Origin of the sequence: Bacillus changyiensis (genome assembly GCF_027706145.1) — a bacterium.
Taxonomy (GTDB): Bacteria; Bacillota; Bacilli; order Bacillales; family Bacillaceae; genus Bacillus; species Bacillus changyiensis.
In genome coordinates this window covers 1,093,777-1,151,153 of record NZ_JAQFWW010000001.1, presented here as the reverse complement: position 1 = coordinate 1,151,153, position 57,377 = coordinate 1,093,777, and the positions used below count along the sequence as shown (strand labels likewise).

The following is a 57,377-nucleotide window of genomic DNA, read 5'->3' as shown; positions in this document are numbered from 1 at the left end:
CGGTTCTGGTATAGGCGGCCTTGAAACACTTGAACAACAATTTGAAATATTTTTAACAAAAGGACCGCGCCGGGTTAGTCCATTTTTTGTACCGATGATGATTCCCGATATGGCGACAGGGCAAATCTCAATTGCACTTGGTGCAAAAGGTGTTAACTCATGTACGGTTACTGCCTGTGCAACAGGGACAAACTCAATTGGTGATGCCTTTAAAGTCATTCAGCGTGGAGACGCAGATGTGATGATCACAGGAGGGACAGAAGCGCCATTGACAAGAATGTCATTTGCCGGATTCTCCGCTAACAAAGCGCTCTCTACAAATTCTGATCCGAAAACGGCAAGCCGTCCATTTGATAAAAACCGTGACGGATTTGTGATGGGTGAAGGCGCAGGAATTGTCGTCCTTGAAGAACTCGAACATGCATTAAACCGCGGTGCCACTATTTATGCGGAAGTTGTCGGCTATGGTTCAACCGGAGATGCTTATCATATCACGGCACCAGCACCAAATGGTGAAGGTGGTGTCAGAGCGATGAAAGAAGCGCTGAAAGATGCCGGGCTCAACCCTGAGGCAATTGATTATATTAATGCGCATGGAACGAGTACACCGTATAATGATAAATTTGAAACGATGGCTATTAAAGAAGTGTTTGGAGAGTATGCATACAAACTTGCTGTCAGTTCAACAAAATCAATGACAGGTCATTTGCTCGGTGCTGCCGGGGGAATTGAAGCGATCTTCTCAGTTCTTGCCATTAAGGAAGGAATTATTCCTCCGACCATCAATCTTGAAACACCTGATGAAGACTGTGACTTGGATTATGTTCCACATCAAGCTCGCCATCAAGATGTAAATGTTGTCCTCAGCAACTCACTTGGGTTTGGCGGACATAATGCAACACTCATTTTCAAAAAATATTCATAATAAACTCGGAGAAACGGTTACCAATTAGACGGTAGCCGTTTTTTTATGTTTGCATAACATACGGGTGAAAGGAGTGATCTTTGATGAGTGTTGAAAAAACATATGAATGGTTTGAAAAGTCTTCTTCCATGTATGAATTATCTAGTTATATTCTCCCGTTTTTTAAAGAGGCCTCTATAAAAGATAGTATGGCAATTGTTAAACACCTCCAAACACATGGCATGTTCCGATTTTGGAAAGAAGGGCAGAAAACACAACAAGAGCTAAAGAGAAATAATATTTTTCGATTTGTTAAACAGGAAGAACAGCTACTACGAAATAAATGGAATGGTCCCGATGTTCCGATTATCATCCTTCCTGTCGATGAAAAAAACCGAAAAATTCGCGTTAAATTTGGCTCCAAATCTGGCCTAGCGTTCCATGACAAATTGTTTTTGTTTCTTTCCACTCATTCAACAAAAGAATCGATTTCCGCGATTATGACACACGAATATAATCATATTTGTCGGTTAGATAAAATGCCAAAAGAGGAAAAAGATATGACGCTTCTTGATACAATTATTCTTGAGGGCTTAGCAGAAAATGCTGTTCATGAAAGATTGGGAGAATCCGAAACTGCCAAATGGGTGACATTATACTCACAAAAGCAGCTCGAGCATTTCCAAACCCGAATGTTAAAACCATATTTTGGACTTCATCGTCAGGAGGAACGACTGTTCTCCAGTCTGATGTATGGAAAAGGGTACTTTCCTGAAATGCTTGGATATGCCGTTGGGTACAATATCGTCAATCAATATTTATTAAAAAAAAGGGCGAAAGTTGGTAATGTTTTAGCATTACCTGCCGAAAGTTTCCTATTGACTTAAATAAATGTAAACTATACAAAAATTACTTGATTTTGTAATGGTTATGTAATAATATACAACTATAAAAATATTAAGATAATTCAGTCTTGTTGAAAATGAACATCAGCCTTCACAGATATTTAACTTGTTGTTTATGGAAGGGGAATCTTGATGAGCGCACTGCTTGAAGTCAACAATTTAAAAACTTATTTTTTTAGAAAAAAACAACCGATACCTGCAGTTGATGGAGTAGATTTCTTAATTAAAAAAGGAGAAACAGTCGCATTGGTTGGAGAATCAGGTTCAGGAAAAAGCATCACATCACTATCGATCATGAGACTTGTTGAAAGCTCCGGCGGCAAGATCATGGACGGCTCTATCAAACTTGAAGGGCGTGATCTTGTTACATACAAAGAACGAGAATTATGCAAGATTCGCGGAAATGAAGTCTCCATGATTTTTCAGGAACCGATGACATCGCTCAATCCCGTGTTAACGATTGGTGAACAACTGATAGAGGTACTCATCTACCATAAAAAACTATCAAAAAAAGAAGCTACAAAAAAAGCGGTTGACTTGTTAAAGCTTGTCGGTTTTTCAAGAGCTGAGCAGCTGATGAAAGATTACCCACACCGTTTATCAGGCGGTATGAGACAAAGGGTGATGATCGCCATTGCTCTCAGCTGCAACCCGAAGCTGCTTATTGCCGATGAACCGACAACAGCGCTCGATGTCACGATCCAATCGCAAGTATTGGAACTGATGAAAGACTTGTGCGATCAATTCAATACATCGATTCTTCTCATTACCCATGATCTCGGTGTCGTCTCTGAAATTGCAAACCGAGTGATTGTCATGTATTGCGGACAAGTTGTTGAGAGTGCTCCGGTTGATCAATTGTTTGATAACCCCTTGCACCCCTATACAGAAGGACTGTTAAACTCCATCCCAGTGATCGACGGCTCCATTGAAAAATTAACAGCGATTAAAGGAAATGTACCTACACCAGATAACTTACCTCATGGCTGTCGTTTCGCCCCGAGGTGTCCGAATGCATTTGAGAAATGCTGGAATTCCGAGCCGAGTCTAAAAACCCAGCCGGACGGCCGAAAAGTCAGATGTTTCTTACATGAGGAGGAGGAGTAGGGCTTATGACAGCTGGACAACAGCAACAAAACCTAGAGAATCATGATGAAGTCCTTTTAGAGTTAAACAACGTTAAAAAATATTTTCCGATCCGTTCCGGAGTATTCCAGAAAAAAATTGGTCATGTCAAAGCGGTCGATGGTCTTAGTTTTTCATTAAAGCGTGGTGAAACACTTGGCATTGTTGGCGAATCTGGCTGTGGGAAATCGACTGCTGGTAGAACGATGATGAGACTGTACAAACCGACAGCTGGACAAATTCTATTCAAAGGTTGTGATATTTCAGAACTATCAGAAGATAAACTAAGAAAAAATATTCGTAAAAATATCCAAATGGTTTTTCAGGATCCGTTTGCCTCATTAAACCCGCGAAAAACATTGCGGTCCATTATTCAAGAACCATTTAGAACTCATCATTTATTTAATTCTAAGGAACGCAGTGAAAAAGTGGAGGAATTGTTACAAAGAGTCGGGTTGCACCCGTCTTTTGCAAACCGTTATCCTCATGAATTTTCAGGAGGACAACGCCAGCGGATCGGAATCGCACGTGCACTGGCTTTAAATCCTGAGTTGATTATCGCCGATGAGCCAGTTTCAGCTTTAGATGTGTCCATCCAAGCCCAAGTCATCAATTTAATGGAAGAGCTTCAGGAAGAGTTTCACTTAACATATCTGTTCATCTCCCATGATCTAAGTGTTGTTCGCCACATTAGTGACAGAGTGGGTGTCATGTATCTCGGCAAAATGATGGAGTTGACAGATAAACATGAGCTTTATGACAACCCACTTCATCCTTATACAGAAGCGCTGCTTTCCGCTGTTCCAGTCACAAGAAAAAAAGGGAGTGTAAAACGAGAACGAATCATTTTAAAAGGGGAACTGCCAAGCCCGGCAAATCCTCCAAAAGGCTGTGTCTTCCATACAAGGTGTCCAGCTGCTAAAGCGGTATGCCGGGAAAAAGAGCCAGATTTCAAGGAAGTAAACAGAGGCCATTTTGTGGCATGTCATCTTTACGAATAAAGGGAAGGGCTGTCACATATTTAATCCTTGAAGGGGGGAATGTCTTCTTTTGGAATTCAAGTTGTAAAGACAAGAAATGTTAGAGGGGGACGATCTAAATGAAAAAAAATAAAATTGTGTTCAGTATGCTGCTCATCTTCATGTTGTTATTAACAGCTTGTAATAGCGGTGAAGTTAGCAGCGATAACAATGACGGTAAATCTGATGGAAAACCGAAGCAAGGCGGGGATTTAATTGCTGGATCATACGGGGAGCCAACACTGTTCAATCCGCTTTATTCAACAGATGCTGCTAGCAGTGATATCGAAAATCTGATTTATAACAAACTTTTAAATGTCAATGAAAAGCTTGAACTGGAAAACGATCTTGCTGAAGAAGTCAAACAGTCTAAAGATGGTTTAACAATTGATGCCAAGCTTAAAAAAGGCGTGAAGTTTCACGACGGCAAAGAAATGACAGCTGATGATGTTGTTTTCTCATTCAGCATTCCGCTGAGTGATGATTATGACGGGGAACGCGGTGCAGCTTTTAAGCCTCTAAAATCAGTCAAAAAAACAGGCAAGTATTCCGTTCAGTTTAAACTGAAATATTCAGACCCAGAATTTTATAATGATGCACTAACGAGCTATGCGGTCTTACCGAAACATATTTTAAAGGATGTTCCAATCAGTAAACTTGGTGAACATGAATTTAATCGGAAAAACCCAATTGGAACGGGACCGTTTAAATTTAAAGAGTGGAAACAAGGGCAATATATTAAAGTTGAAGCCTTTGACGATTATTTTAATGGACGACCACATTTAGATTCCATTACGTACAAAATTATTCCGGATTCAAATGCAGCATTGTCACAACTGAAAGGCGGAGATATCGACTACTTTGTTATTCCGGCAGGACCGGACTATAAGACAGCCGAATCTTTTCAGAATGTGAAAATTGAAACAGATTTAGGTTTGAATTATTCATATATTGGCTGGAACCAAAAAAATAAGCTTTTTAAAGATAAAAAGGTTCGCCAAGCATTAACATACGCACTCAACCGTCAAGCGATCGTTGATCAAATTCTTGACGGAGACGGCAAAGTCGCCAATATTCCGGAAAGTCCGCTTTCATGGAACTACCCGAAAGACCATGATAAGATTAAAGCATTTGACTATAATCCTGAAAAAGCTAAAAAGTTGCTGAAGGAAGCCGGCTGGTCAGACACAAATGGTGACGGCATTTTAGATAAAAACGGTAAGAAATTTTCTTTTGAACTAAAAACAAACCAAGGTAATAAAATTCGCGAAGATTTAGCGGTTGTTGTTCAAGAGCAATTGAAAGAAATCGGTATTGAAGTGAAACCGCGGATTGTTGAGTGGAGCGCATTAATTGATCAAATACACCCACCGAAATGGGACTTTGACGCCATCATTCTCTCGTGGAGCTTGTCGACGTTCCCAGATCAGAGCAGTATTTTTCATTCAAAAGAATCGGAAAAAGGTCTGAACAATATTTGGTACCAAAATAAACAGGTTGATAAGCTGCTTGAAAAAGCAAAATCGATGAGTGATCGTGAAGATTACAAAAAAACTTACGAAGAAATATACCGACTTCTAGCAGAGGATCAACCATATACATTCTTGTTTTACCCAAATTATCATCGAGCAATGCCTGCGAACATGAAAGGATATACCTTCCATCCGAAACTTGACTTTTATAAAGCGGAAGACTGGTGGTTAGACCGTAAATAAGCGGAAAATCCCTAAAGGGGAAGGAAGTTGACTATTAGAGCTTCCTTCTCCTTCATTTTAAGAATTTTATAAAAAAGGGGATAAAAAATGATCTCATATATTATTCGTCGAACACTCATGTCAATTCCAATCTTATTAGGTATTACAATTTTGTCTTTTGCGATTATGAAAGCAGCACCAGGAGATCCGGCAGCATTAATGATGGACCCGAATATTAGTACAGCTGACCGTGCGAAATTTATTGAAAAATATGGATTAAATGAGCCTGAACATGTTCAATATTTGAAATGGCTTGGCAATATGGTCCAAGGCGATTTTGGCACTTCAATTATTAGAAAAGGAACCCCTGTCTCCGATTTGATTCTTGCCAGATTACCGAACACGTTATTATTGATGTTTGTATCAACGATCTTAGCACTATTGATTTCAATACCACTTGGCGTCCTTTCAGCAAGGCGTCCTTATTCAAAACTAGACTATGGGATAACCGTTACATCGTTTATTGGGCTTGCGATCCCTAATTTTTGGTTCGGTTTAATTTTGATTATGTTTCTGTCTGTCAATTTAGGCTGGTTTCCGACAGGTGGTGTGATGACACTTAATGCCGATTTTAGTATATGGGACCGGATTCATCATTTAATTTTGCCGGCGTTTGTGCTTGCAACTGCTGATATGGCGGGACTGACACGTTACACAAGATCAAGTATGCTTGATGTCCTCAAACAGGACTATATGCGGACAGCAAGAGCGAAAGGTTTTAAAGAAAACCGGGTTATTTTTAAACATGGACTTCGCAATGGGCTTCTGCCAGTGATCACAATTTTTGGCTTAATGATACCTTCTTTTATTGGTGGAGCTGTTGTAACTGAACAGATTTTCAGTTGGCCTGGCCTCGGCAAATTGTTTGTCGACTCCGCTTTTCAGAGAGATTATCCGGTGATTATGGCGATGACTGTTATTTCTGCTGTCCTTGTTGTCCTGGGAAATTTAATTGCGGATATTCTTTATGCAATCGTTGATCCGCGAATTGAGTATTAAGAGGGGGGACTAACCATGACACAGCCGAATCCAACGACACCTTCACAAGAGATGAGATGGCAGGAAAACATTGCACCAAAACCGGAAACGATGACAAAAATCTTTTTTGAGAAGTTTTTTAAAAATAAACTAGCCGTTCTCGGCGGAATCTTGTTATCTATTATTATCCTGGCAGCCCTTTTTGCGCCGGTGATTGCTCCATATGCGCCTGAACATCAAAACCTCTTAAATAAACTAAAAGCGCCAAGTGCTGAGCATTTGATGGGAACAGATAAATTCGGGCGCGATATTTTCAGTCGCTTGCTGTATGGTGCACAGGTTTCATTGTTAGTCGGTTTTGCCTCAGTCCTTGGCTCAATCACAATCGGCACGATTGTCGGAGCGATTGCCGGATATTTTGGCGGGATCATTGATGCCATTTTAATGCGTTTTGTTGATATCATCCTATCCATTCCAGATATTTTCCTACTGATTACCTTGGTGACAATTTTTCAACCGGGTGTTGATAAACTGATTTTAATTTTCGCCTTAACGAGATGGACGACAACGGCTCGGTTGGTACGAGGTGAGTTTTTATCATTGCGCTCAAGGGAGTTCGTTTTAGCCGCAAAAACGATTGGGACAAGAAGTCATAAAATTATCTTTTCTCATATTTTACCAAATGCAATGGGGCCGATTATTGTCGCAGCAACACTGTCTGTCGGTACCGTTATTCTTTCAGAATCAGCATTAAGCTATCTCGGCTTCGGTGTTCAACCACCAGTGGCAAGCTGGGGTAACATGCTTCAAGATGCACAAAACTTTACCATTATGATTAAGGCGTGGTGGTATCCACTCTTTCCAGGTTTGATGATTTTAATAACGGTGTTATGCTTTAACTTTGTTGGTGATGGACTTCGTGATGCACTTGATCCGAAAAATATTAAATAATTCGTTCGATGAGATATCAACCAATAGCTTTGATATCTCATTTACTTAACAGTCACGACTAATGTGGAGCAGGCAGCGATAAACAAAAAACGCATTTTACAGAGAGATCACTGGAATTGTTCTCAATGAGATTACTGTTTGATAAGTATCAAAGATGTCGCATCAATTAGTGAAGCTGTGAGACCAATTACAATGATTAGATAAGATTTTTTTAGCTTTGTTCAATTATACTTGGAGAAATGCTCCACACATCTCGGGTTGATATGTATTCAGTATTTTATGATCTGAGCCGTAATCGTTGTGTTTTGTTGTGAGGAAGTGAAGTATACTACTCTAATATACACGATCTTGATTGGATCTTTAGGAGTTACGGGCGTATTCTCAGGGATTATTTGGAGTATGTCGGCTGTCTTGCCCAAAAATGTTATTGTAGTGAATTATCTTTTGTAATCCCTTTGGCTCATTGAGCAGAAGGGTTTGTGGCAACAACAATTGGTAGCGAAGCCGTCTTTCTAACGGAGTTTCGCGATAATAGTTTAACGCTTCTTTAAGATCCATTCTTTCATCAGAAAAAATATCGGCAAGAGAATTTGGTTTTTAAAAATTCCATAATCTCTGTTAGATGGAATAATTTCCATCCCCCTTGCCTATACTGTGGACAACAGTTTTTATAAAGTGAGGGGTTAGAAATGTTATTTCTTCATGATGTGTGGGTGAATTGGTTTGAGGGAGAAGAAAATGGTTATAATGTCTGCCACTTTCATGAATGGCGAAAGGAAGATAGTGTTGAATTGCTTGATCAAGTTCCGTTATTGAAAGTACAGTCTGTCTTGTTTCACTACATAGAAAATGATTTATCAGAACTTCCGTCAGAATTACTAAGTGAAGTTTATCAAAAAGCATATATTCGTAAAAACCATGAACGCACACAGCTTGATCACTGCTTTATTGTGACGGATGGTATCGGAATACTTGCAGTCGATACAGCCGGATATATGATTCCTGTCAGAAAAAGTCGTCTTATTCCAAGACAGGAGCAACTTGTTTATGAAATGGTAAAGGATGTTGAGACGAAAAGCTATGAATTTGTACCGGAAAAACTGCAATCTTCAAAAGAATACCATATACTATCATTATCACCAGAGCATGTTATGGGATTAACAAGAAAAGAACGTCAGCTGAAACAACTACTATTCATGGCGCTTGATCAGCTAAAAGGTTTGAAAAACCGTGCTGAGATTGCTTATTGGTACACGGAATGGAATCCTCACATGTACAATCAAATCAAACGGATGTCATTTGAGGAGATCTGGAATATGCTTTTCAATGAAACAATTGAAGGCTGGTCTGACAAGCATCAGGAATTTTGTGAAAATTTAATTAAGGGCCAACCCTTTTTTGAAAAACTTTGGGAAATTGAAAATGAGTCTAAAGTAAACTAAAAATCTTTTTAAACCCGTTTTAACACGGGTTTTTTATTTTGTTGAAAAAATTTCAATAATATGACCAGTTTCATCTTTACAACTGAAATAAACGGGAGTATGATCTTCTCTATATCATGTAATATCAGTCGCTAAGTCCTAAAAGAGCGGGGGAACCAATACCGGTTATTGTAGCCGGTTGGGGTGAATCCTTAAAATAGGTAGGGCAAAACTCACCTGAGCCCGAATCCGTCAGCTAACCTCGTCAGCGTTAAGTGAGAGAAATAAACCCATTCCACAGGGGCTATTCGTCTCTGTGCTTTTTTGTGCTGGAAAATTTAGGAGTAGAGGCGAAGAAGGAGAAGACACATAGCATGTATAGTACACTAAAGCGTTTATTAATCGGTAAACCTTTAAAATCACAACAGTTAGGGGAACAAAAGATATCAAAAACAAAGGCTCTTGCCTTATTATCTTCAGACGCTTTGTCTTCTGTCGCTTACGGTACTGAGCAAATTTTAATTGTTTTGGTTGCCATTAGTTCGGCAGCATTGTGGTATTCATTGCCAATTGCAATCGGCGTTCTCATTTTGTTAACAGCATTAATTCTTTCTTATCGACAAATTATTTTTGCTTATCCACACGGTGGAGGAGCTTATGTTGTATCACGGGAAAACTTAGGGGTGAATCCGGGACTGATTGCCGGAGGGTCTTTACTTGTCGATTATATTTTGACAGTAGCGGTCAGCGTTTCTGCAGGTACTGACGCCATAACGTCAGCAGTCCCTTTTTTACATACCCACCATATTTTAATTGCGGTTTTTTTAGTTGTCGTTATTATGATTTTAAATTTGCGTGGTTTAACGGAATCAGCTTCAATTTTGGCGTACCCGGTTTATTTATTTGTAGTAGCACTTTTAATTCTTATTGCTGTTGGCGGTTATAAAATGATCACCGGACAAGTTGTACAGGTCAATCATTCAACAATCGGCACACCGATTGCCGGGCTGTCCTTGTTTCTATTGCTTAAAGCCTTTTCATCAGGTTGTGCTGCATTAACCGGGGTAGAAGCCATTTCGAATGCAATCCCAGCTTTTAAAGAACCATCATCAAAAAATGCGGCTAATACTTTAGTGTTGATGGGAATATTACTTGGTATTCTTTTTACAGGAATAACCGTGCTTGCTTTCGGCTTCGGTCTCGTACCAAAACCTGAAGAAACAGTCGTTTCCCAAATTGCTTCAGAAACATTCGGCCGGTCATTCCTGTATTATTTCATTCAGGGAACGACGGCACTCATTCTCGTTTTGGCGGCGAATACAGGATTTTCGGCATTTCCGCAGCTTGCATTTAATTTGGCTAAAGATAAATATATGCCAAGAATGTTTACGGTTAGAGGTGACCGATTAGGTTATTCAAATGGGATCATCTTTCTCGGAATCGCCTCAATATTACTGATTATTTTATTTGGTGGTAAAACAGATCATTTAATCCCTTTATATGCGGTCGGTGTTTTTATTCCGTTTACTCTTTCACAAACCGGCATGTGTTTGAAATGGTTCAGACAGAGACCGAAGAACTGGGTTTTAAAAATGTTCATCAATGCCACAGGTGCGGTCATTTCTGCTGTTGTCCTGATGATCCTTTTTATTACAAAATTTAAGCTTGTCTGGTCGGTGCTTGTGTTCATGCCGATCGTTATTTGGATCTTTTATATGATAAAAAGGCACTACAATGCTGTTGGTGAACAGTTGAGAATGACCGAAGAAAATCTACAACCGATCGAAGGCAACATCGTTATCGTACCTATTGCTGGTGTGACAAACGTTGTTGAAAAATCAATCCAATATGCTAAAACTCTTTCAGATCAAGTGATCGCCGTCCATGTATCTTTTGACAAGGAAACAGAAAAAAAGATTGAGGAGAAATGGGCTGAATTGGATAATGGCGTCAGACTTGTCATGTTACGCTCATCATATCGAAGTTTGACTTCACCTTTAGAAAAGTTTTTAGAAACGGTTGAGGCAAAAGCAACGAAATATCATTATTCTGTTATGGTTCTTGTTCCACAGTTCATTCCGAAAAAAAGCTGGCACAATATTCTTCACAATCAATCAGCTTTTTTACTTCGACTGAGATTGCTGTGGAAAAAAGATATTGTTGTAGCAACACTTCCATATCATTTTAAAAAATAGATTTAAAAAGAGGCTGTCCAGTTAGTCAATTTTTGACTATTGGACAGCCTTTTTACTTTTACTGTTTTATCGGCGTTTGCGACCGAGTCCCATCGCATTTTCCATTTTTTTCAGCATTTTGGACGCGGTTTTGTTGGCTCGTTCAGCGCCTTCATCAAGAATCCGGTCCAATTCTTCAGATTCGACCAATTCGTAATAACGATCTTGAATCGGTTTCAGTGTGCTGACGACGACTTCAGCAAGATCGCTCTTGAATTCCCCATAACCTTTCCCTTCATATCTCGCTTCAAGCTCAGCAACAGAGACTTGTCCGAGAATTGAATAGATTGTCAGCAAGTTAGAGACACCAGGCTTGTTTTGTTTATCATACTTGACGATTCCATCAGAATCAGTGACAGCACTTTTGATTTTTTTCTCAAGTTGCTTAGGATCGTCAAGCAAGGTGATAAACGCTTTTTGATTTGGATCTGACTTGCTCATTTTTTTCAGTGGATCGTTCAGCGACATAATCCGAGCGCCAACTGTTGGAATTTTCACTTCAGGTACTGTAAAAATATCATTGTATTTTTTGTTAAAGCGTTCTGCCAGATTGCGGGTTAATTCAAGATGCTGTTTTTGATCTTCGCCAACAGGGACAACATCTGTTCCGTACAGCAAAATATCAGCTGCCATTAAAGGTGGATATGTTAACAGTCCAGAAACAACAGCTTCTTTTCCTGCTGATTTATCTTTAAACTGAGTCATTCGCTCAAGTTCTCCGATATAGGCGACACATTGAAGCATCCAGCCGGCTTGAGCATGTGCAGGAACTTCTGATTGGATAAATAGCGTTGCTTTTTGTGGATCAAGACCGACAGCCAAATAAAGGGCGGCCAAGTTGCGAATGTTTTTTCTCAGTGTAAGCCTGTCCTGTGGCACTGTAATTGCGTGCTGATCAACGATACAGAAATAACAATTGTAATCATTTTGCAAATTAACAAATTGTTTCATCGCACCAATATAGTTGCCAAGCGTAACTGAGCCGCTCGGCTGAATTCCAGAAAAAATCGTTTTCTTCATCAATAATCCCTCTTTTCGATTCAAAATAAAAAGGTTCACTCTGTCCTTATAAAAGGGACGAATGAACCGCGGTACCACCCTAATTATTTCACTATAGGAAAATGAAATCACTTGGCCGTTGTTAACGAAGTCTTCTCCGGCTGTGACTACTGAAAAGGTTCGCCACAGCTGCTCCAAAGCCCATTCCACATTCGCCATTATCCGCTTTCAGCACCGCGGACTCTCTTGAAATGGTGAGAATGTGTACTTTTCTTTTTCACAGCATTTTTTATGATTTTATTATATATAAGATTGATGTGCAAGTCACCAAAGAAGTGCTTCAACCATAAACACTCTATTCTTGTTCTTTGATAAGAGGTAAAAATTATTATTTTATAAAATGATTTTACTGTAAAAAATAAACGTCTAGTTTAGCGTAGTTATGCTTTAAAACGACGAAGAATATTTAAAATATTGATAGAAAATCGAACAAGGATAAATTATTAGAATAAAAAAATAATTTAAAATTAATATTGCAATAAATTATTCAATTATTTATAATGAATTTGTTCACTCAAGTCTAAAGGTTCTTTACATAAAAAATATTCAGAAAAGAGAAAAGAGAGGAAAAAGTGTGTTAAGTCTATTACTTTTTTATGATAAATCTGAATGTTGAAAAAAGTAAGGAACTAAAAATGAAATAGGGGGGTTTCTTTTTGAAAAAACGTTGTTCACTAATTAGTTTATTGATCCTGTTTACTCTAGTATTGAGTGCTTGTGGTTTTGGGGGCGGGTCAGACAGCGGTAAAAAAGGTAGCGAAGGGAAAGACACACTGAATATCAACATTAAAACTGAGCCGTTCTCATTGAATCCGGGGCTTGCAAATGAAAAAGTTGCTTCCACTATTCTTCGTCAAACATTCGAAGGATTAACAACGATTGACAAGGACGGAAAACCGGTAGAAGCTGCAGCGGAAAAGATTGAAGTCAGCAAGGATAAGAAAACTTACACATTTAAACTCCGCGATGGTATGAAATGGTCGAATGGGGATCCAGTCACAGCACAGGATTTTGAATATGCTTGGAAATGGGCGCTTGACCCGAAAAACCAATCACAATATGCTTACCAGCTTTACTATTTAAAAGGCGGTCAAGCAGCCAACAAAGGTAAAGGAAAAATGGATGATGTCGGTGTTAAAGCACTTGATGATAAGACATTAAAAGTCGAACTTGAACAACCGACACCATACTTTACTGAGCTTACTGCATTCTATACTTATTTACCTGTTAATAAAAAAGTTGCTGAAAAGAATCCAAAGTGGTATACAAACGCAGGTGAAGATTACGTATCAAACGGACCGTTTAAAATGACGACATGGAAACATAACAACAAAATTATTCTTGAGAAAAATGAACAGTATTGGGATAAAGATGCTGTAAAATTGAAGAAAATTAACATGGCAATGGTCAATGATACGAATACTGGGTTGAATATGTATAAAAAAGGTGAGATCGACTATGTCGGGGAACCTTTTGATGTCATTCCGACTGATGCGGTTCCAAGCTTGAAAAATGAAGGTCTGAATATCGATCCATATGCATCGGTCTATATGTACAAATTTAATACCGAAAAAGCACCGTTAAACAATGTTAACATTCGTAAAGCATTGACATATGCGATCAATCGTGAAGCAATTGTTAAAAACATTACTCAAGCCGATGAGATTCCAGCGACAAAATTTGTTCCGCCGGTTATCCATGGCTTTGAATCAAAAGAAGGCTACTTCAAAGACCATGATGTAGCAAAGGCAAAAGAGTATTTACAAAAAGGCTTAAAAGAACTAGGCCTGAATAAAGCATCAGAACTGCCAAAAATCACACTTACCTATAATACGGACAATCGTCATCAACAAGTCGCTCAGGCTATACAAGAAATGTGGAATAAAGATTTAGGCGTTAAGGTTGAATTAAGTAATGAAGAATGGAATGTCTACATTGATAAGCTTCATAGCGGAAACTATCAAATTGCCCGGCTAGGGTGGATCGCTGACTTTAACGATGGGATGAACTTCCTTGAAACATATCGTGATAAAGATGGCGGAAATAATGATACGAACTGGGAGAATGCTAAATATAAAGCACTTCTAGAAAAAGCTTCAAAAGAACCTGATGCTGATAAACGCATGAAGCAGTTGAAAGAAGCTGAAGGCATTCTAATGGATGAACTGCCAATCGCACCAATTTTCTTCTACACCATGCCTTATCTTCATGATGAACATTTCAAAGGTTACATTTTACTAGGAACTGGGGAAATCTATCTTAAAACGGCTTATTTTGAATAAAAACTGCATTAAAAGTATATGGGGTCATTTGTTTCCCCCCATATACTTTTCTTTTATCATATGAAGTTCACAAGCTGAATATTCGGAGGTGTATAATTTTGGTAAAATTTTTAGGCCGTCGTCTTGTTTCAATTCTACTTTCTCTTTGGGTGATTGTAACAGCTACTTTCTTCCTAATGAGAGCAATACCTGGTGGACCTTTTTCAGGCGAAAAGAAACTTCCACCTGAGATTGAAGCTAGCCTTAACTCTTATTATGGATTAGACCAGCCTTTACCTAAACAATATCTTGATTACTTATTATCTGTTGTCAAATGGGATCTCGGTCCTTCCTTTAAATATAAAGGACAAACCGTAAATGATTTAATTGGCTCAGGTTTTCCGATTTCTTTTACTCTTGGTTTAGAAGCAATTTGTCTTGCTTTAGCCTTTGGTGTTTTATTTGGTGTTATTGCTGCACTTAATCGAAATAAGTGGCAGGATTATTCAGCCATGATGTTAGCTGTTGTTGGCATCTCTGTACCGAACTTCATTATGGCAGCACTGCTACAATATGTGATGGCAATGAAACTGGGCGCATTTCCAGTTGCACAATGGGAGTCATGGGGACATACCGTATTACCGGCAATAGCCGTTTCCTTCATGCCTATGGCATTTATCGCCCGCTTGACACGCTCCAGCATGCTCGAAGTGCTGAGCAGTGACTATATTCGAACGGCAAAAGCAAAAGGGTTAAGTACATCTGCTGTTACAGTCAAACATGCAATTCGCAATGCGATTATGCCGGTGATTACATATATGGGACCGATGGCGGCATCCATTTTAACAGGTACATTTGTTGTCGAAAAAATCTTCGGTATTCCAGGGCTTGGGATGCACTTTGTCACAAGTATTACAAACCGCGATTATACAGTGATCATGGGTGTTACCGTGTTTTTTGGGGCCATTTTGTTGCTCTGCGTCCTGATTGTCGATATTTTATACGGTTTAGTCGATCCACGTATTAAACTGTTTGGCGCTAAGAAAGGGGAGTAAATAAAATGCAACAAATACCTAAAGACATGTTTGAACCTGTCGTTGTTGACCATCATGAAGCGGAAAAGATCACAAAGAAAAACCTTTCATTTTGGCAGGACGTGTTTCTTAGATTTAAAGAAAACAAGCTTGCTTTGACCGGACTTATTCTCCTCATTCTTATTGCATTAATGGCTATCTTTGCCCCCATCTTATCAAGCCATCATTATGAAGAGACAAACTTAATGAATGCCAATAAACCACCAAGTGCTGAATATTGGTTTGGAACAGATGATTTAGGTAGGGATGTATTTGTTAGAACATGGGTTGGTGCACGGATTTCACTGACAATTGGGCTTTCAGCGGCATTGATCGACGTTCTAATCGGTGTGATTTGGGGTGCGGTTTCCGGTATAAGAGGTGGACGCACAGATGAAATCATGATGAGAATCGCTGATATCTTATGGGCCATTCCTTCTTTATTGATGACAATCTTGCTTCTTGTTGTGATGGGGAAAGGATTAATCACGATGATTGCCGCGATGGTTATTACTGGATGGATCAATATGGCACGGATTGTTCGTGGACAAGTGCTTCAATTGAAAAATCAAGAATTTGTATTGGCTTCAAGAACACTTGGAGCGAAAAACTCACGCATTATTAGAAAACATCTATTGCCAAACATTATGAGTCCGATTTTAGTGACAATGACATTAACCGTACCTACAGCTATTTTCTATGAAGCATTTTTAAGTTACCTCGGACTTGGTGTTCCCGCTCCTTTGGCAAGCTGGGGAACGATGGCAACAGAGGGAGTACAAGGCTTGGAATATTATCCTTGGCGCTTGTTTTTCCCGGCTGCGTTTATCTGCTTAACAATGTTTTCATTTAACGTAATTGGTGACGGATTGCGAGATGCTTTAGATCCGAAGCTACGTAAATAAAGGAGTGAAAAAAGATGACACACTTACTTGAGGTGAAAGATTTAGCCATTTCTTTTAAAACATATGCCGGAGAAGTGCAGGCAATCCGCGGTGTGAACTTTCACATTGATAAAGGGGAGACACTGGCAATTGTCGGTGAATCGGGTTCAGGAAAAAGTGTCACTTCACAAGCAATTATGAAGCTGATTCCTATGCCACCTGGATATTTTAAAAGCGGGCAAATTTTATTTGAAGGACAAGACTTAGTACCGAAAGAAGAAAAAGAGATGCAAGCGATTCGCGGTAAAGATATCGGGATGATTTTTCAAGATCCGATGACATCTCTGAACCCGACGATGAAAGTGGGGAAACAAATTACTGAAGTATTATTTAAACATGAAAAAATTTCAAGAGATGATGCACATAAGCGTGCAGTGGAATTACTTCATTTAGTAGGGATTCCGATGCCTGAACGACGTGTCAATCAATATCCTCATGAATTTAGCGGCGGGATGAGACAACGGGTTGTCATCGCCATGGCATTAGCTGCTAATCCAAAACTATTAATTGCTGATGAGCCGACAACAGCTCTTGATGTGACAATCCAAGCGCAAATTTTAGAACTGATGAAAGACTTACAGAAAAAGATTGACACATCGATTATTTTTATTACGCATGACCTCGGTGTTGTTGCTAATGTCGCCGATCGAGTTGCCGTGATGTATGCCGGACAAATCGTTGAGATTGGAACGGCCGATGAAATTTTTTACAATCCGAAACATCCCTATACATGGGGACTATTAGCATCAATGCCAAGTCTTGATGCTGATGGCGATGAGGAATTGATGGCGATTCCTGGATCACCTCCTGATTTAACAAATCCGCCAAAAGGTGATGCATTTGCGTTAAGAAGCTCTTACGCAATGAAAATCGATTTTGAACAAGAACCACCAATGTTTAAACTATCTGATACCCATTATGTAAAATCATGGCTCTTACATCCTGACGCACCAAAAGTCGAACCACCGGCTGCTGTCAAACATCGGCTGCGCGAGTTCAAGGATCACTATGAAAAACCGCTGGAAGTGAAAGAAGGTGAATGATATGGCAGAAAAACTGCTTGAAATTAAGAATTTAAAACAGCATTTTTCAACGCCAAAAGGAATTGTCAAAGCTGTTGATGGAATTTCCTTTGATATTTATAAAGGTGAAACATTAGGGCTTGTTGGAGAATCAGGTTGTGGAAAATCGACAACAGGGCGATCAATCATCCGACTCTATCAAGCGACGTCAGGAGAAGTGTTATTTAAAGGAGAGAATGTTCACGGCAAAAAATCTGCTAAACATCTACTGGAGTTCAACCGGAAAATGCAGATGATCTTTCAAGATCCCTATGCATCGTTAAACCCGCGTATGACAGTAACGGACATTATCGCTGAAGGAATTGACATTCATGGTCTCGCAAACTCGAAAAGAGAAAGACTTGAGCGAGTCCACGAATTATTAACGTTAGTCGGCTTAAATAAAGAGCATGCGAATCGTTACCCACACGAATTTTCCGGCGGACAGCGCCAACGGATCGGAATTGCCAGAGCACTTGCGGTTGAGCCTGAATTTATTATTGCTGATGAACCGATTTCAGCACTTGATGTCTCGATCCAAGCTCAAGTTGTTAATTTAATGAAGGATTTACAAAAGGAAAGAGGACTGACATATTTATTCATCGCACACGATCTATCAATGGTAAAATATATTAGTGATCGGATTGGTGTGATGTATTTTGGCAAGCTTGTCGAATTAGCATCAGCTGATGAATTATACGAAAATCCACTTCATCCATATACACAATCATTGCTTTCTGCTATTCCACTTCCTGATCCAGATCATGAACGGACCCGGGTGCGAAAAACGTATGACCCATCCGTTCATCAACTGACAGATGGAGAAAGCATGGAACTTCGCGAAATAAAACCAGGACACTATTGTATGTGTTCTGAAAAAGAGTATAAAGAGTATCAGTCAAAATAAGTGTCTCTGGGGGGCTGTCCAGTAAGTCGATTTGGGCTTTTGGACGCCTTTTTTACGTTTAACAAACATTGACATATCAGCAAATTCTTTTTTTAAGATTCCGTACCGTAAAATAGGCCTTCGTTGTGCTCTCCATACTCCCCTAAAAGGAAGTTGATATTGCAAACAGGATTCACCCAACCTTTTGGAGTCACCAAATGAGGAGATGCTCAGACTCTTTAAATGGGTTGGAAAACGAGTTCAAGCGCTGCAAAGAATACGCGCTCTAGAACATGCTCTCGATCATTCCTCACCTTCTAATGCCTCCTCCTTTTAAGAGGTGTAGAATAGAATTGCTTTTTGGTAACATCATTTTTGTTTTTACGCTTGGATTCTTCTTGGAAGAACGGTTTCGCAATAGACAAATTTGAAAGGGTCGCCAACTTCACTATATATGCATATCAAACATAAGTTTGAAATCAATTGATCAAAAACAAAGTTTAACAGAGTAAAAAAAAATGAAACCTTCGCAACATACATACGTCTTAGTATATAGATGCCGGCTTTAGGAACATGCTCTTTCATCACTTCCGGTCGTTTAAATTGAAATGGAAGTGGGTATATGTAAAGTGTGAATCATTATAATAATTGAGAAGGAGCAAACGAATGGCCTGGTATGACAAACTAAGTGGATATTTTCCGGTTGAAGAGATGAAATCAAAAGAACATATGGAGGCGTTACTAAAAGAACGAGATGATATTTACCAAAAAGAAGAAGGTAGACACTATGTTTTGATGTACGCCGAGTTTGATTCTTTTATTTTTATCGACTATTTATTCGTTTCAAGAGATGCGAGAGGCCAAGGGCTCGGGACGAAACTAATTGAGAAACTGAAAAAGAAAAACAAACCGATTCTTCTTGAAGTTGAACCCATTGATGAAGATGATATTGACACAGCGAAGCGTCTGAAATTTTATCAAAAGGAACACTTTAAACATGCTGAATCTATTGGTTATCGGCGCAGATCATTGGCTACCGGTAAGGTTAGTAAAATGGAGATCTTGTATTGGACTCCCAAATCTAATACAGAAGAAGAAGTGTATGAAGCTATGAAAGAGACATACGAAAAAATCCATACTTACAAAGATGAAAAATGGTATGGCGAACCTTTTGAAGATGTTGAGGATGTATTAGAAATTGTTGAGGATAAAAAGACGAAAAATATTTTTGATCAATTAAACTAATCACTCAAAAAATTACGATATCCTCTGTTAATACTTACTTTTTTATAGTATAATACTCTATAAAGATTACTTTTTTATACTTATTTCAATTTAAAAACAGTTATTTCATTCTATTTTTCAAGGAGTGAAGAATTATGGTTACATTATATACATCACCAAGTTGCACGTCATGCAGAAAGGCGCGCGCGTGGTTAGAAGAGCACGATATTCCATATACAGAAAGAAATATTTTTTCAGAGCCTTTATCAATTGACGAGATAAAAGAAATTTTACGGATGACAGAAGATGGAACAGATGAAATTATTTCGACACGCTCTAAAGTGTTTCAAAAGCTGAACGTCAATCTTGAAACCATGCCTCTTCAAGAACTTTACCAGCTCATTAATGAACATCCAGGCCTTTTGCGCCGACCGATTCTCATCGATGAGAAACGATTACAGGTAGGGTACAATGAAGACGAAATCCGTCGATTCCTTCCTCGTAAAGTGCGTACATTCCAATTAAGGGAAGCGCAACGTCTTGCCAATTAAGCATCTTAAAGAAACTGCAGAAGGCTGAAAATTCGGCCTTCTTTTTTGGTTCCCCACCCCGTATTAAAAAATGACTTATGATTTATTACTCAATTGTTCATAATAAATACTGGATAAAATCACAAAAATAACGGTAAGGGTAGGAAGTGCCATCTCAATCGTACTATGTTTCGCCATAAAGTAAGACAGTTCTTGTTCTTTGACGATCATTTCGCCGCCCGTATAGGCAAGCAGTCCGCTGCCAACATATATGAGTAATGGAAACTTTCTCATAGCGACTTGGATGAGCCTGCTTCCCCAAATAATAATGGGGACCGAAATCATTAATCCGAACACAACAAGCCACATACGGCCATGTGATGCACCGGCAACTGCAATGACATTGTCTAAAGACATAAATAAATCAGCAATGACAATAATTTTAATCGCCTTCCACAAAGATGTCCCACTTTTGACATGCTGACTATCCTTTTTTTCAATCAGAAGTTGGTATCCTAAATAAAGAAGGAAAATTCCGCCGAACAATTGCAGATAAGGAACTGTCAATAAATAAACTGCCGTTGTGGTTAACATGATTCTCATTAAAATAGCTATGCATGTACCTGTAATAATCGCTGTTTGTCTTTGCTCAGGAGGTAAATTACGGCTTGCCATTGCAATCACGATAGCATTATCACCGCCGAGAATCATATCGATCCCTATGATCATCAATAGAGGCATCAGTAACTCTTGTTCCACCCCATGGCACCTCACTTTCTCTATCCGGACATTTGTTGCTTGTACTCATGATATATATGAAAGATGACGAAGATTATGTTAAGGTAGTCTATTTCTTAAATGTTTTATGACTTTTTGCTCATAAAACATTTTTAAAGGAGTTTTAGGAAAGATTAAGAAGTAGACGTATTGGGTAAAGTGTAGTAAAGTACAATTAACTGGGAGCTTAGTTATCCCTTCAACATCTCGACAAGAAGGGAAGGTTGGCAAATGGAAATTGAGAGAATAAATGAACATACCGTTAAGTTCTATATTTCTTATGGTGATATAGAGGATCGCGGATTTGACAGAGAAGAAATTTGGTACAATCGAGAACGCAGTGAAGAGCTCTTTTGGGAAGTGATGGATGAAGTGCACGAAGAAGAAGAGTTTGCCGTTGAAGGCCCCCTTTGGATTCAAGTGCAGGCTCTTGATAAAGGGTTGGAAATTATTGTGACAAGGGCCCAGCTTTCAAAAGACGGGCAAAAGCTTGAACTGCCGATTCCTGAAGATAAAAAGCAAGACACAGAGGAAACGCTTGACGCTCTTTTAGAAGACTTTAGAAATGAAGAACAAGAGGAAGAACAAAAGCTGCAGTTTGTTTTAAAATTTGCTGATTTTGAAGACTTGATCTTACTATCTAAAATGTCTGTTAGCGGTTGCCAAACTACATTATATTCTCATGACAATCGTTATTATTTATTCGTTGATTTTGAGGAACTGCCTGATGAAGAGGTTGAGAACCAACTGAGCATCTTGCTTGAATATGCCTCAGAATCAAAAATGACAATTCACATGCTTAATGAGTATGGAACACTAATTGTGGCAGATGATGCCCTTCATACAATAAAAAAACACTTTGCATAATAGATCAACCTTTCTCATGACCGGGAAAGGTTTTTTATGTGAAAAATCGGGAGCGATCTCGGATGATTGTTGTTTGGAAAGAATGATGAGACGTTCTATATTATGAGAAGCAAAAACAGGGAAAATGAAGGTGTGTTACCATTCTGGTGGGACAGCGCATACAAGGAAAGATAAATCATCACGAAAAAAGTCCTGTCATATTCCCAAGCACCAGAAGCAAAATTCAAATTATGAGTAGTCAGTTTTTTAGCGGTTGGAGATTTCCACCGCTTTTCTACTTTCAAAACTCTTTTTTCTTATTAAGAAAGGAGAGCTTTTTTCTTTTGGAGAATACCTAAAGAATAGAAAGGAGAGATGATATGTGCTGTCTGCAATAATGAAAGAAGGTCAGCTCATTTGTTTGGGAGACGGATACAGGGCTAATGAACTGAAGAGATTACGAACCAGCCATTCTTTTTACTGTCCGGTCTGCCACCATGAAGTGAAACTGAAAGTTGGTGAAAAAAGAATCTATCATTTTGCACATCAACCTGATGCAGCTTGTCCTGTGTCCTATGAACAGGAAAGTGTTTATCATTTACAAGGAAAACAGCTTCTTTATCAATGGCTTAAAAAGCAAGGGCTAAAACCAGTCCTTGAACCATATATAAAGAAGGTTAAGCAAAGACCAGATGTATTGGTGAAATGTGGAATGAAGATGATTGCAATTGAATTTCAGTGTGCAACTCTCAACTTGACAGATTATCAAAAACGGACGACTGGACTTGTTGAACTTGGGATTGACCCCATTTGGATCATCGGTGGAAATCGTGTCAAACGATTGGCTAACAGCTTTTTTCAGCTTTCAGAGTTTCATTGGCAGTTCGTACAGAGAAAAGAAAAACATTCAAAACTTTTGTTTTTTTGTCCAGAACAAAAAGCTTTTCTCATACTTGACCAGTTAACCCCATTTTTGAAAAATAAATCATCGGCATCAGTCACCTATCTTCCGCTTCAACAGACGAGAGTAACTTCTTTCATGACTTCATCTAAAAGGTGTTCATCCCTTCAGCTTAGTGGCTGGAAAAGAAACCTTCTTCATTTCCGGACAACATCCCACCGTTTTTTCACAAAGGACACAAAGCAAATGATGGAGTTGTTTTATCAAAAGCTTCACATTTCGCTTCCTTTTTTCCCTTCAGAAGTGTTTATTCCCGTTCCTTCAGGTTCTATTTTTTCACACCCGGTGTTTGTCTGGCAAGGCTATCTTTACCTTTATATGATAGATCGCTCACCTTTTCGCCTAGATTCTGCTGTTTGCTATATGCATCAACTGATTCAAACAAAGCGGCTTAAACTAAGATGGAATCACCGGGAGAAAGTAATAGATGCAGTCAATGAGTATGCTTTTTACCTGTACAAGAAAGGTTTTTTAAGCAAAAAGCAAAATGTTTATGACGTTAATCGACCGCTCTACAAGGAGTCGTGTTTAGCAACTCTTTTAAAAAGGGATGCTTATTATTTTTCTGAATGATCATGAAGCCTTTCGTTTACTCTAAATGAAAGGAAGGTGGTGGCGGTATTTTGTATCAGGTGAAAAGCTATCTATTTTGTTTTCTGTTTGCAGCATCAAGTGTCATTTTTTCGGCATATGATTTGACAAAAGGAGGTCAAAAAACAGAAGATAAACACAATACAAGTTTGTTGAGCATCAATGGACTTGGAGTAAAGAAAGCGAGGGGATTGACATTGACAGAAGAAAATCAAACGAAAAAATTGCCGGCAAGAAGTGAGGTGAACGAAGCAGACACTTGGAGACTTGAGGATATTTTTCCATCCGATGACGCTTGGAACAAAGAATTCCAAGCAGTTAAAGATCTGCTGCCAAAACTCTCCGAATTTAAAGGGAAGCTCAGTCATTCAGCCGATGATTTATATGAGGCTTTGACACAGCAGGATAAGGTTATGGAAAGGTTGGACAAATTATATGCGTACTCACATATGCGCTATGACCAAGATACAGGAAATTCAGTTTATCAAGGCTTAAATGACAAAGCGGCAAACCTTTATAGCCAGGCTGCGAGTATAACAGCCTATATGGTACCCGAAATTTTAACGATTCAGGAAGAAAAACTCCAGCAGTTTCTTTTAGAAAAAGAGGAATTAAAACTTTACTCCCATGCTCTTGAAGAGATCACTAAAGAACGCCCACATGTATTAAGTGAAAAAGAAGAAGGTCTATTAGCTGAAGCTTCAGATGTTCTAGGCAATTCTTCAACGACATTTAGCTTGTTTAATAACGCTGATCTTGAATTCCCGGAGATCACCGATGAAAATGGGGAAAAACGACAAATTACCCATAGTAACTTTGTCCCCCTTTTAGAAAGTGCTGATCGCGATATTCGCCGCAGTGCATTTAAAGCGGTGTATGGTACATATGACCGCTACAAAAACACTTTGGCTTCAACGTTAAGCGGTGCTATCAAAAAACATAACTTTTATGCAAAAGTGAGACAGTATCAGTCTGCAAGAGAAGCAGCATTGTCACGCAACAGCATACCTGAAGAAGTTTATGATCATCTTGTCAAAACGATCAATCAACATTTACCACTTCTTCACCGTTATGTAGCACTTAGGAAAAAAGTACTCGAACTTGACGAGGTCCATATGTATGACTTGTATACTCCGCTTGTTAAAGGTTCAGGTATGAAAGTGTCATACGATCAAGCGAAAGATTATATGTTAAAAGGTCTTGCTCCTTTAGGAGAAGATTATGCATCCATCTTAAAAGAAGGATTAAATAACCGTTGGGTCGATGTTTATGAAAACAAAGGAAAACGAAGTGGTGCATACTCATCTGGAGCGTATGGAACAAATCCATATATCATGATGAACTGGCAAAATAACGTAAATGAGCTGTTTACACTTGTTCATGAATTTGGCCATTCTGTGCACAGTTATTATACAAGAAAAAATCAACCATACACATATGGAGATTACAGCATCTTTGTCGCTGAAGTTGCTTCAACAACAAATGAAGCTTTGTTAGGTCATTATTTGCTGAATACGCTCAGTGATGAGAAACAGCGTCTTTATATTTTGAACCACATGCTTGAAGGGTTTAAAGGAACGGTTTTCAGACAGACCATGTTTGCTGAGTTTGAACATGCTATCCATGTTAAGGCTCAAGAAGGAGAGCCGCTAACTCCTGACTTGTTGTGTAAGATCTATTATGATCTAAATAAAAAATATTTTGGTGAACAAATGAAAGTTGATCAGGAGATTGCTCTTGAGTGGGCAAGAATCCCTCATTTTTATTACAATTATTATGTCTATCAATATGCAACAGGCTATAGTGCCGCCCAAGCTCTCAGTCAACAAATTTTAAATGAAGGAAAACCAGCAGTCAAACGGTACCTTGAATTTTTGAAATCCGGAAGTTCGGATTATCCAATTGAAGTGCTGAAAAAAGCGGGAGTCGACATGACCTCATCAGAGCCGATTGAAGCAGCATGCAAAACATTTGAAAAACAGCTGAATGAAATGGAAGAGCTTATTCAAAAATTGAATAAGCAGTGATTAAAATCCTTTAAATGACTTTCGTTGATTAAAACGGTTAATTGTAAAAAGAAGCGAGACAAACAAAAGGGGAGATGTAATATAAAGCGGGAGCATATTCATCAATCCTAAAATATTTAAACAGAAAAAAACCAATGTTGTGATCAGCCCTAACATAATATGCAGCATTATTAACCTCCTATAGTCTGATAAAAAATAACAAGCTTAACTTGTTATTTCATTATATGATGACGTGCTATTGGTTATGTTTTATGACAAAACTGTGAAAACTAATAAAACTAGTTGTCAAAAGTCGACATGATTTGATATTATAAAGATGTGAAATTGATCACAAACAAACATTTACCCCTTTGTTTGACCGTGAAAAATTTCTCCCATCCCCTTTGTTGTCGTTAAGACATATTAGAAACCGCGCTTATCCCGGCGCGGTTTCTTTATACCTTAAAAAAGAACATTTGTTCCTTTTTGGGGTAAACATAAACACGGGTTTTTTTACCCGTGTTTATGTTTACATGGATTGTTCCGTTTCTGCACCACTGTTAATGTAGCGCCAAAATAACCCATGTTTAGCATTAATTTTTTTGACCTTTTGAGCAAATGCAAGCTTTTTCATTTCGCGTTCGACTTGTTCAAGAGTCCAATCAAAAACGACGGCGATTTCTTGATCAGCAACGAATTGAAAGTATTCAACAAATAATTCAAGCGGAGGGGTTTGGGATGGTTTAGGTTCGTCACCAAGCATCTCAAAAAGTACCTCTTCATATATATCATAAGAATAATGTCCGGTTACTTTCAGTCCTTCTTTTTCGTGCAGACTATTGAAAAAGGTCAATGTTGGAACAGATGTGACCTCCATTTCGGCAGCGATTTTCAAATCGCATTGAAGAGCTTTAACGGCACTTTGTGAATAAAGGTCTTTTTTAAATTCAGCTAAATCAAGCTGTGTTCTTTCTGCAATATGAAATAGCACTTTTTCATCGGTTATATCCTGTTTGTTAAGAAACAAACTCTCCTGCAAATTTCTTAAAAACTGAACCCCAGCTGTTCTACCTTGCAATTCTGCGGCTTTAAGCGCCAGAGAGGTAAGGTATGGAGCGGAATTTGTTTGATCACAAGAGATGTTCGACCAACGATTTGTCTTACCCCAATAATGTTTTATACGATGTTTTTTGCGCTTTTGAAAATTCAACGCTGAGAGGCTACAGGCAGTTATGATCCGCAATGTGAAAAATCGTCCATAACGAATTTTTAATTTTTTTATTGCGGGCTCAAGAGCCCAGCATTCCGCAGATAAAGGATCGATAAACATATAAATTTCCATCGGTTTCTGCGGATGTCCGTGGCAATGGGAGAAAAATTGGTCACGCTGTTTAAGAGTCAATGTGAACCATCCTCCATTTTTGGCTGGTTTACCATATGCCTAGCTGTTAAGGTCAATCTTTCGAACAGAAAACTCCTGATTTCACCGTCTAAACCGACTCGATTCATAGCTTCATTCATACACGAAAGCCATGCATCCGCACGTTCAGGTGTAATCGGAAATGGAAGATGCCGCGCCCTTAGCATTGGGTGTCCGTGTTCTTCTGTATAAAGTGGTGGCCCGCCTAAATATTGGGTTAGGAACTGTTTTTGTTTACGTGCTGTATCTGTCAGGTCATCCGGAAAAATTGGAGAAAGAAGCGGATGCCGTTCTACAAGTTCATAAAAAGTATCAACAAGTTGCGATAGAAGTTCTTCTCCAATCGCTTCATAAGGTGCGTTAAACGATTGTCCCATGTTGACTACTCCTTTTAATATACTAATAGGAAAAAGTGCCGATTCCTATTGCAAAAAAATATTTATGTCCTTCATCATTTATGGTTTCATAATTGTATATACTTATTTTAGCAACACCGTTTGATTTCTACAAATAAACCGACTTTTAATGCAGATCGTTTTGTATCAAATATCATATCATAAACGCTTGAAAAATGTCTGGTTTTTGAATTGGGGGATGTTTAGAGGAAAAAGAAAAAACCAGAAAGCGAGGTACTTTCTGGTTATGCAAAATAATTTGCTGTGACTTTTCTTACATAATTTTGTGTTTCTCTAAATGGAGGGATGCCTCCATGTTTTTTCACATTTCCTGGTCCGGCATTATAAGCCGCTAATGCGAGCGAAACATTTCCACCGAACTTATCGAGCATTTGTTTTAAATACTTTGTTCCACCTTCAATATTCTGAACAGGGTCAAAAGCATTGTTAACACCAAGCGATCTTGCTGTTGAAGGCATAAGCTGCATGAGTCCCATTGCTCCGGCTGGGCTAGTTGCTTTCTGGCGATAACCGGATTCCTGTTTAATCACAGCATGGATCAGTTTTTCATCAACATCATATTTTGCAGCAGCCTTTTTAATCATGTCATCAATATCTCCGTTATCCTGCCCTGCAAATGAGACCGGATGGTTCTGAAATGAAGGAGAAACAGGTGTTAGGGAAGGTGTAGCAGTATTGAGAGTTTGCGTACCCATCATCATCTCAGGATAAACGGCTCCAGACGTTTGCTGCAAACCGCCTACATTGCTTAAATATTGATTTAAAACAGCGCTGAAATCAAAGCCTGTCTCTTTTGTATCGCTACCTGGTGTCTGATTAAACGACCGTAATGCCTGAAGTTCCATAAGGGCGGCCATATATTTGACGTTCATTATTTTCCCACCTTATTGATTTTGAGAGTTTTGCTCATAAAAACGGACGATTTTATTTTTTGTAGGACGTGTTGGGATTCCAAAAGATCTAAGGAGCTTTTGGAAATCAGCTTTTCCCTGATGATAGTCTGTGACTTCAAATTCAATTTCATAGTCCTCTACCATTAAGTATCGGCTATGATCTAAAACAATTAAGCCCTCAGGCAGTTTTTTTTCTGCGCGTTTTGTCATGAGCATACCGAAATATTGTAAATGCTCTGGCTCAATACCTAGACAAATGAGCCGATCATATACAGGCCCTTTTGGAATGTTGAACTTCTCATAATGAATTGAGGATGGCAATTGTTGGTGTGTTTCCATTAGCCCGACTGGAGCTGGCTCTTTTAGTGTCAGCACATGTCCATCCTGTTTTTGGCGAATTCTTAATGCCGCAGCTTTTTCTTTGAGAGAAAAGTGAGGCGTATCATAATAATAGTTTTTCTGTGTGAAAAACTGTGAAGAAGTAAATTGGTAAAAAGTTTTTATTTGTTCAAACTCTTCTTTTGTCAGCATATTTTTAAATTCTATCTCAAGTTCTTGGCTCATTTTTAAATTTTGTCATCCTTTCAGCAACTAAAAAATACATTTTTCTTATTATCTCTTGAGATGGAACGTTTATCAATATGGAACATGATATGCTAAAATAAACTTGTATCTTTTATGTAAAGGGGATCACTATGCAAAACAGAATTGAAATCTTAGAGGCAAATCTGCAACATGACCGACTCGTTTTGATCAGTCAAATCCAAGATGGTCAAGATCGGAAAGCAACCAGTCGGATGCTGGTAGATTCTGATCATTTTGCATTTGTATACATACTTGAGCAAGAAGATTCATTCCAATATGTGATGTTGAATGAAATACTTTGGCCTAAGGTAAAACAGGCATTTGCTGCAGAGGTTCCTGTGTTTCTTAAGATGGGGAAACAGGAATTAGAGCTTAGCGGCTTTCATGAAGAGCTTGAGTATTTGCTAGAAAACATTAAAGATAATGCAAATTATGGCGAAGAAATGGAAGAGAGAGTTAAACAGATATTCCTCTAGAAAAAAACGTGATCAAATTGGGGGAAAGTTTATGGATGAAAAACAATGGGAGTATTTTTTAGCGCCCTATCGGCAAGCTGTGGAAGAATTGAAAGTTAAATTGAAAGGGATCAGATCCCTTTATGAATATGAAGAAGAGCATTCACCGATTGAATTTGTAACGGGTCGGGTAAAGCCTGTGCCGAGTATTCTAGAGAAAGCAAAACGAAAAAACATTCCATTACATAATATTGAAAGTATGCAGGATATCGCCGGTCTTAGAATTATGTGCCAATTTTTCGAGGACATCCACGGTGTCGTGGGGATGTTGTTAGCGCGAAAAGACTTTGCAGTCGTCGATAAGCGCGATTACATCAATGAACATAAAGAGAGTGGTTATCGTTCCTACCACCTTGTCGTATTATATCCACTCCAGACTATCCATGGAGAAAAACAGATCTTGGTGGAAATCCAAATTCGAACACTGGCGATGAATTTTTGGGCAACGATTGAGCATTCTTTAAATTATAAGTACAGTGGCAATATTCCAGAAAAAGTGAAACTACGGCTTCAGAGAGCTTCGGAAGCTGCTTCAAATCTCGATAAAGAAATGTCTGAGATCAGAGGCGAAATTCAAGAAGCACAAGTGGCTTTCTCAAGAAAGAAAAAGAATGAGGATGATGGCTAGGGGTGAGATGGGAAGATGAAGTTTGCGGTATCGTCGAAAGGGAATACGGTGTCTGATGCGTTGAAAAACCGAATTGAAACATATTTGCTTGATTTTGGTCTTGAGAACAATGAACAAGAACCGGATATCATCATCTCCGTCGGAGGTGATGGAACACTTTTACACGCGTTTCATAAATATAGTGACCGACTTGATAAAACAGCGTTTGTCGGTGTTCATACAGGTCACCTTGGTTTTTATGCTGACTGGGTTCCTGATGAGATTGAAAAGCTGGTCATTGCAATCGCCAAAACGCCATTTCAAGTAGTCGAATACCCCGTTTTAGAAGTGATTGTCCGCTACAATGACGGGGGAAAAGAAGCGAGGTATTTGGCTCTAAATGAGTGCACAATTAAAAGCATTGAAGGCACACTTGTGACAAATGTTGAAATAAAAGGAGAACTATTTGAAACATTTCGTGGAGACGGTCTTTGCCTATCGACACCTTCAGGAAGCACCGCTTACAATAAAGCGCTGGGCGGTGCTATTATCCATCCGTCAATTAGGGCGATTCAATTGGCTGAAATGGCATCCATCAACAATCGCGTCTTTCGGACTGTCGGCTCTCCTTTAATTTTGCCTGAACACCATACATGTGTCATCAAACCCATTAATGATGTGAATTTTCAAGTTTCAATTGATCATTTAACATTACTTTATAAAGACGTTAAATCAATACAATGCCGTGTAGCAAGCGAGAATGTCAGATTTGCACGCTTTCGTCCATTTCCTTTTTGGAAGAGGGTGCAAGATTCTTTTATTGGCAAGGGAGAATAATTTGTTGTGCGTGACTTTTTTGTGAAACAAATGATAATGGACAAAGAGCATGGAGTTTTACTGAAGGACTATCTCCGGCATTTGGGGATTTCCAAGCGGCTACTTGTGGACATCAAGTTTGGAGGTGGCGATCTTTTCGTCAACGGAAAACATGTGACGGTCAGATATGTTCTTCAGAAAGGGGACGAACTTGTGATTCGCTTTCCGCTAGAAAAGGTAAGCGAATCATTGCGTCCAGAAATGATCCCACTCAATATTTTATTTGAAGATGATCATGTTCTCGTCTTGAATAAGCAACCATACCTCTCATCCATTCCATCAAGAGAACACCCATCGGGAAGTCTTGCAAATGGGCTTATTCATTATTACAGACAAAATGACTACCAGGCGACAGTTCATTTAGTAAGCCGGCTTGATCGAGATACTTCAGGAGTAATGTTAGTTGCTAAACATCGTTTTGCTCATTCACTTTTGTCGAACTTGCAAAAAAATGGAAAAGTCAAACGAGAATACCGTGCGATTGTTCAAGGACTGATCAGAGAAGAACAGGGAACGATCGATGCTCCGATCGGTAGAAAAACAGATAGTATTATTGAACGATCAGTCATTTCCGAAGGTCAAAAAGCAGTGACCCATTTTAAGGTGAACAATCGAATTGGAGATTTGACTGATGTTTCACTTCATCTGGAAACAGGAAGAACTCATCAAATTCGTGTTCACATGAGTCATATTGGTCACCCGCTTTGTGGCGATACATTATACGGAGGCAGTCGTGCTTTAATTAACAGACAGGCACTTCATAGTGAAAAACTAACCTTTATACATCCATTCACCAGAGAAGAACTGACATTTAATGCGCCAATCCCGCAAGATATTCAGCAATTATTAGGCGATCGTCCGGCTGATTTCTCACTACTTAAAGAAAATGATCGAGTATAATATTTCGGATAAGGCGGACTGTTCAACATTTTGGCGGAAATAGTAGGAGAGGACCTCACATTTAGACAAATGTGAGGTCCTTTTCATTTATTCCTCATAGGAGCGGAATCTTGATTCATCAAATGGTAATGATGAAGGAACAGATTCAGTTATTAACTCAGGGAATCTGAAGGCTGTTAAGCGGTTGCCAAACACACAGCCTGTATCAATATTAATCGTATGATGAATCATTCGTGGTGTTTTGACTGGGGTATGGCCATAAACGACCCATGGTTTGCCATGGTAATGAATAGCCCAATCCCGTCTAACAGGTCGTCCGTCAGGCAGTGTTTCCCCTGTTATATCTCCGTATAGCACAAATTGTTTTACCTTTCCGCCCGGTTTTTTACCAATGTCTTCAGCCTTAATACCGGCATGAGCAACAACGAGCTGACCGTCGTGCAAAATATCATAAAGTGGTGCACGTTCATAGAGACGAATAAAAAGCTCTCGAATATACGCTTGTTCTTTTTGTGGGAGTTGCTTGTATTCAGCTGCCGTCGTTTCAAGACCATGCATCAGTTTGACTGGATTACCTTTAAAAAAGCGATAAAGCTTATTGCAGTGGTTGCCTGGAACATAGCGCACCACACCTTTTTCAACTGCATGTGCAACAAATTGAACAACATCAAGTGATTTTGGCCCTCTGTCAGTCAAATCTCCAAGAAAGACAAGTGTTCTGTTTTCGGGATGAACAGGTAAACTAGAATGGAGAGAATATCCGAGCTTTTTAACTAATGTGATCATCTCATCATAACAACCGTGAACATCGCCAATCACATCATAATTCATATTTACCTCCAGCTATTCCATTGAATGTTTTATGTTTATCATGATCTAAGCATGATGAATTGATGAACGCTGTTTTTTTCCAGATAGAAAATCAAGCATATCACTTTTTTTTCTTGCTCAGCATTGTTAAAATCGTTCTTTATAAGTTGTGAAAAATACGAACCTTTTGATTTGATTTAGGGAACGATAAGGTTTTAGGAGGTACCAATAAATGGAGCATACATCTGTTTCATCATTAGTCGTTGTACTTATTATTGCATTTTTAACCCCAATCTTGCTGCATCGGTTAAAACTTGGCATTCCTGTAGTTGTAGCAGAGATTATCATGGGTCTTTTTATCGGTAAAAGCGGTTTAAACCTTGTCACTGCACATGATACATGGTTGGAGACTTTATCGATGCTTGGCTTTATCTTTTTAATGTTTTTAAGTGGTTTAGAAATTGATTTTTCTGCATTTGAAAAAGGAAAGAAAAAGCAGACTCTTCAAAATGGAAAGACTGCGCCTAATACATTCAAAACAGCGCTGATTGTATTTGCAGGCATTTTTATTCTTTCACTTGCTCTTTCATACAGTTTTGTTTGGGCCGGATTTATTGATAATGCTTTTTTAATGACACTGATTATTTCGACCATTTCACTTGGAGTTGTCGTTCCGACGCTGAAGGAAGAACGGCTGATGAAAACAAATATTGGTCAAATTATTTTGCTTGTGGCTGTGATCGCTGATTTAGCAACGATGATCTTATTAGCTGTGTTCGCATCAATTTATAGTGATGAAAGTAACAATATGTGGCTTTTGATGATTTTGTTTGCAGCCGGTGTTGTCCTTTATTTGTTTGGCAGAGTATTTAAACATCGTTCATTTGTTGAGGTGTTGTCAAAGGGAACGATTCAAATCGGCACAAGAGCCATTTTTACCTTAATTATCGTTTTGGTGGCCTTGTCAGAATCACTAGGAGCTGAGAATATTTTAGGCGCCTTTTTAGCTGGAGTGCTTGTGTCTCTGCTTTCTCCCAATAAAGAACTCGTACAACAGCTCGATTCATTTGGTTATGGTTTTTTGATTCCGATCTTTTTTGTGATGACAGGCGTCAAATTGGATATTTGGTCATTATTTGAAAATCCGAAAATTTTAGTGATGATCCCGCTTCTGTTTGTTGCACTGTTGCTAAGCAAAACGGTTCCAGCACTGGTTTTATGCAAATGGTATGATTTCAAAAAAGTGCTGGCTTCAGGTTTTCTGCTGACTTCAACGCTATCTCTCGTTATTGCTGCAACAACAATCGGTGAACGGATAGGCATAATCGATGCCCAAATGTCAGGAGCGCTTATTTTAGTTGCTGTCATCACATGTATTATTACACCTGTTGTTTTTAAAAAATGGATGCCAAAAACAGAACATGAAATCGAACAGAAAACAATCACCTTTATCGGTGCTAATCAAATGACACTGCCTGTTACACTTGAACTTTCACCGCAAGAATACAATGTTAGAGTTCTGCATATGTATCAAGAAAAGAAAGAAGAAAAGATGAACGATTCTGTTTTTGATGTCGAAATATTACCTGACTATGAATATGACACCCTTCAATCCTTTGCCGTCTTTGATACAGATATCCTAGTTGTAGCGACAGGAAACGAAGAACGGAACATCGGCATTGCCCTTTTCGGACAAAATCAGAAGGTAAAAAGAATTATCGCACGCGCTGATACACCAAAAGCTGAGGCCGAATTAAAAGAGAATGGAATCGAAGTATTTTCGATTATGTTGTCAACGAAAACATTGCTGCGTGCTTTGATTGAAGCACCTGGTGTGATGAAATTGCTAACACATCAGGATACTTCATTGTATGAAATCAACATCAACAATGAACGATTTGATAGTGTGTTGTTAAGAGAATTCCCTTTTACTGGAGATGTGATCTTTGTCCGGATTTTTCGCGGTGTTGACAGTATTGTTCCTCACGGTGATACGATGTTGCAATTGGGTGACCGCTTGATCGCCACTGGTTCCCGTGAATATATTGCAGAATTGAAAAAAATGCTTGAAGACTGATAGCTTGACCATTTTGTAATTCGTGTTAAGATAAAAGTATAGCTAAATAAAAAGAAATGTTTTCCACTAGGGGAGTCCTTTATAAGGGCTGAGATAAAAGTGTGACTTTTAGACCCTCATAACCTGAACAGGTTCAAACCTGCGTAGGGAAGTGGCAAGGTATTTGACGATTCATTTTGCGAATTCCAAACCACTTTCCTATGGGAAGTGGTTTTTTCATTTTTAATATTGAAGGGAGAGCCTTGATATGAAGTTTTCAGAAGAGTGTCGAAAAAGTGCTACAAAATGGTGGGAAGGCAGTTTTGATCATCCATTTATTAAGGGAATAGGAGATGGTTCGTTATCGCTTGATCGCTTTCAATACTATGTTCTGCAAGATTCTTATTATTTAACCCACTTTGCCAAGGTTCAAACGTTTGCTGCGGCAAATGCGGATGATTTATATGTCACAAGCCGAATGGCAGAGCATGCAAAAGGGACTTATGAAGCTGAGCTGTCACTACATAGGAAATTTGTCAAGTTATTGAAGATAACCGAAGATGAAATAAACAAGTTTCAGCCATCACCAACAGCCTATGCTTACACATCCCATATGTACCGTTCTGTTTTAAGTGGCAGTTTTCCAGAAATTCTTGGGGCGTTGCTTCCTTGTTACTGGCTTTACTATGAAGTCGGTGAAACATTGAAACCATGTAAGCCGAAAAACGAAATCTATCAAGAATGGATTGCTACATACGGAGGAGATTGGTTTAAAAAACTCGTGACTGAACAGATTGACCGCTTTGATGAACTGGCTGAAAAAAATAGCGCTGAAACTCGATTGAAGATGAAAGAAAACTTTGTAATTTCAAGTTATTACGAATATCAGTTTTGGAATATGGCATATGAAAAAGAAGGCTGGTCAAAAAGCGGGGTGAAACCATTTGCAATTACATGCGATCACAGATAACCGTCATTCTTGGGCAGAACTTGCAACCAAAATCATGACCATTAAAGATGTAGTAGATTTCATTCATATTCGTGAAAGGTCAAAAAACGTAAACGATATTTCACGACTAATCGAACATTTGCTTGATTATGGTGTTGATAAAAGAAAACTGATCATCAATGACAGGGTAGACATTGCTTTATTTCATCATATCCATCAAGTGCAGCTTCCCGCTCATAGTTTTGCTGTGAAAACCGTGAGAAGTCATTTTCCCCATTTAAAAATCGGAAAGTCTGTACATTCCATTTCAGAAGCCGTTCAGGCGGAAAAAGAAGGTGCGGATTATGTAATGTTTGGACATATTTTTGCAACCGACAGCAAAAAGGGGCAGGCAGGAAGGGGAACAGATCGTTTGGCTGAAGTGAAGCAAGCTGTTGGTATTCCTGTGGTGGCAATTGGTGGAATTACAGACGAACGATTTCCAGAAGTGCAAGTGGTAAACCCAGAGGGGATTGCAGTGATGTCAGCCATTTTTTCAAAAGATGATCCTCTAGAAGCAGTTGAACGTCTTGCTTGTCATCTGAAGGGAGCTCCTTATGAAAAAACACTATGAAGTAATTGTTGTCGGAGGAGGAATTATTGGTACGTCAATTGCTTATCATCTTGCAAAAGCGGGAAAGAAAACGGCTGTTTTTGAAAGTGGGGAAGTTGGAAAAAAAGCAACACAGGCTGCTGCAGGAATGCTTGGTGCCCATGCTGAGTGTGATAAGCCCGGAACGTTTTTTCAATTTGCCAGAGCGAGCCAAAAAGCTTATCAACAACTGACAATTGAACTAATAAACAATAGCGAGATTGATATTAGACGACATGATGGAGGAATTCTGAAGATCGCTTTTACAGAAAGCGATCGAGAACGTCTGATGCGAATGGCCGCTTTGGATTCTGCTGAATGGCTGACACCTCAGCAAGTTGTTGACATAGAGCCAGATGTAACAAAAGATATCATCGGCGCAAATTTTATAGCAGATGATGTTCATGTGGAGCCCATTGCTGTCTGCAAAGCGTTCGCCAAAGGGGCCAGACTGTTTGGGGCTGACATCTTCGAATATACTCCTGTTATGGCAATTGATACAGATTCAGGTGTTCAAATTCAAACCGCTCTAGGCATAGTGGAAGCAGAGCATATTGTCGTTGCATGTGGTGTATGGAGTGGCCCTTTTTTCAAACAGCTAGGAATAAATAAGAGTTTTTATCCTGTAAAAGGTGAGTGTCTATCTGTTTGGAATGATCGGGTTCCTTTAATAAGAACGCTATATCATGATCATTGTTACATAGTCCCGCGTCATAACGGAAAGCTGATTATCGGTGCAACAATGAAACCAAACAATTGGGATGAGCGGCCAGACCTAGACGGGATCAAAGCGATGATCGAAAAGGCGAAAACAATGCTTCCTGAGATTGATAAGCTGAAAATCGATCGGTGTTGGGCAGGACTAAGGCCGGCAACAGTGGATGGAAATCCCTATATTGGCCGCCATCCTCAGAACAACCGAATTTTGTTTGCCGCAGGGCATTTCAGAAACGGGATTTTGTTAGCGCCAGCTACTGGGGAAATGATCAGGGATCTGATCATTGGAGAACCGGTTAAACCGGCGTGGATAGAAGCATTTAAACTGGAGCGAACGGAGGTTGTGATCGAGTGAACATTCAACTAAATGGTCGGAAAATCGAATGGCAAAATGACAGGAGAACGATATATGATTTACTCGTCTTCTATCAGTTGGACAACCGGGTGGTTGTTGTTGAAAGGAACAAACAAATTGTTGCGAAAGAACAGTATCATAAGGTTGAATTTGAAGATGATGATGTCATTGAAATTGTACATTTTGTTGGAGGGGGATAATCATGTTAAAGATTGCTAATCAACAGTTTTCATCAAGGTTATTGCTTGGAACAGGAAAATATCCGTCATTTGATATTCAAAAAGAAGCGGTGCGCGTCTCAGAGTCAGAAATTCTTACTTTTGCCGTCAGACGGATGAATATTTTTAAAGAATCACAACCTAATTTTTTAGAACAGCTTGATTTAAGTCGTTATACGTTATTACCTAATACAGCAGGGGCAAAAACAGCAGAAGAAGCAGTGCGAATTGCCAGACTTGCAAAAGCATCCGGCCTTTGTGATATGGTGAAAGTGGAAGTCATCGGCTGCGACCGTTCACTACTGCCTGATCCTGTTGAAACATTAAAAGCATCTGAAGCTTTGCTTGAAGAAGGCTTTATTGTGTTGCCATATACATCAGATGATGTTGTCCTGGCTAGAAAACTAGAACAACTTGGTGTACATGCGATTATGCCAGGGGCTTCTCCAATCGGATCAGGGCAGGGGATTATCAATCCGCTCAACCTTTCATTCATCATTGATCAGGCTAAAATTCCGGTTATTGTTGATGCTGGGATCGGTTCACCGAAAGATGCAGCATATGCGATGGAACTGGGAGCAGACGGTGTTTTATTAAACACGGCTGTCAGCGGTGCAAAAGATCCAGTGAAAATGGCACTGGCTATGAAGCTTGCGGTTGAAGCGGGCAGGCTCGGATATCTTGCCGGAAGAATACCTGAAAAGAACTACGGTATCGCCTCTAGCCCAGAAGAAGGGATGTTACCATCTTGAATGATCGGTATTCTCGCCAAGAGCGATTTCGCCCGATTGGACCGGAGGGTCAGATCAAGTTGCAGCGCGCCCATGTACTTGTGGTCGGAGCTGGGGCTCTCGGATCTGCAAGTGCAGAAATGCTAGTCAGAGCAGGGGTTGGTTCACTAACAATTGTTGACCGTGATTATGTGGAAGCAAGTAATCTCCAACGTCAGCAGCTCTATACAGAAGATGATGTCAATGACCACTTACCGAAAGCGGCAGCAGCTGAGAAACGGCTTCGCCATATCAATCATTCAGTTGAAGTGAAAGGGATTGTCACAGATGTGACAGCTGAAAAAATACTTGATTTGGCTGAGGGCTCATCGCTGATTATTGATGCCGTTGATAACTTTGAAACTCGACTTATCGTCAATGATGCTGCCGTTAAATTGGGAATACCTTTTTTATATGGGGCATGTGTTGCAAGCTATGGGATTACCTATACTGTTATTCCTAAGAAAACACCGTGTCTTCATTGCCTTTTGGGGCATTTTTCGATGAATGATCTCACCTGTGATACATCAGGAATTATTAGTCCAGTTGTTCAACAGGTATCAGCTTTGCAAGTGACTGATGCTCTTAAACTATTAACTGGTCATGAGATGACTGGAATGATCCGTTCATTTGATTTGTGGACAAATGAACGAGCAGAAATTCACGCGGATCTTCTCAAAGATCAGGCTTGTCCAACATGTGTTGCTCAAACGTTCCCGTTCCTTTCTATTCAAAATGAAACAAAAGCTGCTGTTCTCTGTGGGCGTGAAACCGTTCAAATCAGAGCGGCTGGCGAGAAGCCACCAGCACTCAAAGAATTAGCCACCCGTTTTAGAAAAGCAGGTTTACATGTAGTAGGAAACCCATATTTAGTATCATGCAAACTCGAGGACTGTAAACTCGTGATCTTTCGTGATGGTCGCGCGTTTATTCATGGACTAAACGATGTGAACAAGGCAAAAACAATCTATCACAAGTGGATTGGAAGGAGTGCAAAACATGAAAATATATAAAGCATTAACGATTGCTGGGTCTGATTCTGGGGGAGGCGCAGGTATTCAAGCTGATCTCAAGACATTTCAAGAGCTTGAAGTATTCGGTATGTCAGCTTTAACAGCAATTACTGCTCAAAATACAGTAGGTGTGCATGGTGTATATCCACTCACTCCTGAAGCACTCGGAAAACAAATTGAAGCAGTCGTTTCAGACTTGCGTCCTGATGCTATTAAAACAGGAATGCTTTGGAATGCAGACATGATAGAGGAAATCGTCTTTCAGTTGACGAAATATAAGCTTGAGCATGTGATTGTTGATCCGGTTATGATAGCTAAAGGTGGGGCTTCATTGTTGAACGAAGCAGCGATTGAGACATTGAAACGACAGTTTTTGCCACTAGCTTATGCTGTGACACCGAACATTCCGGAAGCAGAAATTCTGACGGGAAGAACGATTGAAACGATGGAAGATCGTAAAAAAGCCGCACGTGACTTGCATAAAATGGGGGTTCGCTACCCGATTATTAAAGGGGGGCATCAACCAGAAGAACAAACAGTAACAGATCTACTCTTTGATGGAGAAAGTATGATTGAAATTTCAAATCCATACATTCATACAAAAAATACGCATGGAACAGGTTGCACATTTTCTGCCGCTTTAGCAGCGCAAACAGCAAAAGGAATCGCAATTCATGAGGCATTTCAAATCGCTGATTCCTTTGTTCACAAAGCGGTGGCCAATAGTTTTGACATCGGTAGTGGACATGGGCCGACAAACCATTTTGCTTTTAAAAAAGCGAAAGTTTAGGCTTTAACAAATGGTGAGTTTCTGAAATTGTCAGACGGTTGTCAGATGTGATACTATATATTATGATCAGGTACTAATAAAATGTTAATCATTAGGAGGATTTATACATATGAATGTATCACTTGAAGGCCGGAATATTGTCGTGATGGGTGTTGCCAATAAACGAAGCATTGCCTGGGGAATTGCTCGATCTCTTCATCAAGCAGGTGCAAGATTGATTTTTACGTATGTTGGTGAGCGCCTTGAAAAGTCAGTAAAACAATTAGCTGATTCTTTGGATCGCAATGATTCCATTATATTACCTTGTGATGTGACAAGCGATCAGGAAATTGAAGCTTGCTTTGCAAAAATAAAAGAGGAGGTTCAGGTCATTCACGGTGTTGCGCATGCCATCGCATTCGCAAATAAAGAAGAGCTTGTAGGAGAATACTTGAATACGAATCGTGAAGGCTTTCTACTTGCCCAGAATGTCAGCTCTTACTCATTGACAGCTGTTGCTAAAGCTGCACGCGGCATCATGACTGAAGGAGGAAGTATTGTTACACTTACTTATCTTGGCGGTGAGCGTGTCGTTGCAAACTATAATGTCATGGGTGTTGCCAAAGCTTCCCTTGAAGCAAGTGTCAAATATTTGGCGAACGATCTTGGCAAGGACGGAATTCGAGTCAACAGCATTTCTGCAGGACCGATCCGGACGCTGTCTGCAAAAGGCATTAGCGATTTTAACACGATTTTAAAAGAAATTGAGGAACGTGCTCCGCTTCGTCGCACGACAACTCCAGAGGAGGTCGGTGATACAGCCACTTTCCTATTCAGTGATCTTTCCCGAGGCATAACAGGTGAAAATCTCCATGTTGACTCAGGTTTTCATATCCTTGCTCGATAACATCCTATAAAAGCAATCTGGTTTAGTCCAGAATTGCTTTTTTCTTTTCTTCTGATTTTTCTAGGTCTGTCATATAGATATACCATGAACAGATCGGAGGGATGAAGATGTCTAATAAGAAAAACAATACAGAGCAGAAGCCGCTCATGTATATTGTACAACCGGATTATGAAACAATAGAGGCGAATATGCAGGATATTCTCATTAAAAAAAGAAAGACGATAAAACCCAACACCGCAGAAAAGAAGTCAAAAAAACTGAAGGAAGAACAGCCAACAACACAGCATTCCAAAGAGGATGAAAAACAAGAAGCCGTTCCTAACAAAGAGCCAGAAAGACATGGAAAAGGCTTAAGGCCAGTGAAAAAACCGCTTAATAAAATGACGATACCTGAAAAAATTGATTTCTTAATTAGCTTTCCTGGAAATATGCCAAAAACGCTTTGTTTAATTGAAGCAGGTGGAAAAACATATAGAGGAACATTGGTCGGAAAAAAAGACGATACTGTCATTGTGCGGACATCTAGTAAAGGTGCTCCAGCAGAATTACAAATTGACAGCATCACTGCATTGCATCCACTTGGATTTTAGAACGGTATGCAAAAAAGTCCCAGGTTCGGGACTTTTTAATTTGAGCGGTTGATCAATTGTGGATTTAAACATTCAATCGCACAGAAGCATTCTAAGTCACACTCAACACAAAAATTAGTTTTTTCCAATCGGAAAACATCGCAAATTTTATCTTTTTCATCTGTGAAATCAAGAATATGACGATTTTCATCAAAAGCGATTAACAATCTAAGTGTAGCGCAGCAACCTTTAATCTTTTCTACTCTGAAGAAAACGGTGTTAAAACAAGGACCTGCTCCCAGCTCACCTACATTTCCAAATGCGACAAACGGTTTTGATTCGGCTGGATATAGAATAAATGGAATCGTATCACCGAAATGTCGTGTTGGAGAAAGCAGATTATTAAAACAGCTTGTCGGACAGCCCTCATCATGAATTGCGTTTTGCAGTTCAAAAATATTTTCAACAGCTTCACAAACGCAATTGTCAACTGAAAAGTTCGCCATGTTATAATCCCTCCTAAACTTGGGAATGTTATTCCTTTTTTAAAACAGCAGGGCATTTTTATTGTAAAAGGAGCTGCCGAGAGCCGGCAGCCGTCATCAAGTGAACTTATTTCTGCCCTACGGGAATCGATTACCTAACCGTGATTGTGTTTATTGTCTGCTGCGCGATCAACAAGTTCAGGGGATAGACATTGAATTGCACAGAAACAACTCAAGTCAACTTCAATACAAAATTCCGTTTTTTCTAGCCCGAAAAAGTCAGGATCACAAGGGTGGCAGACACTTAGTGTATTGCCGTTTATGTCCACAGGTTTCAGGATTGAAAGGGTCGCACAGCAATCTTTTAAACTTTCAGCCCGGAAGAAAATAGATTCAAAACATTGCATATCATCTACAAATCCTCCGACATTTCCAAATGTTGAAAACAAACCGCCACTTTCATCAAATAAAAGGAACGGAATGGTGTCTTTACCGGAAACAGTCGGGTTCAGCAGATTGCCGAAACAGCTAGTCGGACATGTTTCTTCTACTGCTTCCTGTTCTTCTATAATCTGCTCAACTGCTTCGCATACACAATTTTCATGCCGGCCATGGTGTTTTCCGCAGCTCATGGATTTCAGCTCCTTTATACTAGGATATTTGACTTTAGTCTTTAACAACATATGTACCCTTGCCCTTGTTGGTGTGGGTAATCGTCTATAAAATGAAGAAAAGCAGAGCATTTTTGGCTCTGCTTTTCGTATTAAAGAACCCCAACAATCAATGTTGTGATGACAACTGTAAGTGTTTGGACAGCTGTTGAGACCAATGTTGCAACATCTGTATCTTCTGTTGTCACTGTGACATCGCGGGAATTGTCGATCACTAGTTTTTGACGGTTTGTTTGTTTATTTGCTGATACTTGCAATAAGTCTTGTGATACAAGCTCCGCCAAATCAGCGTCATCAATAATGGCGAGCACAACTGTGACAATTGCAGTTTGAATCGATGTCAAAACAGATGTAACAACTTGTGTGTCCTCTGTAGAAACTCTAATATCGCAAGAGTCTTTAATAATAATTGTTTCATCTGAAAGCTGTTTGTTGAGGTTGAGCTGATCCAATTCCTGATTGATAAAGGCGTCATCTTTTCCGCATTTGCAGTTGTAATCATCACAAAGCTGTTTTTTAGGAAATCTTGGATAATACTCAGTTCCTGGATGATCGCACTCAGGATCAAGCGCAACCCAAGAATATGGTCTTGTTTCCATTTGTTTTCCTCCTTCCATTTACTATTATTAAATGTTGAAACTCATCAACTTGTATATGGCAGATACCCTACTCCAAATCCCCATTTTTTTCTTCGTCCTCTGGATGATGTTCTTGTTGCCTTTTTTGTCTTAATTTTTCTCGTAATTTATTTGAACGATTTCTTCTTCGTTTTGTTTTATCTTTAGATTGTTTGGCCGTGTCCTGCTTTTCTTCTTGCTTTTTTTCGTTTTGTTTTTGGATGATCGCTTCAGATTGTGCTTTTAAATCTTCGAGCATCTTTAAAATATTCTGTTTTTCTTCTTCAGATAATGTGCGGACATTGTCTTTTGAGACGCCATGCTTCCGAAGAACATTTGACACAAGCGTATTCATTAATGGATTTACCTCTGATTTGAGTTTTTCTAGATCTGACAATGGATTCTCACCTCAATTTCTAAAATATTAGACAGAAAGAAGATCAGATGATGTCAAGGGCGGACAATAGAACGGTTAGTAATTCTGTCAAAATTAGCACAGAAATGACAATTTCAGTTGAGGAAAGTGTAATGGAGACATTGCGACTACCTAGCACTATGATCGCAATTCTTTTTTTATTTTGTAGTTTTTGTACAGCAAGAAGGTCTTCTGCAATCGGTGCGACAGTCTCCTGATCTTCAATTACGAGTTGCACTGCTAGAATAATCAATGTCATCACCATTGCCTGCAAGGAGAGTGCTTCTGTTACGTTTGACGTATGAATTGTGACATGTTCTGAATCGATAATTTCAATCAGCTGATCAAATTCCTCAGACAGTTCATTGAACATTTTTTCATATAATGTTTCGGCACGTTGTTCAAATGACATAACTTTCACTCCTTTCTTATCTACAATTTATTAAATGCAGACTGGTTCCTTAGCGGAATAAGGAAAACATACATTTCCACACCCAAATTCATCTTACATACAATCGTGCATATATTGGTGAGCGGGAGGGAGTGTGACATGATTCAAAGCCCGTTTTTATTCATCATTTTTTCAATTGCAGTATTTCGGCTGACACGCCTGATTGTTTTTGATACGATCATGGCTCCATTGCGAAGAATTTTTCACGAAGAGATTGAAGAAAAAAATGAATTAGGCCAGGTGAACACCTATATTGTCATTAAAGGAAGCGGACTCAGAGCTTGGATTGGGGAGCTGTTGAGCTGTTATTGGTGTACGGGGGTTTGGTGTACAGGATTTTTACTTATTTTTCATATGTTTATTCCACAAGTTGCGGACTGGTTGCTTCTTTTGTTGGCGATCTCAGGTCTGGCAGGGATTGTAGAAACCATCGTTTCCAAACAGCTCGATTGAATGGGGGTTTATCACTAGCAACTTATCAAAAAGAGGGTCATATAATGACATATAAGCAAGCATGAGAAAGGAATGATTATCGCAATGAGACAAGTGAAAAGACGGTCTGGCCATTTATCGAATACTTCTCATACTCATCAGTCTACTTTCTCAAAAAAATTGAAGAAAAAAGGCTGTGGTTGCACGAAAAAGAAAAGAATTCAATAGTTTTTAGAAAAGAAAAGCCGGAAATCATCCGGTTTTTTTGTTCCTTTTTTTGACCTATACGCATACATCATCATAAGGAGGATCATCTATATGAATCTATTTGAACAACTAATTGAAGCGTATGGCGAAAGGCATCATCAACACCAGTCCGATCATGAGCGAGTCATACTTGAGCAAGACCGGCGATTAAATGAATTTGATAAAGCGGCTGACCAATTTGGAAAACAGATTGAGCAGTTTGCTGAACAAGCAGAAAAATGGCTGGGAGAACATGAGCGGATACCTGGCATATTTAAATAATCCACACAAACCCTATGTATTGATCCAAGCGAAACTTAACAATTTTCATATGGTGTAAGAAAAGGAGGTGCTTCAAATGGGCTTTTGTTATGGTGGCTATGGCGGCGGCTACGGCGGTGGCTATGGCTCAACATTTGTCCTGATTGTTGTTCTGTTTATTCTTTTGATCATTGTCGGCGCTTCTTTTAGATACTAGTCTGCAAAAGGAGAGAGCTAACAGGTGTATATCCTGTTTCAATGCTCTCTTCTACCAAGCACATAAATGTATTTTTCACATATGAATAGTGTAGCACCCTAAAAGACCGAGGAGGACAAAGATGGATAATAAATTTTTTAAGAGTATTGAAAAGAAAACAGGTGTCAATATGGATGATGTCATGCAGTTAGCAAACTCTTTACAAAATGCTAACTTCAAAGATGAAAAAACCGTCCGAAGCGTGATAAGCCGTGTTGCTAAATTAGCAAACAAACGGGTTCCGAAAGAATTAGAAGATAAGATTGTCAAATCCATTACCAGCGGAAAAGAAAAATTGGACTTTGATACGATTTCTAAAATGATGAACAATAAAAAATAACCATCGGGCTCTCCAACAAGGAGGGCGCGGTGGTTTTTCTATTGTTGCAAGAGGGGCAGCAAAAATCTTGAACGGTACGTTGTTCTGCCTCTTCTCATGGAAGGAACACTGATATACAGGTTTTGTTTGGCTCGAGTCATCGCAACATAAAGGAGTCTTCTCTCTTCTTCTAGAGCGGTTTCATCCCCTTTTCTTGCCATATCCAATGCAAAATCATGAGGAACAGAGCCATCGGTTACGCCCAATATATATACAGTATGAAATTCAAGCCCTTTAGCTCGATGTATCGTCAATAGTTGTACACCATTCCTGATAGGTTTAAGTTTTTCTGCTGCTCTTATATGGTCAACGTGAGCTAAAAATTCTGGAATCGTAGTGAATCGTTTTGCCGCTGTTTTCAAATCACGGAGATCATCAGAGCCTTTTTCAAGGATATTGCCTTCATTTCCACGTTTTTTCAAATAGTTAGAAAAACCCATTTGTTCTTCTGCAAAAGTGATGGCTTCGACCGGTTTCATCGTTTTAAGTCCTGCAAAAAAAGGAACAATTTTTTTGATTTTTTCAAGCTGAAAAGATTTGATATCTGTTAATTTTTTGAGTGCCTGAACCAGTGTACAATCCTCTGTAATGGAAAGAGCTTTAAGTGTGTTCAAAGCAGATTGTTTTAAAAACAGAACAGGCAACAATTGTTTGACAGCTTCTGGGTCATCCTCATTTTGGCTTAAATAAAGATAGGCGAGCATCTGCCGGACGATTCGTCTGCTATAGAATGTTTGAACACCTTGTTCTGCAGTATAAGGAATTGCTGACTGGTGAAGCCGTTCGAAAACAGCGCGGCCGCTACTGTTGGTCCGATAGAGTATAGCAAAATCTTCCGGCTTGGCACCATTTTCAATTTTTTCTTGAATATCAGAGACAACCATAATCGCTTCTTCTTCTTCATCATAAGGATAAAACAAAAGCGGTTTTTTTGGATCATCGCGGACAGCATCCAATGTTTTGACAAAGCGTTGTTTGTTTCGCTTTACAACTGCATCAGCGCTTTTAACAATCGAGTGGCTCGACCGATAGTTTGTTGTCAGGCGAATCGTTTTCGCATCTGGAAAATCCTTTTGAAAATCAAGAATAAATGAAGGACTACTCCCTCTAAAAGCATAAATAGATTGATCATCATCTCCAACACACATCAGATTGTTTTCTGGATCGGCAATCAGTCGAATCACTGCGTACTGAACTGGATTAATGTCCTGAAACTCATCGATTAAAATGGCGTAAAACCGTGTTCGATATTGCTGTAAAAGATCAGGGTGTTCCTGAAGCAATTCATAGCAGGCAGATGCCATATCATCAAAATCGAATTGTTGCCGGGATTTTTTTTGCTGTTCATAAGAAAGATATAAGCGGTACACTTGTTTCTCCCAGTCATCTTGAAGTGGGATATTTTGTCCCGGTAAAAAAGCGTTTTTCCAGTAGCCGATCTGCTGTAGCGCTTGATCAATCGGAAAATCTTTTTCATCAAGTCCTTGTTCCGCAAGTGCTATTTTTAAGTACTGCTCTTTTTGCCAATCCCATTTTAACAATCGTTCGCCATTCCATTTTACTGAATCATAGTGATATAAAATTTTATAAAAAAAGCTATGGAAAGTGCCTGTCACAAGCCGGTTGACCACCTGTTTAGCTAAACCGTATGTTGTTGCCATCCGCTCTTTCATTTCTTTTACCGCTTTTGTAGTGAATGTCACGAGTAAAATTGCTGACGGCGGTATATCAAGATGGGAGATGAGATAGGCAGCTCTGGCTGTTAGTACCCGTGTTTTTCCACTTCCTGCACCAGCTAAGACGAGAAGTGGACCTTCGTTAGCTGAAACAGCTTCTAGCTGTTTTTCATTCAAGGGGACGTTTTGAAAAAATGATTCAGCAGTTATTTCGGGTTTTGGTTCAAAAGTAGTTTTAATAACAGCTGCGCGAGGTGCTTTCCAATATTCTGCTGTTGTTGTTTTGTCTCCTGAGATCGATTTTCCTTTCGGGAGACGAAATAGGCCATTTTCGGTGTAGCTGCTTTCGTCTTTATCTACTTTTTCCTTTAGAGAGGTGGTTTCACATTCAGAAAAATCACCGATGTCCCTATGATAGAAATGCGGTTCTTCATGGATCGATAGTTTTAATCGTAAGGGCAAACCACAACATTTGCATGTGATACGATCTTTTTTTGCCTCTTCAAAGAGGAATTGCAAATGTTCTCTAGAATAAGTATGTATATGAATGTCTCGGTTGTTTAATCGGGCGCATTTCACTTTTAAATACCTCCAATAATTGGTCATCATCATATCATGAGACAACGTTTATCATATCAAATAAGACAGTAGATTGATAGATTGAATTGTTTAAGGAGGAGTCATCATGGGATATTTACCACCAGTTCACAATGATCAGCATACCCAATACGTCAATCGGACCATTCCTCAAAAGTCAAATTATGCAAATATACAAAAAACAACTAGCATTCCTAGTGAACGAGCCTATCGAGAAATTGAGAAAAGAGAGGAAAACCGCACTGTAAATGGAAGGAAGATTCAAGAAAAAAAGCGAAAAAAAAGTTTGAATCGCCGGATTGATGAAAAAAGAAAAGACGGTTTGCATATAAATGAATCGATTTAAAGTGAGAGTTGTCACAAAGTGAAATTTAAGGGACAATTTTTTCAAATACCGTTATTGTGAATGATCATACACTATACTTTCACTGAATTGCATGATGATGCTCGTGTTACAAGAGTTATCAATTGGAGCATTGCCGAATTTGCAATGAAATCAGGTTTAAAAGAGTATGAGGTATATGCTAAGCATGCTTTAGCGGTAGTAAATTGCATTTAAAAGAAGCGAAATTCGTACTCCTTGAAGAGTTGTACTGGAGCGTTAGTACCTGAGTGGTTTTGGGTTTTCCTTTGGAGTGTTTGGTTGTATCTATTTCATTCTATCTTTTTCGAAACTTGTATATAAAGTATAAAAAATAATCCATATCAGTTTTTATTGACATTCTTCTGAAATACGAAAGAGCCGATTTAGTCTTGCTATGTAAAATTCGGCTCTTTTCTTATTTTGAAATGCTGGCGGGTACCCCTAGTCTTATTTTTTACGGAGTTTTTTAAGTCCGAAGTATAAAATGATCAAGACGACGGCCGCAATCATGATTGGGATCGTGTATTTTTTCGCTACATTTTCAACATGATCCCAGCGACTCCCAAGCTCGATTCCGAGGTACACAAAAAAAATTGACCATGGGATGATGGCCAGTACGGTTAAACCGACGAATTTTGAAAGTGGCATTTTGGCAATCCCGGCTGGAATTGAAATGGCGTGGCGGACAACTGGAATAAAACGCGCCGAGAAGACAACACCGCCTCCGTATTTCTCAAACCATTTTTCAGCTGTTTCGATATGATGCTTTTTAATGAATAAGTATTTTCCGTATTTATATAAAAATGGCCTCCCGCCATAGCAGCCGATCCAGTAAAGAAAACATTGTGCGATCGTTCCGCCAATGACGCCCGCAATCACGGCTCCGGTAAATGTAATGGTACCGTTTGACACCATATATCCTCCGTAAGCGAGGACAATTTCACTTGGAATGATCTCAATCATTAAGCCAAGTGCAATTCCGAAATAACCAAGATCGGTTAGCCACATTAATATGTCAGTTACTATGCTTCCCATATCTATTTTTCACCCTGCCTTTATTTTCATCAGCCGGACATGTTTGAATTTGTCCGCCTCCTGTTTTTCATTATATACATTTTGTGTTAGTCTGTCTTCTCTAAGCAGAAACAGGTTCAATCATAAGGGAAGAAAAAACCCGTTCATTTGTTTTTGAACGGGTTAATGGTCATCAATTGAAAAGATCTTTATTTCTTTTCAATTCACACGCCTAAAATAAATGTTTCATATACGGTCCAAGACCCATTGTCCAATTGGTAGAGCAAATGGAAGCGGTCGACCATTTCTTCGTGTGATGCCTCTCTCATTTTAAGAGATCCAAGGACATCTGAATGTTCATCATAAGAAAGGTTTTGGGCAATTGTGAAATGGGGAACAAACGCATATTCAGGTTGATCCTCTAAAATGCCACTGTACATTTTTTCATGCAATTCCGTCAATTCTGCTGTTGGTTCGACCTTCATATATATCACATTGTTGACGGGAGCAAAGGAACTAAATTTTGTGATCTTTATTGAGATCGGCCGCAATTGTTTGGAAATTTCTCTAAGCTGTGTGACGACTTTAGCGATTTTCTCATTAGAAGCTTCAAATGTTGTTCTTAGCGTAAGATGTGGCGGGATTAAAGAGTAATTCGGATCATACCGTTTTCGATAGGAATTGGCAATATCTTGAAGTTTTTTTGATGGAAATAGGACAATCCCGTATTTCATTTTGTTCCCTCCTTAGGCAAATCTTTTATAGTTTTAGTATAACAAACATAGAAAACTAGAGCATTTTTTTTAAAGCGCTTGTAATTAAAGGTTGCCAGTATGTCCATTTATGATCTCCGTCAAACTTTTCAAAGTCATAATTTGTCTGCTTTTCAAGAAGCTCTTTCAATTTTTGATTGGACTCCGTAAAATCAACGATTTGATTGTCCGTTGTTTTCACCTCTGTTTCTTTTGAGCCGATTTGGTGGCAGATTGAGATGAGCTGAAGAGAATGATTGTTTCTTACTTTTTCGAGCACATGATTGTCGACATATGGAGATTGTAAGATGACATTGCCAAACATATTCGGATAGTCAAGTGCTGTCATCAGAGAAACCGTTGCCCCAAGAGAATCGCCTATCAATGTTCTACTTGACCCGACCTGATATGTTGGATACTCTTGATCGATAAATGGAACAAGTTCATGTGCTAAAAAACGTTTATAGGCCTCGAATTTGGTTCCTTCCGGATGATATGTATGTCTTCTTTCTTGGACATTTTTATAAGGAATGCCGATGACAATCGTGCGTTCTATCTCACCATTTTTCCATAACTCTTCAATCTGCCTGCCGATCCGTCCCAGTCGAAAATAATCATGCCCATCCTGTGCGATCAAGACATGATATTTATAAAGTGGGGAATAGGCAGCTGGTAAATAGATTAAAAGCTCCATTTCTTCACCGAGAGCTTCTGAGTATCGTTGTTTTTCTTGAATGACTCCTGTTTTCATAGTCAAGATGAATTCCTCCAAAATGTGAACGTTTCCATTCATTGTAACATGAAATGCTTGTGAGAAGTGAAAATAAGCTGCCGGTTTGCTCAGCAGCTTAGTGTTTTCTCTCATACCAAGGTTTAATCGGTCTATCTTCGGGATAGCCATATTGTACCCGACATTTTTTTCTTTCAGATGTAAAGTTCCACCGGCTTTTGTTACTGTCGGGATGATTTGCGTGATGGACGATACAGCTTAATGCATCTTCTGCACAAGGATCAAGCCAATAGCCTTTTTGCTTTTCTAGGCGATTGATTAACTCAGCTCCTGTTTGATTTTTCATGTCAGCGAGAGCGTAGTAACCGAGATCGATCACAGATTGTGCTATTTTAGGACCTTAGAAGGAAGCATCTGAAATTCGGCGAGCACTTTGATGTAATTCGCTTGTTATTTTCTAAAGGAATCATCACCTTTATTCAAATATACAAATCAAACATGCTGACCTCGTAATCAAGCTGTTTTAAGTAATTAAAAAGTTGGGCACGGTGATGGAAAAGATGTGTTAAGGTTTCTGTCAGCCACTGGCTCTGAGTCAATCCTTTATCAAGATAAAACGGTGTTGTTTTTTTCGTTAAAAACTCTTCAACAGATAAGGAAGTCATGTAAGCTGTGAAGTGCTCAAACCCTTTTTGCATCGCTTGTCTCATTTGCTGAGCCGGCATGATGCTGTATTTTTTTTCAATCTCCATGATCATCTCTTCTTTGTTTTCTTGCATGATGGCAAGGTCTGTTTCTGGGATTGCGATAAGGTGACTTGTCAGCTTTTTGAGGTTGCGCATCCGTTCAGCAGGTCGGTAAGACCAATCAGTTTCCTTTATCTTTTCTAAAAGGCGGCATGTCGACTCAACACCTTTTTCCATTTCGTTTAACAGAACATTTCTTAACGTATGAACTCCATTCATTTTCTTCATCCTTTCATATGCTTTTAATATGAAGATATCATGTAATACTGACAGCCTTTGTCATGATTGTTGATAATGATCCAAAAGTTTCGTAGCTTTTTGTTGAAGATAACGTTTGATTTCTTCTGGTTCTGTTACGATCACTTCAGCGCCTAAGTTCCATAAACATTTGGCGAAAAACTCTAGCTCAGCTTTTGGAATATCCTTATCAATAGAGCCTGTCCCATCATGATGTGTGTCAACAATTTTTAGTAAATCGAGGTCTGACAAGGCCTGTCTAGTCCCGATTTGCGTTAGTTTTGCCTTTAAGCGAACGGGGTCTGGACAACTATTCTCAGAAGTCTGAATCCAGCTGAGAACCGACTCATATGGCAGTGGACGAGCTTTTTCACAGTCTGTTTTCTCTGCTTTTACAATCCGGTCAGCGCGAAACAGCCGAAACTCTTGTCGTTTAAAGCAATATGCCGGACAATACCAAAAACCGTTCCAACTGTATAAACCGATCGGTTGAATCATCCTTTTTGACGCTGTGTTTGTTCCATCATAATCAATCAAAACGACAGATTGTGTGATGGCAGCATCCAAGAGGATATTCATTTGGTTTGCTGGAAGTGGGCGAAATGGATGCCAGAATACGATTCGATCTTTCATCGTGTCAATCCGCTGTTGCATTTGTTTAGGTAGCTGCTGATAAAATTTTTTCAAGGCTGCTCTTGTTTCAGCCTCAAAGGGAAGGGCTCCGAAAAACTGTAAAGATTGATATGCAAAAAACATGGCGGCTGCCTCTGATTCTGTAAATATGAGCGGCGGTAGTATCGGGTCATTTAGCAAATAATAGCCGCCATGAGCACCGACTTCTGAATAAATCGGGACACCGAGAGCGCTCAGTTCGTCCAAATCACGTAGAATGGTGCGGTATGATACACCAAATTCAGCTGCAAGTCCCCGGGCTGTAAATTTGCGTTTTGTATGAATAGTCATCATCAGTTCAATTAAACGGTATGTTTTGGACACCTCTCCATCCTCCGATCATGATCAATTGCTCTTATCATACCAGAAATACTTGAAAAACCTTTGAAATTGGGTTAAAGTAGAGAATAATCAGAAAATTGAACAATTCTTATCAAGAGAGGTGGAGGGACTGGCCCTTTGAAACCTCAGCAACCGGTATACATTTACTTTATCAATGTACCAAGGTGCTAAATCCAGCAGGCGAAATGCTTGAAAGATAAGAGGAAGTGTTGATCAAACCCCTTCTTCTTATGAAGAAGGGGTTTTATTTTTAAAGGGTGGTGTCATATGACTGAACATGTACAAACAACACTGGCGCAAATTGGGAATCGTAGTGATGAAGTGACTGGAACCGTTAATCCTCCTGTTTATTTTTCTTCTGCATATCGGCACAGGGGGATTGGTGAATCAACAGGATTTGACTATATTCGTACAAAAAATCCGACCAGACAGCTGCTTGAAGATGCAATTGCAAAATTGGAAGGAGGAACACGCGGTTTTGCATTCAGTTCTGGTATGGCAGCCATTCAAACGATTATGGCGCTATTTAAAAACGGTGATGAACTATTGGTTTCGGCAGATTTATATGGAGGTACATACCGTCTGTTTGAAAACGAGTGGAAAAAGTATGGTTTACGGTTTATTTACGATCATTTTTCAGATGAAGACTGTATAAAATCAAAGATTACAAAACATACAAAAGCTTTTTTTATTGAAACACCAACAAATCCTTTAATGAAGGAAACCGATTTGCAAAAAGTAGCTCAGATTGCAAAAGAAAACGACATCTTATTGATTGTGGACAACACATTTTATACACCTGTTTTGCAAAAGCCGCTTGAATTAGGTGCTGATCTCGTCATTCATAGTGCGACAAAGTATTTAGGAGGGCATAATGATCTTTTAGCAGGGCTTGTTGTTGCCAAAGGTGATCAGCTTTCTGAAGAAATATTTCAGCATCAAAATGCAATTGGTGCCGTCTTATCTCCGTTTGACTCTTGGCTGTTAATGAGAGGCATGAAAACACTAGCTCTCAGAATGAAGCAACACCAAGCGAATGCCCAAGAGCTTGCTGTTTTTTTGGCAGAACAGGCAGAGATTACAGATGTCCTTTATCCTGGACGAGGAGGTATGCTGTCATTTCGAATTCAACAGGAAGAATGGGTCAACCCATTTTTAAAAAGTTTAAAAACAATCTGTTTTGCTGAAAGCCTTGGTGGAGTTGAAAGTTTTATCACATACCCGGCGACACAAACCCATATGGATATTCCAAAGGAAATTCGGATTGCTGGTGGTGTCTGTAATAGACTTTTACGCTTCTCAGTCGGAATTGAACACGTCGATGATTTAAAGAATGATTTCCGACAGGCATTGCAAAAAATCAAAGGGGAGAGGAATACGCTTGAATAAACAAAAATGGACACTAGAAACAAGACTCATTCACAATCAATGGAAAACAGATGGAACAACCGGAGCTGTCAGTGTACCGATCCAACATGCTTCAACCTTTCACCAAGCCTCTTTTGACCAGTTTGGTGAATATGATTACAGCCGTTCTGGAACCCCCACAAGAAAGGCGCTTGAAGAGACAATTGCTGAGCTTGAAGGAGGGACACGCGGCTTTGCTTTTTCATCGGGAATGGCCGCTATTTCTACTGCTTTTTTACTTTTATCACAAGGAGATCACCTCCTGATCACAAAAGATGTCTATGGTGGAACATATCGGATAGTCACAGATGTGCTAAGCCGCTATGGGATCGAACATACCTTTGTTGATATGACCGATTTAAATCAAATCGCCTTAAATATTAAGGAAAACACGAAAGTCATTTATCTTGAGACACCGTCAAACCCGACACTTGGTATTACAGATATTAGAGGTGTTGTTAAACTTGCCAAAGCACATGGCTGTCTAACTTTTCTTGATAATACATTCATGACTCCGGCACTTCAGCGTCCTCTTGAACTCGGCGTAGATGTTGTACTTCACAGTGCAACAAAATTTTTAAGCGGACACAGTGATGTCCTCTCAGGGCTTGCTGTTGTCAAGGATGAAAAGCTTGCAGAAGACCTTGGTAAACTACAAAATTCCTTTGGTGCTGTTCTTGGTGTTCATGACTGCTGGCTTGTTTTAAGAGGATTAAAAACACTTCAAGTTCGGCTTGGAAAAGCGAGCAAAACAGCCCGGCAACTTGCTGAATTTTTTACTAAACATCCTGCTGTCAAACAAGTTTATTATCCGGGTCTCTCCTCGCATCCAGGAGCTCAGGTGCATAAACATCAGTCCAATGGTGCGGGTGCGGTACTTTCCTTTGAACTAGCTGATGCACAAGCGGTTAAAAAAGTCGTTGAAAACTTGACGATCCCAGTCTTTGCCGTCAGTTTAGGTGGAGTTGAGTCAATCGTTTCTTATCCAGCGAAAATGTCGCACGCTGCCATGCCAAGAGAAGAGCGACTAAAACGTGGTATTTCTGATGGTCTTTTGCGTCTTAGTGTTGGTATGGAACATGCCGACGATTTACAGAAAGATTTTAGCGAAGCTTTGCAGACGATAACAGAAGGAGTTTGCCACTGATGAACAATCTTTCAATAGGATAATGGGCAAAAGAGGAATAATGAAACATTATCTTGAGGTGAAAACAGAACGGGAAATATATGCTGTCACGTGTTAGAAAAGTCCTTTTTATAAGAGGGGCTTTTTTCTTCATATATAAAGGTGATCATCATATGAAACTTGCTTTGAAACACAAAGCTATCATTGGATGTTATTGAACTTTAAGGGGGGACTTTTGAAAAATGAATAATGAAAGTATTTTGGAAAAACTTGAGCAGAAAATAAAGAGTGAAAAAAACAATTTAAGGAAATTCCGGAAAAAGAGTTTATCGAACTTAAAAATAAATTCTCTACACACAATTGAACCGTTTGTTTTTCTTGAGCATCCAATAAAAAGTTATGACATCTATGAACAAGACTGGAACGGTATTATTATCGTTATGGAGACAGAAGAGAAGTGTTTTGGGCTTACAACCGCTTAGCATGGCTAATGTAGTTAAAAAGTAAAATGATGAAGAATACGAGTGGGTGTTTTTTCGTTGTAACAGGCTTTTTTAAATGGGCTGGAAAGTTGAATAAACCAGAAAAGAGAAAATTTGTAACGTGATTAAAATAGTAAGGAGGATCAAACATGACTGATGAAGCAACTCTGCAAAAACTATTTCAGCAAAAAATAAAAAAAGCTGTTGTGCTTGGAGATCTTTATGAAGGTCGCGCCAACAATGTTTGGAGGATCATTTTTGAAGATGTTCCTGACTGTATTGTTAGAGAGCCTAAGTCAGGCATTGAAGAAAGTGAGTTTTCATTTGGATGTAAAGAGATATTTGGTTTAAATATGAGCCATGTTTATGAACATATTGAAATAGTGAACGAACAGTTAAAGAATACCAATTCATTTGCGATTCCGGCTGTTATTCGCAAACAGCAAGTAGAAGGACGACGTTTTCTAGTTATGGAAAAAATTGAAGGTCAGCAGGTGGCCAGTTTTATTGATCGCTCACCAGAATTTTTAATGGACTATGGTCGACAATTAGCAAACCTTCATCAATTTCATGCTGCTTATTTTGGTACTGTTCACGAAGGTAAACGAGCAGATCTTAGTGTGTTCCATCAAACATTGGTATCAACAGCCGAAAAGTTAATTGATCGTTATGACATGTACTCTAAACATATCAGAGAGTATTTCCCCATATTTAAAGAAAAAATTCGCAACCTTAAGTCTCCTGTATCTGCGAGCTTTATTTTAATCGATATTGATCCGAGTCAATATGTTGAAAAAAATGGTATGATCAGTGGGCTTGTGGACACAGAAGCTGTTGCAATCGGACCGCGTGAGTATGATTTTGTTGCGCTTGAATATCTATTGACTGAAAGAGAAGCTTTATTTATTCAACAAGGATATGAAGACATTTCAAACTTACCAAAAAATCTTGCTGCTGTTCGTGAATGCTACCGGTTTATTTGTTTATTGTTGGATATACATGGAACATGGGACTTTCATCAATGGATGAGACACCCCGTACGGTTTTTTTAGAATGATTCCCCCACTAGTTCTTTCGTTGTTTGAATAAATATTTGCAATGCCTTTGTTTCGTATAAGCTGTGTGTTACAATGGAAAACCTTCGTTTGAAGGGTAGTTCGATCACCGGAATGGTGGTAATATAACCATTTCTCTGTTCTTTTTCAATGGCCCAGTTCGATAATAAAGAAATACCTAACCCTGCTTCAACCGATTCTTTAATCAGTTGAGTACTCCCAAATTCCATCATGTTTTGTGGGGACATATTGTACATTTCAAAAAGTTTTTCGGCAGCTTGCCTTGTCCCTGACCCATTTTCTCTTAATATCCATGTTTCATCACTTAGTTCAGTAATGCTTCTTGCTTTTTTCGGATGGACAAGAGGATGTGATGGAGATGCAACAATATTCATATGATCATCGGAAATCGGTTCAGTGTTTAATGTGTCATCAGTAAAAGTTCCTTCAATAATACCAATATCTATTTGATGTCCTC

Annotated in this window: 63 protein-coding genes, 1 pseudogene, 3 riboswitches and 1 other annotated feature (2 of these 68 only partly in view); of the genes and pseudogenes, 43 read left to right on the top strand and 21 right to left on the bottom strand. The window is 39.2% G+C overall.

Features of this window, described 5'->3' with window-relative positions; translation table 11 throughout:
- The 9 genes from fabF to PDT38_RS05980 all read left to right on the top strand — a co-directional run.
- Positions 1-925 carry the 3' portion of a beta-ketoacyl-ACP synthase II gene (gene fabF / locus PDT38_RS06020; protein WP_270799733.1) on the top strand. Its footprint begins 317 nt before the window's first position, so the window shows 925 of its 1,242 coding nt (coding positions 318-1,242); its start codon lies off the left edge, out of view; its stop codon occupies positions 923-925.
- 83 nt (positions 926-1,008) lie between these two features.
- Entirely contained in the window at positions 1,009-1,791 is a 783-nt protein-coding gene (locus PDT38_RS06015; protein ID WP_270799731.1) for a DUF2268 domain-containing protein, read from the top strand.
- Positions 1,792-1,941: 150 nt separating this feature from the next.
- Complete coding sequence (locus PDT38_RS06010) at positions 1,942-2,916, top strand: ABC transporter ATP-binding protein (protein WP_270799729.1); 975 nt, start codon at positions 1,942-1,944, stop codon at positions 2,914-2,916.
- Positions 2,917-2,921: 5 nt separating this feature from the next.
- Complete coding sequence (locus PDT38_RS06005) at positions 2,922-3,935, top strand: ABC transporter ATP-binding protein (protein ID WP_270799728.1); 1,014 nt, start codon at positions 2,922-2,924, stop codon at positions 3,933-3,935.
- A gap of 98 nt (positions 3,936-4,033) precedes the next feature.
- On the top strand, positions 4,034-5,668 hold the full coding sequence (locus PDT38_RS06000; protein WP_270799726.1) for a peptide-binding protein: 1,635 nt from the start codon (positions 4,034-4,036) through the stop codon (positions 5,666-5,668).
- A gap of 87 nt (positions 5,669-5,755) precedes the next feature.
- Positions 5,756-6,706 carry an ABC transporter permease gene (locus PDT38_RS05995; protein WP_270799724.1) on the top strand — a complete coding sequence of 317 codons (951 nt, stop codon included), beginning with the start codon at positions 5,756-5,758 and terminating at the stop codon, positions 6,704-6,706.
- Between the two features lie 15 nt (positions 6,707-6,721).
- Complete coding sequence (opp4C, locus tag PDT38_RS05990) at positions 6,722-7,636, top strand: oligopeptide ABC transporter permease (protein ID WP_270799723.1); 915 nt, start codon at positions 6,722-6,724, stop codon at positions 7,634-7,636.
- A 689-nt stretch (positions 7,637-8,325) separates the two neighbouring features.
- On the top strand, positions 8,326-9,078 hold the full coding sequence (locus PDT38_RS05985; protein ID WP_270799721.1) for a YjbA family protein: 753 nt from the start codon (positions 8,326-8,328) through the stop codon (positions 9,076-9,078).
- A gap of 119 nt (positions 9,079-9,197) precedes the next feature.
- Positions 9,198-9,344: riboswitch (cyclic di-AMP (ydaO/yuaA leader) on the top strand.
- 87 nt (positions 9,345-9,431) lie between these two features.
- Positions 9,432-11,252, top strand: coding sequence for an APC family permease (locus tag PDT38_RS05980; protein WP_270799720.1), 1,821 nt, complete (start codon positions 9,432-9,434; stop codon positions 11,250-11,252).
- Positions 11,253-11,318: 66 nt separating this feature from the next.
- Here the strand turns inward: PDT38_RS05980 and trpS are convergent, their stop codons facing one another.
- Positions 11,319-12,311 (bottom strand): tryptophan--tRNA ligase, encoded by a 993-nt coding sequence (trpS, locus tag PDT38_RS05975; protein WP_270799719.1) that lies wholly within the window; start codon positions 12,309-12,311, stop codon positions 11,319-11,321.
- A gap of 50 nt (positions 12,312-12,361) precedes the next feature.
- Positions 12,362-12,580: a binding site (T-box leader), on the bottom strand.
- Between the two features lie 426 nt (positions 12,581-13,006).
- Here trpS and PDT38_RS05970 point away from each other — a divergent pair.
- The 7 genes from PDT38_RS05970 (at position 13,007) to spxA (ending at position 20,350) form a co-directional block, all read left to right on the top strand.
- Complete coding sequence (locus tag PDT38_RS05970; RefSeq protein WP_270799718.1) at positions 13,007-14,632, top strand: peptide ABC transporter substrate-binding protein; 1,626 nt, start codon at positions 13,007-13,009, stop codon at positions 14,630-14,632.
- Between the two features lie 98 nt (positions 14,633-14,730).
- A complete protein-coding gene (locus PDT38_RS05965) occupies positions 14,731-15,666 on the top strand; it encodes an ABC transporter permease (protein WP_270799716.1) in 936 nt (311 codons plus the stop codon).
- A 5-nt stretch (positions 15,667-15,671) separates the two neighbouring features.
- Positions 15,672-16,589, top strand: coding sequence for an ABC transporter permease (locus PDT38_RS05960; protein ID WP_270799715.1), 918 nt, complete (start codon positions 15,672-15,674; stop codon positions 16,587-16,589).
- 14 nt (positions 16,590-16,603) lie between these two features.
- On the top strand, positions 16,604-17,671 hold the full coding sequence (locus PDT38_RS05955; protein ID WP_270799714.1) for an ABC transporter ATP-binding protein: 1,068 nt from the start codon (positions 16,604-16,606) through the stop codon (positions 17,669-17,671).
- A gap of 1 nt (position 17,672) precedes the next feature.
- Positions 17,673-18,596, top strand: coding sequence for an ABC transporter ATP-binding protein (locus tag PDT38_RS05950; protein WP_270799713.1), 924 nt, complete (start codon positions 17,673-17,675; stop codon positions 18,594-18,596).
- A gap of 645 nt (positions 18,597-19,241) precedes the next feature.
- Positions 19,242-19,820 carry a GNAT family N-acetyltransferase gene (locus PDT38_RS05945; protein WP_270799710.1) on the top strand — a complete coding sequence of 193 codons (579 nt, stop codon included), beginning with the start codon at positions 19,242-19,244 and terminating at the stop codon, positions 19,818-19,820.
- Positions 19,821-19,954: 134 nt separating this feature from the next.
- Positions 19,955-20,350 (top strand): transcriptional regulator SpxA, encoded by a 396-nt coding sequence (gene spxA / locus PDT38_RS05940; RefSeq protein ID WP_270799709.1) that lies wholly within the window; start codon positions 19,955-19,957, stop codon positions 20,348-20,350.
- Positions 20,351-20,425: 75 nt separating this feature from the next.
- On the opposite strand, the gene PDT38_RS05935 is transcribed toward spxA, so the two are convergent.
- Positions 20,426-21,070 (bottom strand): TerC family protein, encoded by a 645-nt coding sequence (locus tag PDT38_RS05935; protein ID WP_394356242.1) that lies wholly within the window; start codon positions 21,068-21,070, stop codon positions 20,426-20,428.
- Positions 21,071-21,251: 181 nt separating this feature from the next.
- Here PDT38_RS05935 and PDT38_RS19400 point away from each other — a divergent pair.
- The 4 genes and pseudogenes from PDT38_RS19400 to pepF all read left to right on the top strand — a co-directional run.
- Positions 21,252-21,356 (top strand): annotated as a pseudogene (locus tag PDT38_RS19400) (adaptor protein MecA); the annotation flags it as partial.
- Positions 21,338-21,973 carry an adaptor protein MecA gene (gene mecA, locus PDT38_RS05930; RefSeq protein ID WP_270799707.1) on the top strand — a complete coding sequence of 212 codons (636 nt, stop codon included), beginning with the start codon at positions 21,338-21,340 and terminating at the stop codon, positions 21,971-21,973. The pseudogene PDT38_RS19400 and the gene mecA, both read left to right, overlap by 19 nt.
- A 361-nt stretch (positions 21,974-22,334) precedes the next feature.
- Positions 22,335-23,486 carry a competence protein CoiA family protein gene (locus tag PDT38_RS05925; protein ID WP_270799705.1) on the top strand — a complete coding sequence of 384 codons (1,152 nt, stop codon included), beginning with the start codon at positions 22,335-22,337 and terminating at the stop codon, positions 23,484-23,486.
- 215 nt (positions 23,487-23,701) lie between these two features.
- The gene (gene pepF, locus PDT38_RS05920) at positions 23,702-25,531 is read left to right on the top strand and encodes an oligoendopeptidase F (RefSeq protein WP_317134948.1); all 1,830 of its coding nucleotides are present in this window, start codon (positions 23,702-23,704) and stop codon (positions 25,529-25,531) included.
- Here the strand turns inward: pepF and PDT38_RS05915 are convergent, their stop codons facing one another.
- From PDT38_RS05915 to PDT38_RS05895, 5 genes are all read right to left on the bottom strand, one after another.
- Entirely contained in the window at positions 25,532-25,699 is a 168-nt protein-coding gene (locus PDT38_RS05915; protein WP_172294154.1) for a hypothetical protein, read from the bottom strand.
- 340 nt (positions 25,700-26,039) lie between these two features.
- Positions 26,040-26,912 carry a ClpXP adapter SpxH family protein gene (locus PDT38_RS05910; RefSeq protein ID WP_270799702.1) on the bottom strand — a complete coding sequence of 291 codons (873 nt, stop codon included), beginning with the start codon at positions 26,910-26,912 and terminating at the stop codon, positions 26,040-26,042.
- A complete protein-coding gene (locus tag PDT38_RS05905) occupies positions 26,909-27,307 on the bottom strand; it encodes a globin domain-containing protein (protein ID WP_172294158.1) in 399 nt (132 codons plus the stop codon). Before PDT38_RS05905 ends, PDT38_RS05910 begins: the two co-directional genes overlap by 4 nt.
- A 263-nt stretch (positions 27,308-27,570) precedes the next feature.
- On the bottom strand, positions 27,571-28,218 hold the full coding sequence (locus PDT38_RS05900) for a lytic transglycosylase domain-containing protein (protein ID WP_270799700.1): 648 nt from the start codon (positions 28,216-28,218) through the stop codon (positions 27,571-27,573).
- Between the two features lie 12 nt (positions 28,219-28,230).
- Entirely contained in the window at positions 28,231-28,803 is a 573-nt protein-coding gene (locus tag PDT38_RS05895) for a CYTH domain-containing protein (protein WP_270799699.1), read from the bottom strand.
- A gap of 131 nt (positions 28,804-28,934) precedes the next feature.
- Between PDT38_RS05895 and PDT38_RS05890 the strand changes: the two genes are divergently transcribed.
- Genes PDT38_RS05890 through PDT38_RS05875 form a run of 4 tightly spaced genes read left to right on the top strand, consistent with a single transcriptional unit; the run spans position 28,935 to position 31,722 of the window.
- Complete coding sequence (locus tag PDT38_RS05890; RefSeq protein ID WP_270799698.1) at positions 28,935-29,300, top strand: UPF0738 family protein; 366 nt, start codon at positions 28,935-28,937, stop codon at positions 29,298-29,300.
- 31 nt (positions 29,301-29,331) lie between these two features.
- The gene (locus tag PDT38_RS05885) at positions 29,332-29,967 is read left to right on the top strand and encodes a GTP pyrophosphokinase (protein ID WP_270799697.1); all 636 of its coding nucleotides are present in this window, start codon (positions 29,332-29,334) and stop codon (positions 29,965-29,967) included.
- A 15-nt stretch (positions 29,968-29,982) separates the two neighbouring features.
- Positions 29,983-30,783 (top strand): NAD kinase, encoded by an 801-nt coding sequence (locus PDT38_RS05880; RefSeq protein WP_270799696.1) that lies wholly within the window; start codon positions 29,983-29,985, stop codon positions 30,781-30,783.
- A gap of 6 nt (positions 30,784-30,789) precedes the next feature.
- On the top strand, positions 30,790-31,722 hold the full coding sequence (locus tag PDT38_RS05875) for an RluA family pseudouridine synthase (protein ID WP_270799695.1): 933 nt from the start codon (positions 30,790-30,792) through the stop codon (positions 31,720-31,722).
- Between the two features lie 87 nt (positions 31,723-31,809).
- On the opposite strand, the gene prpE is transcribed toward PDT38_RS05875, so the two are convergent.
- Positions 31,810-32,553 carry a bis(5'-nucleosyl)-tetraphosphatase PrpE gene (gene prpE, locus PDT38_RS05870; protein WP_270799694.1) on the bottom strand — a complete coding sequence of 248 codons (744 nt, stop codon included), beginning with the start codon at positions 32,551-32,553 and terminating at the stop codon, positions 31,810-31,812.
- 211 nt (positions 32,554-32,764) lie between these two features.
- On the opposite strand from prpE, the gene PDT38_RS05865 reads away from it, so the two are divergent.
- The 10 genes from PDT38_RS05865 (at position 32,765) to PDT38_RS05820 (ending at position 41,507) form a co-directional block, all read left to right on the top strand.
- The gene (locus PDT38_RS05865; RefSeq protein WP_270799693.1) at positions 32,765-34,609 is read left to right on the top strand and encodes a monovalent cation:proton antiporter family protein; all 1,845 of its coding nucleotides are present in this window, start codon (positions 32,765-32,767) and stop codon (positions 34,607-34,609) included.
- A 58-nt stretch (positions 34,610-34,667) separates the two neighbouring features.
- Positions 34,668-34,776: riboswitch (TPP riboswitch) on the top strand.
- Positions 34,777-34,856: 80 nt separating this feature from the next.
- Entirely contained in the window at positions 34,857-35,558 is a 702-nt protein-coding gene (gene tenA, locus PDT38_RS05860) for a thiaminase II (RefSeq protein WP_270799692.1), read from the top strand.
- Positions 35,533-36,150: a thiazole tautomerase TenI gene (gene tenI / locus PDT38_RS05855; RefSeq protein ID WP_270799691.1), complete on the top strand. Its 618-nt coding sequence runs from the start codon at positions 35,533-35,535 to the stop codon at positions 36,148-36,150. The genes tenA and tenI overlap by 26 nt, the downstream gene beginning before the upstream one ends.
- On the top strand, positions 36,134-37,240 hold the full coding sequence (gene thiO, locus PDT38_RS05850; protein WP_270799690.1) for a glycine oxidase ThiO: 1,107 nt from the start codon (positions 36,134-36,136) through the stop codon (positions 37,238-37,240). Before tenI ends, thiO begins: the two co-directional genes overlap by 17 nt.
- Positions 37,237-37,440: a sulfur carrier protein ThiS gene (thiS, locus tag PDT38_RS05845; RefSeq protein WP_270799689.1), complete on the top strand. Its 204-nt coding sequence runs from the start codon at positions 37,237-37,239 to the stop codon at positions 37,438-37,440. Before thiO ends, thiS begins: the two co-directional genes overlap by 4 nt.
- 2 nt (positions 37,441-37,442) lie before the next feature.
- The gene (locus tag PDT38_RS05840) at positions 37,443-38,210 is read left to right on the top strand and encodes a thiazole synthase (RefSeq protein WP_394356220.1); all 768 of its coding nucleotides are present in this window, start codon (positions 37,443-37,445) and stop codon (positions 38,208-38,210) included.
- Positions 38,207-39,241 (top strand): ThiF family adenylyltransferase, encoded by a 1,035-nt coding sequence (locus PDT38_RS05835; RefSeq protein WP_270799688.1) that lies wholly within the window; start codon positions 38,207-38,209, stop codon positions 39,239-39,241. The genes PDT38_RS05840 and PDT38_RS05835 overlap by 4 nt, the downstream gene beginning before the upstream one ends.
- Positions 39,228-40,031 (top strand): bifunctional hydroxymethylpyrimidine kinase/phosphomethylpyrimidine kinase, encoded by an 804-nt coding sequence (gene thiD / locus PDT38_RS05830; protein WP_270799687.1) that lies wholly within the window; start codon positions 39,228-39,230, stop codon positions 40,029-40,031. The genes PDT38_RS05835 and thiD overlap by 14 nt, the downstream gene beginning before the upstream one ends.
- Positions 40,032-40,140: 109 nt before the next feature.
- Positions 40,141-40,917 carry an enoyl-ACP reductase FabI gene (gene fabI / locus PDT38_RS05825; RefSeq protein WP_270799686.1) on the top strand — a complete coding sequence of 259 codons (777 nt, stop codon included), beginning with the start codon at positions 40,141-40,143 and terminating at the stop codon, positions 40,915-40,917.
- 107 nt (positions 40,918-41,024) lie between these two features.
- A complete protein-coding gene (locus PDT38_RS05820; RefSeq protein WP_270799685.1) occupies positions 41,025-41,507 on the top strand; it encodes a CotO family spore coat protein in 483 nt (160 codons plus the stop codon).
- 35 nt (positions 41,508-41,542) lie between these two features.
- Here PDT38_RS05820 and PDT38_RS05815 read toward each other — a convergent pair whose 3' ends face one another.
- From PDT38_RS05815 to PDT38_RS05795, 5 genes are all read right to left on the bottom strand, one after another.
- Complete coding sequence (locus tag PDT38_RS05815; protein WP_270799683.1) at positions 41,543-41,992, bottom strand: CotY/CotZ family spore coat protein; 450 nt, start codon at positions 41,990-41,992, stop codon at positions 41,543-41,545.
- A 134-nt stretch (positions 41,993-42,126) separates the two neighbouring features.
- Positions 42,127-42,603 carry a CotY/CotZ family spore coat protein gene (locus tag PDT38_RS05810; RefSeq protein WP_270799682.1) on the bottom strand — a complete coding sequence of 159 codons (477 nt, stop codon included), beginning with the start codon at positions 42,601-42,603 and terminating at the stop codon, positions 42,127-42,129.
- A gap of 131 nt (positions 42,604-42,734) precedes the next feature.
- Entirely contained in the window at positions 42,735-43,241 is a 507-nt protein-coding gene (locus PDT38_RS05805; protein WP_270799681.1) for a spore coat protein, read from the bottom strand.
- Positions 43,242-43,308: 67 nt separating this feature from the next.
- Positions 43,309-43,656 carry a spore coat protein gene (locus tag PDT38_RS05800; protein WP_270799679.1) on the bottom strand — a complete coding sequence of 116 codons (348 nt, stop codon included), beginning with the start codon at positions 43,654-43,656 and terminating at the stop codon, positions 43,309-43,311.
- A gap of 43 nt (positions 43,657-43,699) precedes the next feature.
- Positions 43,700-44,086 (bottom strand): spore coat protein, encoded by a 387-nt coding sequence (locus PDT38_RS05795; protein ID WP_270799676.1) that lies wholly within the window; start codon positions 44,084-44,086, stop codon positions 43,700-43,702.
- Between the two features lie 138 nt (positions 44,087-44,224).
- Between PDT38_RS05795 and PDT38_RS05790 the strand changes: the two genes are divergently transcribed.
- The 4 genes from PDT38_RS05790 to PDT38_RS05775 all read left to right on the top strand — a co-directional run bounded on the left by PDT38_RS05790 (position 44,225) and on the right by PDT38_RS05775 (position 45,660).
- A complete protein-coding gene (locus tag PDT38_RS05790; RefSeq protein WP_270799674.1) occupies positions 44,225-44,578 on the top strand; it encodes a DUF1360 domain-containing protein in 354 nt (117 codons plus the stop codon).
- A gap of 297 nt (positions 44,579-44,875) precedes the next feature.
- The gene (locus PDT38_RS05785; RefSeq protein ID WP_270799672.1) at positions 44,876-45,085 is read left to right on the top strand and encodes a hypothetical protein; all 210 of its coding nucleotides are present in this window, start codon (positions 44,876-44,878) and stop codon (positions 45,083-45,085) included.
- A gap of 76 nt (positions 45,086-45,161) precedes the next feature.
- A complete protein-coding gene (locus PDT38_RS05780) occupies positions 45,162-45,281 on the top strand; it encodes a YjcZ family sporulation protein (RefSeq protein WP_270799671.1) in 120 nt (39 codons plus the stop codon).
- Positions 45,282-45,402: 121 nt separating this feature from the next.
- On the top strand, positions 45,403-45,660 hold the full coding sequence (locus tag PDT38_RS05775) for a stage VI sporulation protein F (protein WP_172294210.1): 258 nt from the start codon (positions 45,403-45,405) through the stop codon (positions 45,658-45,660).
- Between the two features lie 38 nt (positions 45,661-45,698).
- Here the strand turns inward: PDT38_RS05775 and PDT38_RS05770 are convergent, their stop codons facing one another.
- Complete coding sequence (locus PDT38_RS05770) at positions 45,699-47,954, bottom strand: UvrD-helicase domain-containing protein (protein WP_270799670.1); 2,256 nt, start codon at positions 47,952-47,954, stop codon at positions 45,699-45,701.
- A 106-nt stretch (positions 47,955-48,060) separates the two neighbouring features.
- Here PDT38_RS05770 and PDT38_RS05765 point away from each other — a divergent pair, with 106 nt between their 5' ends.
- The gene (locus PDT38_RS05765; protein ID WP_270799669.1) at positions 48,061-48,318 is read left to right on the top strand and encodes a hypothetical protein; all 258 of its coding nucleotides are present in this window, start codon (positions 48,061-48,063) and stop codon (positions 48,316-48,318) included.
- A 465-nt stretch (positions 48,319-48,783) separates the two neighbouring features.
- Here the strand turns inward: PDT38_RS05765 and PDT38_RS05760 are convergent, their stop codons facing one another.
- The 6 genes from PDT38_RS05760 to PDT38_RS05735 form a co-directional block, all read right to left on the bottom strand.
- Positions 48,784-49,371, bottom strand: coding sequence for a DedA family protein (locus PDT38_RS05760; RefSeq protein ID WP_270799667.1), 588 nt, complete (start codon positions 49,369-49,371; stop codon positions 48,784-48,786).
- A gap of 203 nt (positions 49,372-49,574) precedes the next feature.
- Entirely contained in the window at positions 49,575-50,084 is a 510-nt protein-coding gene (locus tag PDT38_RS05755) for a YjcG family protein (RefSeq protein WP_270799664.1), read from the bottom strand.
- A gap of 55 nt (positions 50,085-50,139) precedes the next feature.
- Positions 50,140-50,853, bottom strand: a complete 714-nt coding sequence (locus tag PDT38_RS05750; RefSeq protein ID WP_270800150.1) for an esterase family protein — start codon at positions 50,851-50,853, stop codon at positions 50,140-50,142.
- A 97-nt stretch (positions 50,854-50,950) separates the two neighbouring features.
- Positions 50,951-51,211: a helix-hairpin-helix domain-containing protein gene (locus PDT38_RS05745; protein WP_270799662.1), complete on the bottom strand. Its 261-nt coding sequence runs from the start codon at positions 51,209-51,211 to the stop codon at positions 50,951-50,953.
- A gap of 100 nt (positions 51,212-51,311) precedes the next feature.
- A complete protein-coding gene (locus tag PDT38_RS05740; RefSeq protein ID WP_270799661.1) occupies positions 51,312-51,797 on the bottom strand; it encodes a DinB family protein in 486 nt (161 codons plus the stop codon).
- A gap of 60 nt (positions 51,798-51,857) precedes the next feature.
- Positions 51,858-52,811, bottom strand: a complete 954-nt coding sequence (locus PDT38_RS05735) for a helix-turn-helix transcriptional regulator (RefSeq protein WP_270799659.1) — start codon at positions 52,809-52,811, stop codon at positions 51,858-51,860.
- Positions 52,812-52,914: 103 nt separating this feature from the next.
- Positions 52,915-53,032, top strand: a riboswitch (SAM riboswitch).
- A 64-nt stretch (positions 53,033-53,096) separates the two neighbouring features.
- Between PDT38_RS05735 and PDT38_RS05730 the strand changes: the two genes are divergently transcribed.
- The 4 genes from PDT38_RS05730 to PDT38_RS05715 all read left to right on the top strand — a co-directional run bounded on the left by PDT38_RS05730 (position 53,097) and on the right by PDT38_RS05715 (position 56,896).
- Positions 53,097-54,218, top strand: a complete 1,122-nt coding sequence (locus tag PDT38_RS05730; RefSeq protein WP_270799658.1) for a methionine biosynthesis PLP-dependent protein — start codon at positions 53,097-53,099, stop codon at positions 54,216-54,218.
- A complete protein-coding gene (gene metC, locus PDT38_RS05725; RefSeq protein ID WP_270799657.1) occupies positions 54,211-55,383 on the top strand; it encodes a cystathionine beta-lyase in 1,173 nt (390 codons plus the stop codon). Before PDT38_RS05730 ends, metC begins: the two co-directional genes overlap by 8 nt.
- Positions 55,384-55,604: 221 nt before the next feature.
- Positions 55,605-55,844 carry a hypothetical protein gene (locus PDT38_RS05720; protein WP_270799656.1) on the top strand — a complete coding sequence of 80 codons (240 nt, stop codon included), beginning with the start codon at positions 55,605-55,607 and terminating at the stop codon, positions 55,842-55,844.
- Positions 55,845-55,993: 149 nt separating this feature from the next.
- Positions 55,994-56,896, top strand: a complete 903-nt coding sequence (locus PDT38_RS05715) for a phosphotransferase (protein ID WP_270799654.1) — start codon at positions 55,994-55,996, stop codon at positions 56,894-56,896.
- Here PDT38_RS05715 and PDT38_RS05710 read toward each other — a convergent pair.
- On the bottom strand, positions 56,893-57,377 hold the 3' portion of the coding sequence (locus PDT38_RS05710; protein ID WP_270799651.1) for a LysR family transcriptional regulator. Its footprint extends 406 nt past the window's final position; only the last 485 of its 891 coding nucleotides appear in the window; the start codon falls outside the window, past its right edge — the gene reads right to left on this strand; its stop codon occupies positions 56,893-56,895. The two genes, PDT38_RS05715 and PDT38_RS05710, sit on opposite strands and share 4 nt — an antisense overlap.

Bases quoted from the DNA above. Each gene is read 5' to 3' on its own strand.
- PDT38_RS06015 (WP_270799731.1), top strand. From the start codon at position 1,009: ATGAGTGTTGAAAAAACATATGAATGGTTTGAAAAGTCTTCTTCCATG.
- PDT38_RS06010 (WP_270799729.1), top strand. From the start codon at position 1,942: ATGAGCGCACTGCTTGAAGTCAACAATTTAAAAACTTATTTTTTTAGA.
- PDT38_RS06005 (WP_270799728.1), top strand. From the start codon at position 2,922: ATGACAGCTGGACAACAGCAACAAAACCTAGAGAATCATGATGAAGTC.
- PDT38_RS06000 (WP_270799726.1), top strand. From the start codon at position 4,034: ATGAAAAAAAATAAAATTGTGTTCAGTATGCTGCTCATCTTCATGTTG.
- PDT38_RS05995 (WP_270799724.1), top strand. From the start codon at position 5,756: ATGATCTCATATATTATTCGTCGAACACTCATGTCAATTCCAATCTTA.
- opp4C (WP_270799723.1), top strand. From the start codon at position 6,722: ATGACACAGCCGAATCCAACGACACCTTCACAAGAGATGAGATGGCAG.
- PDT38_RS05985 (WP_270799721.1), top strand. From the start codon at position 8,326: ATGTTATTTCTTCATGATGTGTGGGTGAATTGGTTTGAGGGAGAAGAA.
- PDT38_RS05980 (WP_270799720.1), top strand. From the start codon at position 9,432: ATGTATAGTACACTAAAGCGTTTATTAATCGGTAAACCTTTAAAATCA.
- trpS (WP_270799719.1), bottom strand. From the start codon at position 12,311: ATGAAGAAAACGATTTTTTCTGGAATTCAGCCGAGCGGCTCAGTTACG.
- PDT38_RS05960 (WP_270799715.1), top strand. From the start codon at position 15,672: ATGCAACAAATACCTAAAGACATGTTTGAACCTGTCGTTGTTGACCAT.
- PDT38_RS05955 (WP_270799714.1), top strand. From the start codon at position 16,604: ATGACACACTTACTTGAGGTGAAAGATTTAGCCATTTCTTTTAAAACA.
- PDT38_RS05950 (WP_270799713.1), top strand. From the start codon at position 17,673: ATGGCAGAAAAACTGCTTGAAATTAAGAATTTAAAACAGCATTTTTCA.
- PDT38_RS05945 (WP_270799710.1), top strand. From the start codon at position 19,242: ATGGCCTGGTATGACAAACTAAGTGGATATTTTCCGGTTGAAGAGATG.
- spxA (WP_270799709.1), top strand. From the start codon at position 19,955: ATGGTTACATTATATACATCACCAAGTTGCACGTCATGCAGAAAGGCG.
- PDT38_RS05935 (WP_394356242.1), bottom strand. From the start codon at position 21,070: ATGCCTCTATTGATGATCATAGGGATCGATATGATTCTCGGCGGTGAT.
- mecA (WP_270799707.1), top strand. From the start codon at position 21,338: ATGGAAATTGAGAGAATAAATGAACATACCGTTAAGTTCTATATTTCT.
- PDT38_RS05915 (WP_172294154.1), bottom strand. From the start codon at position 25,699: ATGCTGCATATTATGTTAGGGCTGATCACAACATTGGTTTTTTTCTGT.
- PDT38_RS05905 (WP_172294158.1), bottom strand. From the start codon at position 27,307: ATGGGACAATCGTTTAACGCACCTTATGAAGCGATTGGAGAAGAACTT.
- PDT38_RS05900 (WP_270799700.1), bottom strand. From the start codon at position 28,218: ATGAACGTCAAATATATGGCCGCCCTTATGGAACTTCAGGCATTACGG.
- PDT38_RS05895 (WP_270799699.1), bottom strand. From the start codon at position 28,803: ATGAGCCAAGAACTTGAGATAGAATTTAAAAATATGCTGACAAAAGAA.
- PDT38_RS05890 (WP_270799698.1), top strand. From the start codon at position 28,935: ATGCAAAACAGAATTGAAATCTTAGAGGCAAATCTGCAACATGACCGA.
- PDT38_RS05885 (WP_270799697.1), top strand. From the start codon at position 29,332: ATGGATGAAAAACAATGGGAGTATTTTTTAGCGCCCTATCGGCAAGCT.
- PDT38_RS05880 (WP_270799696.1), top strand. From the start codon at position 29,983: ATGAAGTTTGCGGTATCGTCGAAAGGGAATACGGTGTCTGATGCGTTG.
- prpE (WP_270799694.1), bottom strand. From the start codon at position 32,553: ATGAATTATGATGTGATTGGCGATGTTCACGGTTGTTATGATGAGATG.
- PDT38_RS05865 (WP_270799693.1), top strand. From the start codon at position 32,765: ATGGAGCATACATCTGTTTCATCATTAGTCGTTGTACTTATTATTGCA.
- tenA (WP_270799692.1), top strand. From the start codon at position 34,857: ATGAAGTTTTCAGAAGAGTGTCGAAAAAGTGCTACAAAATGGTGGGAA.
- thiO (WP_270799690.1), top strand. From the start codon at position 36,134: ATGAAAAAACACTATGAAGTAATTGTTGTCGGAGGAGGAATTATTGGT.
- PDT38_RS05840 (WP_394356220.1), top strand. From the start codon at position 37,443: ATGTTAAAGATTGCTAATCAACAGTTTTCATCAAGGTTATTGCTTGGA.
- thiD (WP_270799687.1), top strand. From the start codon at position 39,228: ATGAAAATATATAAAGCATTAACGATTGCTGGGTCTGATTCTGGGGGA.
- fabI (WP_270799686.1), top strand. From the start codon at position 40,141: ATGAATGTATCACTTGAAGGCCGGAATATTGTCGTGATGGGTGTTGCC.
- PDT38_RS05820 (WP_270799685.1), top strand. From the start codon at position 41,025: ATGTCTAATAAGAAAAACAATACAGAGCAGAAGCCGCTCATGTATATT.
- PDT38_RS05815 (WP_270799683.1), bottom strand. From the start codon at position 41,992: ATGGCGAACTTTTCAGTTGACAATTGCGTTTGTGAAGCTGTTGAAAAT.
- PDT38_RS05810 (WP_270799682.1), bottom strand. From the start codon at position 42,603: ATGAGCTGCGGAAAACACCATGGCCGGCATGAAAATTGTGTATGCGAA.
- PDT38_RS05805 (WP_270799681.1), bottom strand. From the start codon at position 43,241: ATGGAAACAAGACCATATTCTTGGGTTGCGCTTGATCCTGAGTGCGAT.
- PDT38_RS05795 (WP_270799676.1), bottom strand. From the start codon at position 44,086: ATGTCATTTGAACAACGTGCCGAAACATTATATGAAAAAATGTTCAAT.
- PDT38_RS05790 (WP_270799674.1), top strand. From the start codon at position 44,225: ATGATTCAAAGCCCGTTTTTATTCATCATTTTTTCAATTGCAGTATTT.
- PDT38_RS05785 (WP_270799672.1), top strand. From the start codon at position 44,876: ATGAATCTATTTGAACAACTAATTGAAGCGTATGGCGAAAGGCATCAT.
- PDT38_RS05780 (WP_270799671.1), top strand. From the start codon at position 45,162: ATGGGCTTTTGTTATGGTGGCTATGGCGGCGGCTACGGCGGTGGCTAT.
- PDT38_RS05775 (WP_172294210.1), top strand. From the start codon at position 45,403: ATGGATAATAAATTTTTTAAGAGTATTGAAAAGAAAACAGGTGTCAAT.
- PDT38_RS05765 (WP_270799669.1), top strand. From the start codon at position 48,061: ATGGGATATTTACCACCAGTTCACAATGATCAGCATACCCAATACGTC.
- PDT38_RS05760 (WP_270799667.1), bottom strand. From the start codon at position 49,371: ATGGGAAGCATAGTAACTGACATATTAATGTGGCTAACCGATCTTGGT.
- PDT38_RS05755 (WP_270799664.1), bottom strand. From the start codon at position 50,084: ATGAAATACGGGATTGTCCTATTTCCATCAAAAAAACTTCAAGATATT.
- PDT38_RS05750 (WP_270800150.1), bottom strand. From the start codon at position 50,853: ATGAAAACAGGAGTCATTCAAGAAAAACAACGATACTCAGAAGCTCTC.
- PDT38_RS05740 (WP_270799661.1), bottom strand. From the start codon at position 51,797: ATGAATGGAGTTCATACGTTAAGAAATGTTCTGTTAAACGAAATGGAA.
- PDT38_RS05730 (WP_270799658.1), top strand. From the start codon at position 53,097: ATGACTGAACATGTACAAACAACACTGGCGCAAATTGGGAATCGTAGT.
- PDT38_RS05720 (WP_270799656.1), top strand. From the start codon at position 55,605: ATGAATAATGAAAGTATTTTGGAAAAACTTGAGCAGAAAATAAAGAGT.
- PDT38_RS05715 (WP_270799654.1), top strand. From the start codon at position 55,994: ATGACTGATGAAGCAACTCTGCAAAAACTATTTCAGCAAAAAATAAAA.